We start from the raw sequence: 40,909 nt of genomic DNA, 5'->3' as shown, positions 1-40,909 counted from the left end.
ACGAGCCGAGCCGTGCCGCCGCGCGGACATGGTTACGCTGCGTGGTCGAGGCGTAACCCTGCTCGACAAGCCAATCGATCAGATCCACCATCACGGCTGCAAGAGGACCGGCAGGCCGACGCGGCCAGATCCTCGCATGCCAACCACCCGCCGGAGGGCCAGCAGAACAACCCTCAAGCTGAATCGGAGAACCCATGACCCACCCCTCCCGTCCGGAAAAGGGCAGGCTCTCACGCCGCGATTATGCCGACAACCCCCCGACCCAACCAGTTCCGACAAGGGCAGACGTGGTCACGGTCGGCATAATCCACACGTCGGCATAAGCCATCAACGGCTACTACAAGACCGAACTGGTCCGCGGTCCCGCCCGATCCGGTCCCTGGAAGAGCGTCGAGGACCTCGAGCTCGCGACCCTCGGATGGGTGCATTGGCACAACACCACACGCCTTCACGGATACCTCGGCGACATCCCACCCGCCGAGTTCGAGAACACGTTCTATGCTGCACAAACCGACCATCAACAGCTGGTAGGAATCAAATAGGGCGAGTCTCTATCAAACCCATTGCGGTTCAATCCGGCCAACGCGCCTACCCTACCGGCCGGCTCCAAGAAAATACGCGGGCTTCGGCGCGCGCACCGGCGGCTTTCCCCGCGCGCATGGTCGGGCTGGTTATCGCGGAGCCACGCCGCAGCGCGCTCGCCCAGATTGGTCAGAGGGCCGTTGGGTTCGCTGGGAGGCCGCCATCGCGCAACTCCGATGGGCGGGTCGCGTGTGGTGTCTGGTTCCATCGCGTACCGGCTGTCGGCAAACGCACGACGGATGGTGAGCGCCGGCACCGCAGCGGTCGTGTGGGGGCTCCGACAGCGCCTGGATGGTTTCGGCCAGCCCGGCATGCGCGACCGCTGCCTGCGAACGCAGCTCGGTGCTCCTCTCGTCGAACAGGTGGTGGGTCTGGTGCTTCGCCTCATCGACGACTGCCGCCGCCTCGTCTTGAGCGGTGCCGGCCACGTCGGCGACCGCTACGGGCGCTCAAGACGTTCCCGCTCAGGCACCCATAGGGGGCCGCTTCACGTCCGTCGCTGGCCGGGGGAGGGACGCTGCGGGGTCATGCGTCGCGGAAGCGGCCATCCAGCACTGCATCGCCGACGGGCTAAGACACCAACACCAAACGTCGTCCCATGGCCGAGCAGCTCGCGGCTACCGGTGACGTGGCCACTCTTCGTGCCCGGCGCAGTGCACCAGCACGCTGAGCATCAGAGGCAAGCCTTCACCACCTGCAGCCCGGTTAGGGGACCGCTCATCGTGTGGCAGGAGCATGCTGCCCGTCAACTTTGGGGACTGTCCGCAGATCGGCAGTTGTTGACCGAGTTCGCCCACCACGTCGACTTCCGCACCTGGGCATTATGAGTGCGCTTGCATGACCATGTGTGAAGCGCGTCTCGAGGCCGCGCTGGGCCCCGCCAGACGGGCTCAGGTCAGGGGTAGGTGCGTGAGGACGCGACCGCCGGATGCGCAGGCACCGTGGTGGTGAACGGCTTGGTCGGCTTCCTCTGGGCGGGGGCCTGGTGCCGGACACACTTGGCGTAGAGCAGGATGAAGGGCCGGGGTGCCGGTCTTGCCCACCCCCAAGAAGATGACGGTAGCGACCCGGCCCTTGCGTGGAGGATCGTACGCCGCTGGCGTCCTCGACTCGTAAAGTGTCCGTGGCTGCCGATCCAGTACTTCCATCCACGCCCCGGTGTCTGTTCATCGACCCCGTCCGAGACCCTGAGTTCCTGTTCCGGCCGCCCGTGGCGGAGCCATATAGGCCGTCGGCGCTCTCGGGCGGACCAGCCATGGGGAGACAGGACGTCCAAATCGACCGCGACCAAGTGGGTTGTGTCCACCGAGAGAGGCGGCGTCCCGTTATGCGGGATGGGAGGTTCGCGAGCCCGGCGAAGGAGACCGACATGAACGACGACGCCCATCGCCTCGCCATCCGAATCGGGTTGTGGCTTCAATGGGCCGACGCCCACGGCGTCCACTACGACGACTCTGGCGAGTCGTTCGACGACGAGGCCCGCGACTACTACCAGACAGGCGAGGCCTACCGCGAGCTCCTGACTCCCGCACTGCGAGTGGATGGCCTCAGCGCGACGCATCAGGCGGCGGTGAACACCGCGTGCGCGCGGGCACTGCTCGTCGAGGCCGCCATCGAAGGACGGGGCGGTGACCTCGACCTCTACGTCGACCCCGTCCAGGTCCGCGACCCGAACGGACGGATCGTGCCGCCACAGGAGAGGCCCAAGGCGATGGGGGAGTGGGAGGGCGTGGCGCTGGTCCCGTTCGCGGCCCCCGAGGAACCTGCGCAGCAGCACGACGCACGGACCACTGACAGGGGGTACCGGCCGTGACCGAACCCGTGCTCTCACTCCCCGACGTCCCGCTCATCATCGAAGATCTCCTCGTCCGGGCCAAGCAGTTGGCCGACGCCGGTGCACGCCGCGAAGCGATCGAGGAGATTCTCGACCAGGTCGCCGCCCTCCGGGACGGCCTCGACTCATGACCGGCTATCGCAGGCCTGTCAGCGATGCAGATCGAGCCGCGGCTGCGGAAGCCCGGCAGGCGACGCTGGACAAGCTCCATTCCCAGCTCTGCGACGGCATCCTGGCGCTCAACGACCCGCAGGCGTGGCAGGCGTGGCTAAAGTTCTCCAGCCAGTTCCACCGCTACTCCTTCGGGAACTCCCTTCTGATCATGCTTCAGGACCCCCAGGCCACCCACGTGGCCGGCTACCAGGCGTTCAAAGCCATGGGGCGCCAGGTGCGCCGCGGCGAGACCGGCATCAAGGTCCTCGCCCCGATCACGCGCCGTGAACCCCGCCTCGACGACGCCGGCCAACCGGTGCGCGACGACCAGGACCACGTCCTGCACCGGACCCACGTGGTCGCGACCAAGCCCGTCACGGTGTTCGACATCCGCCAGACGGACGGTCCTCCTCTACCTGACCCCAAGATCGGTGAGGCGACCCTCCTGACCGGCCAAGCTCCTAGCGGACTATGGGATCGCCTCCAAGGTCTCCTCGGAGAACGGGGATTCGAGGTACGTCGCGGCGCGGACCTCGGTGGGCCGAACGGCTACACCGACCTCGGCCGGGGGCTCGTCATGGTCCGCGATGACGTCGACGACGCTCAGGCCGTCAAGACCCTCGTCCACGAGGCCGGTCACGTGCTCCTTCACCAGGGCCAAGGCAGCCGCGACTGCCGTGGAATCCTCGAAGTGGAAGCCGAATCCGTCGCATATATGGTGACCAACGCCCACGGCCTCGACTCCAGCCAGTACACCTTCAACTACGTCGCCGGCTGGGCCCTCAACGCGGTGACCGAGCAGCGCGACCTCGCCGAGATCCTCCGCAGCACAGGCCAGCGAGTCATTGGCGCGGCCGACCTCATCCTCCAAGCCACGCAGCCGGCGCCCACCATCACCGACGGAGCGCTCGACGCCCTGGAGTCGGAGGTTCGAACCCAAGTCGACCCGACCAGATGGGAAGTCGCGCCTGCCGTCGCCGAGTCACCCCCGCAGGTGTCACCTCCAAGTCGCGCCGTCCCAGCGCCCGCCTTGTCTCTCTGACGAGTCGCCATCCGACGGTCACGCACCAACCCGACCTTCCATCCCGACACCGAGAGGAAACTCGCCATGTCGCTCCCCATCTCGCCCACCTGGGGTCAACCCGTGCCCGAATGGCTGTCATTGCAGCAAGCGGCCGCCGTGTACGGCGTGAGTGTCGACACGCTGCGGCGACGCATCGCCTCAGGGAAGCTCCGGGCGTCAAGGTTCGGCGTGAGGCTCATCCGAGTTCGCGTCGAGGATCTCGACAGGCTGTTCCGGCCCATCCCCACGGGCGATGACCTCACTGACCGACGGGCCCGTGCGCGCAATCAACGCACCTGGTAGGAAGCCCACTGATCGTCCTCTTCGGCGCCGCGCACCTCATGGTGCGCGGCGCTCGTGCCGGCGGCGGCGGAGCGGTGTGACCCCACGTCACCCGGATCCAGGGCAGCCCTGCCAAGGCGCCCTCAAGCGCGCGGGGAGAACATGCCACGAAAACTCGGGGCACACTCGGGGCACGAATCGTGCTCCAGGGCGCCAACAGTCCCGAAAACGAGGATTCCCGCCCTAGTCAGAGCGGGAATCGTGGTGGCGGAGGATACGAGATTCGAACTCGTGAGGGCGTAAACCCAACCCGCTTTCCAAGCGAGCGCCATAGGCCTCTAGGCGAATCCTCCGTCGGGAACCTTACCGGAGTGCGGGCGTCGACCCAAAATCGCAGACGCAGAAGGGGCGCGCCCTCACGGACGCGCCCCTTCCGGTTCGGGTGAAGCCGGGTCGGTCAGTTGTAGACGATCACCTTGTCGCCGACGCGGGCCAGGTCGAACAGGCGGGCCAGCGCCGCCTTGTTGCGGACGTTGACGCAGCCGTGCGACGCACCGTTGTAGCCGCGGGCGGCGAAGTCGGCCGAGTAGTGGATGGCCTGGCCGCCGCTGAAGAACATCGCGTACGGCATGGCCGTGTGGTACAGGCTGGAGACGTGGTTGCGGGACTTCCAGTTGACCTGGAACGAGCCGTTGCGGGTGGGCGTCAGCTCAGAGCCGAAGCGCACGTCCAGCACCGTGTCGATCTTGCCGTTGACGACCCATGCCATCTTGCGCTGGTTCTTCGAGATGCAGAACGCGCGGCCCGTCATGCAGCGCGCATCGAGCCGGAAGCCGCTCTGGGTGGACGGGTTGGTGATGATCGGCTTGGGGGTGGTCGCGGAAGGGACGCCAGCGGGCATCGGAGCGGTTGCGGGGATCTTCTTCACCCACGGCACCGAAGCCGTCTCGAAGCGGACGATCCCGTTGAAGATCTCCTTCGTCACCTGGGTGACCTTGCCGTTGTTCAGCGAAGCGACGGTCGCGACGTTGTAGTTGCGGCACGCGCCCTTACCCGTGGCCTGGGTGTCGCACTCGGTGCGCCATTTGCGGCCGTCGGCGGCGGTCCACGTGTGGTTGGGCGTGGCCAGCGGGTTGGTGGTCCACACGGACCTGGGAGACGGCAGATAGGTGAGGTTGTTGTGTACCCAGGCGTTCTGCGTGTACCACTGCCCATTCGAGAGGAAGACCCTCGACGCGTAGATGCTGGTGCGGCAGCGCACCGTCGTCGAAGAGTACATCTCGCACTGCGTGAACCAGTACCGGCCGTTGACGAGGTGGTACCCGGGGGTCACGTACAGAGCCTCCGACGGCGGGAGCGGGGCTGCGGGCTGAGCGACGATCGGCTTCGCCGCGGTCCGGGTGGCCGTCGCGCTCGGGGTCGGCGTCGCGGGCCGGGTGGCCGCGACGCTGGGGGCCGGAGCGGCGGTGCTAGGGGCCGGAGCGGTCGCGGACGGTGACGAGTTGACGGTCGGTGTTGTCGTAGGTGACGGTGACGGGGTGTCCGCCTGTGCGAGCGGGGCGCCCAGTGTCATGGCCAGGGCCGCTGCGACAACGGCAATAACCTTCTTGCGCATGGTGGTGAATCCTCCCTGAATGTGCGTGGCCATCGTAAGCCGCGGATCGGCTCGGAACTAATCCCCGGCAACTGGGGCCCTTCATCTCTGTATACGTCCCTTCAAGGCTCTACGGTTGCATCCGGTTGCCCCGAGGTGCGGCCCGAGCGTCAAACCGTGCGGTCCAACCGGCGCAGGTCGGCGCCGATGCGCCGTGCCGATGGCGGATCTGCAGTTGCTTTCATCATGGGCTAGACTCTCCACAGGTTCCTCGCGCGGCGGTATCTCGCCCAACTCCCCCAGGGTCGGAAGGCAGCAAGGGTAAGTGAGCTCTTCCGGGTGCGCGAGGGGCCCTTTATCTTCTCCTCGTGAATTGTCTGCGAGCTGAAATAGGATCAACGGGTGGACGAAGACTACGACGAGGACGAGTACGGCGCGCTCGATGAGGGCTACGGTTCGGCCGAACTCCCCGACTTTCAGCCCATGGAAGGGCCGGGGCTCTTCGACGAGCCTGAGCCCGTCGCCCCCGAGCAGACGGGGCCAGGGCTCTACGCCCCCGAACAGACAGGCCCAGGGCTGTTTGCAGATGATGAGCCGACAGAGCCCGAACCCGTGACGGCGCCAAGCGCCCGAAGTGCGGCTGCGGCCCCGGCGCGGGCCCCGGAGGCCCCCCTGGCGCTATATCGCAGGTACCGGCCAGACACCTTCGCCGAGGTCATCGGGCAAGACCATGTGACGGTGCCCTTGCAGCGCGCGCTGACCAACAACCGGGTCAACCACGCCTACCTGTTCTCCGGCCCTAGGGGGTGCGGCAAGACGACGTCCGCCCGCATCCTGGCCCGCTGCCTGAACTGTGAACAGGGCCCCACCCCGAAGCCGTGCGGCGTGTGCCAGTCCTGCCTCGACCTCGCCCGTGGGGGGCCGGGCTCGATCGATGTGATCGAGATCGACGCAGCGTCACACGGTGGTGTCGACGACGCCCGCGACCTGCGCGAGCGTGCATACTTCGCACCGGTCGCCAGCCGCTACAAGATCTACATCATCGATGAGGCCCACATGGTCACCCCGCAGGGCTTCAACGCCCTGCTGAAGCTGGTGGAAGAGCCGCCGCCGCACACCAAGTTCATCTTCGCCACCACCGAGCCGGAGAAGGTGATCGGCACCATCCGGTCCCGCACGCACCACTACCCGTTCAGGCTGGTGCCGCCGAAGGTGCTCGGCGACTATCTTGAGCACCTCTGTGAGGTGGAGGGCGTCGTCGTCGAACACTCCGCGATTCCGCTCGTGGTGAGGGCAGGGGCCGGTTCGGTGCGCGACTCGCTCTCGGTGCTCGACCAACTCCTCGGCGGCGCCGGAGAAGACGGGGTCAGCCACGGACAGGCGGCCGCCCTGCTCGGATACACCCCAGACGCACTGCTGGACGAGATCATGGATGCGTTCGCCGCAGGGGATGCCGCCGGCGTGTTCCGCTCGGTCGACAAGGTGATCGAGGTCGGTCAGGATCCGCGTCGGTTCGCCGAGGACCTGCTTCGTCGACTCCGAGACCTGGTGATCCTCGCCGCGGTCCCCGAGGCTGCCACCAACGGCATCCTGGACATCGCCGCCGACCAGGCACAGCGCCTCCAGACCCAGGTTGCGGGCATGGGTGCCGGGGAACTGACCCGCGCCGCCGAGGTCATCGCGACCGGGCTGACGGAGATGCGCGGCACAACCGCACCCCGACTCCATCTCGAGTTGATGTGTTCGAGGGTCCTGCTGCCTGGAGCGGATACCGACGAGCGCGGCCTGCATGCCCGAATGGATCGGCTCGAGCGACGGGTCGGGATGATGGGTGACGGCCAACCGGCCCCCGCGTCCCAGTGGCCCGACATTGCGGCAGCACCCACGCAAGCCAAGCCCGCCGGAAAGGCCGAGCACTCAAGCCCCCCGCCACCCACGGCGGCCGCACCGAGGCGGGAACCTGCCGCGCCTGAATCGCGCCAGCAACCTCCGGCTCCTGAGGCGCCCCGGGAGGCCGTCCAGGAACAGCGCGCCCCAGGTCAGGCACCACGGCAGCGCCCCGCGGGGGCACCACCTGTTGGGAGGGGGCAGGAGATGCCCGAGCCTGCCGTCGCACCGTCGGCTCAACACGGCACGCGGCCCTCAGCGCCTTCAGGCCAACTCACCGCGGCCGAGTTGCGGCGCGTCTGGCCCAACGTCCTTGACGAGGTGAAACGCCGCCGCCGGTTCACCCACATGCTGCTCAGCCAGCACGCCCAGGTTGTCGATGTCGCCGACGGCGCCCTCACGCTCGGGTTCTCGGGCCCGGGCCCTCGTGAGAACTTCGGGCAGGGTGGCAGCGTCGATATTCTGGCCGACTCGCTCATCGAGGTGATCGGTGTCGAGTTGCGGATCAACCCCGTCGTCTCAGGCGACACCCCCGACGAGCCTGCCCCTCGGGCGCAGCGACCATCCGGCACCCCGGCAGCCACGGTGGAAAGACCCGAACCGCGCCCCGAACCTGCTCCGCCGGTACCACCACCGACCGAGCCCGAAGTGTCGGCCGACGACGAGGTGCTGGACGCCACCCATAACGCTGAGGAGCTACTCAGCAACACCTTCGCCGCCGAGCTCATCTCGGTGCGTGAGGCGGAGGAACGCTGAGCTCATATGCTTGTACCCAGACGAAACAGGAGAAGAGATGTTTGGTGATTTCGATCTGAACTCGCTCATGCAGCAGGCGCAGAAGCTGCAGGAGGACGTCGAACGCGCCCAACGGGAGCTTGAGAGCAAGGAGTTCGAAGCGTCGGCAGGTGGCGACCTGGTCAGCGTGCGGATCAACGGTCGCGGCGAGCTGCAGCACGTCGGCATCTCGCCCGAGGCCTGGGATCCGGAAGACCCCGACACGCTGTCGGCCCTGATCATCGCCGCATTCCGTGCGGCCAAGTCGGAAGCGGACGGCGCCATGGCCGCCGCCATGCCCGATCTCCCACAGCTCCCCGGCATGCCGGGGATGTGAGGCTGAACCAGCCGTGTATGAAGGCCCCATCCAGGACCTGATCGACGAACTCAGCCGCCTCCCCGGGATCGGGCCGCGCGGCGCTTCGCGGATCGCGTTCCATCTCCTCGACGCACCCGAGGAGGACGTTTTCGCGCTCGCCGATACGCTTCGACGCGTCAAGGAGTCCTGCAGATTCTGCGAGGTCTGCTTCAACATCTCATCCGAGGAACGGTGCCGGGTCTGCCGCGACCCTCGCCGCGACCGCAGCCTGCTGTGTGTCGTCGAGGAGTCCAAGGACGTCGTCGCGATCGAACGGACCAACGAGTTCCGGGGGCTCTACCACGTGCTGGGCGGGTCGATCTCGCCGATCGACGGGCGCGGCCCTGCCGATCTGCACTCCCGTGAGCTCTTCCAGCGCCTGGCCGACGGTGAGGTGCAGGAGGTGATCCTCGCCACGGACCCCGACACGCAGGGCGAGGCGACCGCAGCGTACCTCAGCCGGATGTTGCGTGACTTCGGGGTGAGGGTCACGCGGCCAGCCAGCGGGCTCCCGGTCGGTGGCGATATCGAGTATGCCGACCAGGTCACCCTGGGCCGAGCCTTCGAAGGCCGTCGTGCGATGTTCGAGCCGGAGCGGGTCATCTGACCAGCCTCGTGCCGGCCTCGTTCCACGCGTTGCTCGGCGGACGACTCCCCGACGAGCCCGGGGGAGAAGCCGGTGAGCATTGGGTGGCCAGGCTTCCGCAACTGATCACCGAGCACCTCGACAGGTGGGAGTTGCACCCCGATGGCGCGGCCTGGCATGGGGAGTGCGCCATGGTGCTGCCCGTGACGGCGACAGATGGCTCGCGCGCGGCCCTGAAGCTGACCTGGCCCCATGCCGAGGCGGGCCTCGAACACATCGCGCTCCGAGCCTGGGGCGGCCGGGGCGCAGTCACGTTGCTCGCGGCGCATCCCGCCGAATTCGTGCTGCTCCTTGAACGCCTCGACGGTGATCGGACCCTCAGGGAGGTCCCGATCCTCGAGGCCTGTGAGATCGTCGGCGGACTGTTCGGTGAACTCGACCGGCCATGCCCAGCCCCGGTCGCCCCCGTATCCTCGAAGGCTCCCCGCTGGCGTGAGCAACTCTCGGCCACATCGGCCTTCCTCCCCAGGAGGCTCACCGGGCAGGCCCGAGCGACCCTCGACGACCTGCTGGCAGGGGCGCCGTCACCGCGTCTGGTCCATGAGGACCTCCACGACGGCAACGTCCTAGCCGCTGACCGCGCCGACTGGCTGGCGATCGACCCGAAGCCGGTCGGAGGGGAGTGGGCCTACGCCGTTGCCCCCATCGTCTGGAACCGGCCGGGCGCGGCGGCGCGGGCGACGTCGCTGCGACGCCACGTCCAGCTGCGTGCCGACATCGTCGCGGACGTGGCGGGGCTGGATCGTGACCGGGTGTATGCATGGACGTTCGTCAGGCTCGTCCTCAATGCCGTATGGGCCGCCGACTACGCACCGGCCTCCGGCGACTTTGCAGGCCGCATGATCGCGCTGGCGAAGGCCTTCGCGGATGGGCCTGACTGACCCCGGGATAGGTCCTCGGGCGCCGTCTGCCCTTGACGAGGTGCGCCGGGAGGTCGGTGGAACTGAGGGTGGTCGAAGTGTCGGATGCTCCCGGTAGGGTGACCAGAATGGTGGCCCCGGTAATCTCTGCGCGCAGCCTCACGAAACGCTACGGCGACCTCGTGGCGGTCGATGGCATCGACTTCGACATCGAGGCAGGCGAGTCGTTCGGTTTCCTCGGTCCCAACGGGGCGGGAAAGTCGACGACCATGCGGATGATCGCTGCCACCTCCACCCGCACCTCCGGCACCCTCACCGTCCTCGGGATGGACACCAACAGCCACGGCCCCGAAATCCGGGCGCAACTCGGCATTGTGCCTCAGGGTGACCTGCTCGATGAGGAGTTGCGGGTCATCGACAACCTCGTCGTCTACGGCAGATACTTCGCGCTGCCGCGTGCCTACGTCAAGGAGCGTGCCGAGCAACTCCTCGACTTCGCCCAACTGAGGGAGAAGCGGACGGCCCGTGTCGACGGGCTCTCGGGAGGCATGAAACGCAGGCTGACCATCGCAAGGGGGCTCATCAACAACCCCAAGGTGATGCTGCTCGACGAGCCGACCACCGGCCTCGACCCGCAGGCCAGGCACATCCTCTGGGACCGCCTGTTCAGGCTCAAGGAACAGGGCACGACGCTGGTTGTCACCACGCACTTCATGGATGAGGCCGAGCAACTGTGTGACAGGCTCGTCGTCGTGGACAACGGCAGGATCGTCGCCGAGGGGTCCCCGTCCAGCCTGATCCGGGCCTACTCGACCCGCGAGGTGCTGGAGGTGCGCTTCGGCGCTGGGCGCAACGAGGCGGTCGCCTCCAGCCTCCAAGGTGTCGGGGAGCGGCTGGAGGCGCTCGCAGACCGGGTCCTGATCTACGCCGCCGACGGCGAACAGGCGTTGCAGCGAGTGCTGGATCTCGGCCTCGACCCGGTTGCGTCGCTGGTGCGGCGCTCATCCCTTGAGGACGTGTTTCTGCGTCTCACGGGCCGGAGCCTCATCGAATGAGCGCCGACATCCGCTTCGACACCTCCACCCACACCGACATCGGGAAGGTGCGCCGGTGGGGGTGGTGGGGGGTCGTCGAGCATCGCGCCCTGCTGCTTCGCAGCTACTGGACCACCATGCTCCTCACCGGGATCGGGTCGCCGTTCATCTACCTGCTCGGGATGGGCGTCGGGCTGGGGGTCCTGGTGGACGGGGGCCAGGGCATCGAGGGCGTGCCTTACCTGACCTTCCTCGCCCCCGCGCTCGTGATGGCCACCGCGATGCAGGTGGCCGCGCAGGAGAACACCTACGGTGTGTTTGGCGGGTTCAAGTGGGCCAACACGTTCACCGCGATGCGGCTCACGCCCATGAGCCCGGCCCAGATGGCGGTCGGATTCCAGGTCTCCGTCCTGCTTCGTGTACTGCCGATGGTGTTTTTCTACATGGCCGCGCTCTGGACCTTCCGGATCGGGGAACCGCTGCGGGTGCTGCTGCTCCTTCCGCTCGGAACGCTGCTCTCCCTGGCCGTCGGGTTCGCCGTCATGGCCTGGGTGGCGACCCAGAGGGACGAACGCGGCCAGTTGTCATTCGTGGAACGGTTCGTCATCGTCCCCCTCACACTGTTCTCCGGCACCTACTTCCCGCTCGACACCCTGCCGGGTTACCTGCAACCCATCGGTTGGTTCTCACCGCTGTGGCACGCGGCCGAACTGGGCCGTACCGCCCTCTACGGGGCGCCCATGGGGGCCTGGGAGGGCGTGCTGCACATCGGTTTCCTCTCGGTGCTTGCCCTGGCGACCGCAATGCTGTCAATGCGCACCTTCCGGGCGAGGCTTGACGATTGAGCACCGGAATCCAAGCCCCGCCGCCGCGCATCCGCGGCCCGCTTCGAGGCATCTATGCAGGCAACACCCGTGCGGTACTGGCACGGGGGCTGAAGGTCGTGGCCCGAAACAACTATCTGGTGGTGCTGTCCGGCTTCTTCGAGCCGGTCTTCTACCTGCTGTCCATGGGGCTGGGGCTCGGGGCACTCATCGGCACCGTCCAGTTCAACGGGCACGACATCGCCTACGCGGCCTACATCGCCCCCGCCCTGATGGCCGTGTCGGCCATGAACGGCGCGCTGTACGACTCGACGACCAACGTCTTCTTCCGGATGCGCTACGGGAAGATCTACGACCAGATGCTGTCGACGTCGCTCGGCCCCCTGGACGTCGCCCTCGGCGAGATCCTCCTCGCCCTCTTCCGGGGGCTGTTGTATGCCGGCGGGTTCATGGCGGTGACGACGCTGCTAGGGCTGAACCTGTCATGGACGGCGCTACTTGCGGTTCCCGCCGCGCTCCTGATCGCTTTCGGGTTCGCCTCGGTGGGTCTCGCCGCCACCAGCTACATGAAGAGCTTTCAACACCTCGACGTGGTTTTCTTCGTGATGCTGCCGATGTTCCTGCTGTCGGCGACGTTCTTTCCAATCGAGGTCTACCCAGAGGTGGTGCAGTGGGTGATCAAGGCGCTGCCGCTCTGGCACGCCGTCGACCTGATCCGTCAACTCACCACGGGCTTCGTCACACCCGGCCTGTTCGGGCACGTCACGTACTTCGCGGTGATGATCCTGCTGGGCGTGACCCTGGCGACCCGGCGGCTCAGGGCGCTCTTCCTCAGATAGGGGACTCGTGCCCTGAATCTGACAGGTGAGCTTCGATCGACCCGGCCAGTCTTTCGAGCGAGGTCACCAGGACGTTCTGCTCCTCCTCCGGCCAGTCGGAGATGATCTCCGAGAAGAGTCGCCTGGCATGTTCGACGGCGTCGGTGTGGGCCTTGCGTCCTGCCGGTGTGACGCTGATGATGGCGACCCGACCGTCGTTCGGGTCGGCGTTGCGGGACACGAGGCCGATCTCTTCGAGCCTTCGGACCTGGGACGTCATGGTGGACTTGTCGACCGCCTGCCACTGCGCTAGGTGCGAGATCCGGGCGGGGCCCTCAACGATCAGGTGCCGCAGGAGCCAGCTGTCAGTGGGTGTCAGCCTCTGGCCGTAGCCGTGGAGGCTGCGGAGAAACTGGTTGCGGGTCGTCAACCGGCTGATGTCGACGAGCACGGCTCGCAATCGATCCACGGCCGGGATGGCGTCCTCGCTCATCAAGTCCCCCTTTCCAGGAGCCGACTGGTTGGTAGAATCAAACCATATCCTGAGCCTGGGCCGCTCCGGCCCTGTTTCACCGGGATGCGCGAGACAAGGGGTGCCGACATGGCTGAGCCGTCTTCGAAGGCAGCAACTCATTCCGACCCCACGCTTGTGGAGGCCGGTCAGGTCGCCGAGCGACTAGAGGTCGACGTCGAGGCGGGCCTCAGCCCCGAGGAGGCGTCCAACCGGCTTGGGCGGTACGGTCCAAACGAACTGGTGTCGACCGGGCGTGACCCCGCATGGAAGCGGTTCCTGAGGCAGTTCGGCGACCCGTTGGTGTATCTGCTGCTGGTGGCGATCGTGATCTCGATGGTTGCCTGGTTCGCGGAGGGGGCCGGAGGAGTCCCGGTCGACGCCATCGTCATCGCGGCGATAGTGATCGCGAACGCGGTGATCGGGTTCGTGCAGGAGAACAAGGCGCAGGACGCCGTCGCGGCACTCTCTGACATGACGGCGGCGCACTCGACGGTGCTGCGTGGCGGCAAACTCACCGACGTCGAGTCGTCCGAGATCGTGCCAGGGGACATCCTCGTCCTCGCGGAGGGTGATGCGGTGGGTGCGGACGCGCGCCTGCTGAGTTCGTCGTCGCTCAAGATCCAGGAAGCCTCACTGACCGGGGAATCCGAGGCGGTCACCAAGCACGCTGCTGTATTGCCGGGGCCGGTGTCGCTCGGCGACAGGCTGAACATGGTCTACAAGGGGACCGCGGTGGCCCGCGGGGTCGGACGTGCGGTGGTCACCGGCACCGGGATGCAGACCGAGATGGGCCGCATCGCGACACTGCTGGATGAGACCGAGGACGAGCAGTCGCCACTGCAGAAGGAGATCGCCAAGGTCTCCAAGATGCTGGGCCTGCTGGTCATCGTCATCGCCGTGGTAGTCATGGCTGCCCTGGCGCTGATCAACGGCGTCGACTCGGCCTCGGAACTGGTCGACATCCTCCTGATGGGGGTCTCGCTCGCGGTGGCGGCGGTGCCGGAAGGCCTGCCCGCCATCCTCTCGCTGGTGCTGGCGATCGGAGTGCAACTGCTCGCGAAGCGGAACGCCGTCATGAAAGACCTGCATTCGGTTGAGACGCTCGGCTCGGTCAGCGTGATCTGCTCCGATAAGACGGGCACCCTCACTCGGAACGAGATGATGCTGTGTGAGGTGGTGACGGCGTCTGGTCGCGTGTCGCTATCTGGTACGGGCTACGAGCCCGTCGGAGAAGTGAGGTTGACGGGCAGAAACGAGGACGACGTTCTGGCTGAGGTGCAGCGCGTGCTCGCCACCGGATCGGTCGCCAACAACGCCCAACTGGAACAGGTCGATGGGCACTGGCAGATCCAGGGCGATCCGACCGAGGCTGCGTTCCTCGTCGGCGGGCGCAAGCTTGAGGGAATCAGTGAGAGGGTCGAGGGATTCCAACGACAAGGGGAGGCCCCGTTCGACTCGGATCGCAAACTCATGTCGGTTCTGGGGCACAGCCACTCTCTCGGCGTCTCACGAGTCCTCGCCAAGGGGGCGCCCGACGTCCTTCTTGAGCGTTGCGTCGCGGAGCAGGTCGGAGGCGCGACCCGCCCGCTTTCCGAGCAACGACGTGCCGACATCCTCGCCACGGTCGAGGAGCTGAATGAGCGTGGTAACCGTACCCTCGGGGTCGCCTGGCGCGACGCTACGCCGTCCGACGCCGAGGGTGGGTTCGACGAGGGCTCAGAGCGTGACCTGGTGTGGGCAGGCTTCGTGGGCATCATCGACCCGCCTCGTGAAGAGGCGGCCCAAGCGATCAGTGAAGCGCACCGAGCCGGGATCCGAACCGTGATGATCACGGGTGATCATCCGGTCACGGCGTCACGGATCGCGGCCGACCTTGGAATCGTGGAGGGTGACGAGGCCCCGCGCGCCGTCACCGGGCGGGAGCTCGACGAACTGGACGACGACGGTTGGCGTGAGGTCGTGCTGACGACGTCGGTCTACGCAAGGGTGTCGCCGGAGCACAAGCTCCGGATCGTGGACGCGCTGCAGGAGCAGCGCCTGATTGTCGCGATGACCGGCGATGGCGTCAACGACGCCCCGGCGCTGAAGTCGGCCGACATCGGCATCGCGATGGGCATCACCGGCACCGAGGTGACCAAGGAGGCCGGGGAGATGATCCTCGGCGACGACAACTACTCCACGATCGTGGAGGCCGTCCGCCAAGGTCGGGTGATCTACGACAACATCAAGAAGTTCATCCGCTACCTCCTCAGCTCGAACATGGGTGAGGTTGCGACGGTGTTCCTCGGCGTCGTGTTGGGCGGCGTGATCGGGCTGGCCGACCCCGGCAACCCGGGCGCGACCGTCGTCCCGCTGCTGGCTACGCAGATCCTGTGGATCAACCTCGTGACGGACTCCGGCCCGGCGCTGGCCATGGGCGTCGATCCGCAGATCGACGACGTGATGGCGCGCAAGCCGCGCGGCTATGACGAACGCATCATCGATGCCCACATGTGGTCGCGGATCATCTTCATCGGCGTGGTGATGGGCGTCATCAGCCTGGTCCTCTATGACCTGTGCCTGCCAGGGGGGCTGCTCGGAGGCCTTGAGTACCTGGCCCCCGCAGGGCTGGAGTTCGACGTCGCGCGCACCACGGTGTTCACGGCCCTGGTGTTCATGCAGCTGTTCAACGCGCTCAATAGTCGCTCCGACATGGGAAGCGCTTTCGACCATCTGTTCACCAACAAGTGGCTCTGGGGCTCCTTCGCCGTGGTCACCCTCGGGCAGGTCCTGGTCGTCGAGGTGCCGTTCCTGCAATCCGCCTTCGGTACGACTTCCCTTGACCCCATCCACTGGGGCATGGCGGTCTTGGCTGGTCTGGTGGTGCTCGGGGTCGAGGAGGTCGCGAAGGCGGTCCGTCGGGCACGGGCGGCGTCGCGCTGACACGTCGATCGGTGGACGGGGCGGCTGGGCTCCTGAGACCATTGGGGTGTCCGAGGAGGGGGAGGCACATGGCCAGCTGGGAGGAACTCAGGGAGTTCATGCACAGCAACTGGAGTGTGCGCGACCTCGACGAGCGGCATCTGCAGTTGGTGTTCGAGCTGCCGAGCCGGCGCGCGCAAACGGTGCTGATAGAACATGCGTCAAACGATGAGACGGATTGGGTCAAATTCAAGTCGCCGATCGGGGAGTTGACCGAGATCGACCTCTGGACTGCCGGTGAGAAGCTGGCCCAGAAGGTGGTCGGCGGGCTCATCGTCGAGGATGAGTACGTCGTGGTGACCAACGCGTTGCCCTTGTCGAGCCTCGGAGGAAACGAGGTCGTCGAGACGATGATGCGCGTCACGATGATCGCAGACGAACTCGGCGCGGCGCTCGGCACCGAGAGTCCCTGACCCCGACCGTTGGCGCGCTACCAGTGGAATCGCGCGCTTACCAGTGATGTGTCGCGCTTACCTGCGTTCTGACGCCGTCACCTGCGATAACGCTCGTCACCAGCGAAATACTGCTGGTGACGAGACACTGCGCTGGTATCGGGTGAAGATCGCTGGTGACGAGGGATATCCCTGGTGACGGGGAAGGCAGTTCAAAGGCTCGCTGCCGGGCCGCGGGTGCTCGGTCTGGCCGTCTGGCCGTCGAGGCTGTGCATAGATCTCTGTATGTGTGGAGGCGGTCGGTATATGGGGCGGCCTCGACGTATAGAGAGATTTGTGCACGGGTCTGGGACGGATTCTGGGACTGGGCCGGGTCTGAGGCAGGGGGGAGCTCGCCCTTGGTCGACGCGGGTCTGGTCAGAGCGTCTCGCCCGGAAGCAGTGCCCCGACCTGTCGACGCAACTCGTCCATCGTCTCCATCACCGCCAGTGTCTCCGACCAGGGCAGCAGCTCCGACTCGGTGCGGCCGTCGGCGATCATCCTGGAAAAGTGGGCCGCCTCGTGGCAGAGCCCGAGATGGCCGGCGATGACGGGTGGGGCCGACTCTTCGACCGAGCCGTCTCTGGAGATCACCCGGATCTGCTGAGGAGCGTAGAAGGCGCCGGGGATCTCGATGCGGGCCTCGACGCCGGAGATCAACGCGACCGTCGGGGTCCTGGCGGCCAGCGTCGTGTTGACCAGGCTGTGGGCTCCGGGGTGCGCCGCATATCCGCTGAGCAGCCCCGAGATCTGACGGTCGACTCCGGTGAACGCGCTGGTGCCTGCCGCCTGGATCTTCGCAGGGGCCCCCAGCGCCAGGTGGCTGAACGAGACCGGATAGACGCCGAGATCGAGCATCGCGCCGCCCGCCTGCGAAGGGTCGAAGAGCCGGAAGTGGGGATCCTCGGCGAACCACTGGCCGTGGTCGGCGAACAAAGCCTCGATTTCTCCGAGCGCTCCGGCTGCCAGGAGTTGACGCACGATGTCTGTGGAAGGCAGGAATCGGGTCCACATCGCCTCCATGACGGCGACCCCTGCCGCTCGTGCGGCGTCGAGGACCTGCCGGGCCTCGCCTGCATTGCGGGTGAACGCCTTCTCCACGAGCACCGGCTTGCCTGCATGGATCGCGAGCATGGCACCCGAAAGGTGTTCGCTGTGGGGAGTGGCGACGTAGACCGCGTCGACCTCGCGGTCGGCGACCAGTTGCGCGTAGCTGCCGTACGACCTTGCGGCCCCGATGCGTTGCGCGAATGCCCCGGCCCGCTCGGCGCTACGGGACCCGACGGCGACGATCCGGCTGCGCGTGTGGTTGTGGATGGCCTCGACGAAAGCCTCGGCTATCCACCCGGGGCCGATCAGGCCCCAACGGAGAGGAGGGGCGCTCATCGGGTCCGGGGTGCGTGGCGTGGGTAGGCTCATGGGTCCATTAGAGCAGGGAGCAAAGGAGTCTGTGTCCGGCGGTCGGTTGAGCCGCCTCGTGAGGGACGAACGAGGCGTGGGCGCTACCACCTGGCACACGGTGCGGGATCCTGACCGCTGGTTCTTGGGAGAGCCAGCGGTCAGGTCGAGGGTGGTTTCGTCACGGGCGGCTCGCAAGCTCGCGGCCCGGCTCAACCGGCGCGGCCCGGCTCAACCAGCGCGGCCCGGCTCAACCGGCCCAGCCCGGCTCAACCAGCCCAGCCCGGCTCAACCAGCCCAGCCCGGCTCAACCAGCCCAGCCCGGCTCAACCAGCCCAGCCCGGCTCAACCAGCCCAGCTCGGCTCAACAGCGTGCGGTTCTCAGTGGCCGAAGTTGCTCATCTCCCTTCCCAGTGCCGTCTCCAACTGGAGCAACTCGTCGACCATCTCGCGGGGCAGCCTCCAACCGAAGCTGTCGAACCAGCGTCCGATCCTCGGCACCTCATCGCGCCACTCGTGCTCCTGGTAGCCCAGCACGCCTGCCAGGTCCTCGTCAGAGATCTCGAGCCCGTCGACGTCGATGCCCCCCTCTGCGGGAAGGAGGCCGATGGGCGTCTCCATGGCGTCGACCTCACCTGCGATGCGCTGCGCGATCCACTTGAGGACACGAGAGTTCTCCCCGAATCCCGGCCACATGAACCGGCCGTCCTCGTCGCGGCGGAACCAGTTGACGTAGAAGATCTTCGGGAGCTTCGACTGTTCGGCGCCCTTGCCGATGTCGATCCAGTGCTGCACGTAGTCGGCGACGTGGTAGCCGATGAACGGCAGCATGGCCATGGGGTCACGGCGCAGCACGCCGACGGCGCCCTTGGCCGCAGCCGTCGACTCGGACGAGCAGGTCGCGCCCATGAACACCCCGTGCCTCCAGTCACGGGACTGGGTCACCAGCGGGACGGTGTTCTCGCGGCGACCGCCGAAGATGATGGCGTCGATCGGTACCCCTGCCGGATCGTGGTATTCGTCGGCCAGGATGGTGCACTGCTCGATCGGGGTGCAGAAGCGGCTGTTCGGGTGCGCAGCCTTCTCCTCGGGCCGACCTCCTTCCGGGCCGCTCTTCCCGTGCCAGGCGCGACCCTTCCAATCCGACAGCGTCTCGGGCTTGTCCTTGGTCATGCCCTCCCACCAGATGTCGCCTTCCGGGGTCATCGCGACATTGGTGAAGATCGAGTTGCCCTTCCGGATCGCCGTCATGGCGTTCGGATTCGTCTCGAAGCTGGTGCCGGGAGCCACTCCGAAGAACCCGGTCTCGGGATTCGTGGCGTATAGGCGTCCGTCCTGGCCGAACCGCATCCAGGCGATGTCGTCGCCGAGGGTCTCGACGCGCCACCCCTCGATCGTCGGGTCCAGCATGGCGAGGTTCGTCTTACCGCAGGCCGACGGGAAAGCCGCCGCGATGTGGAATGCGCGTCCCTCTGGCGAGATCAGTTTCAGGATCAGCATGTGCTCGGCCAGCCAGCCCTCGTCGCGCGCCATGACCGATGCGATCCGCAGGGCATAGCACTTCTTACCCAGCAGCGAGTTGCCGCCGTATCCCGACCCGTACGACCACACCATCTTCTCGTCGGTGAAGTGCACGATGTACTTGGTTTCGTTGCAGGGCCAGGGGACGTCGGCCTGTCCGGGTTCGAGTGGCATGCCCACCGAATGCAGGCATGGCACGAAATCGGCCTCCGTCTCTTCCATGGTCTCCAGGACCTCGCGACCCATACGGGTCATGATCCGCATGGAGAGAACGACGTAGGCGGAGTCCGACACCTCGACACCGAACTTCGGATCGGCTGCGTCGAGGTGTCCCATGCAGAAAGGCATCACGTACAGCGTCCGGCCGACCATGCAGCCGTCGTACAGATCGGACATGATCCGCTTCATCTGCGCCGGATCCATCCAGTTGTTGGTCGGGCCTGCGTTGCGCTCATCCTCGGAACAGATGAAGGTCTGGTCCTCGACCCGTGCCACGTCGTCGGGGTCGGTTCTGGCGTAGACGGAGTTGGGCACCAGTTCGTCGTTGAGCCGGATCAGGGTGCCTGACTCGATCAGTTGCCTGGCCAAGCGGTCGGCCTCCTCGGCGGAACCGTCGCAGTAGTGGATCGCATCCGGTCTGCAGAGGGCAACCACCTCGTCGAGCCAGGCGAGCAGCCGTGGGTGGGTCGGTGCGGAACCGGTGCTGGGCAGGCTGCTCCGCAGGGGTCGTCGGGATTCTGATTCGTTGAACATCGGTCTCCTCATTCGGGGGCGGGTCCTCGTTGACCGCCTCCTGCCACCCAGGGTAGCCAACGCCTGCCCCGGTGAGGTCGGAAACCGACTCAGGTCAGGTAAGGTCGCGCATGTGCGCACACCTTTGATGCTCGCAGGAGCCTGCCTGCTCGTAGCCGCACTCAGCGGTTGCGGATCGACCCCCGCCGCTACACCCAGCATGTGGACGCCCGACCCGACCCAGGCGCCGCCCACCGGTGAGGCCGAACTGGCGACAGCCGAGGCGACCGTCGGATCCGCCGAGCAGCAGTCGCAGGCACCCGAGGTCGTGCCGTCAGCCGAGGCCCCGGCCAGCAGCCTGCCACCCGTTGCGCAGCCTCCGAGGAACGGTGGCCCGTGGACGACGGTCGACGTCACCGCGACCAGCGCGTCGCAGGTCATGGCCGCCGCGTCCCTCCCCGAGACCCTGAGGGCCTTCCTCGCATCGCGGATCGGGATCGAGGACGATGCGGGGTGCACCGCCTCCGAGATCTCCGTCGATGCCGTCCACGCCGACGGGTTCGCGTTCGGCACTGAGGAATCGAACTGCGGCGGGAGCCAGGTGGTCTGGGGAATCACCGAGTCGCAATGGCACTACATCGTCGCGTTCGAGGACGCCATCCCGTGCCGGGAGTTCACGCTGAACGACGTGCCGACAGGCGTGCCAGGGCTGCGTTGTCTCGATGCCGAAGGAACGGCGGCGGACTACTGATGCGGGGTCGCCTCCCCCTCACGCCACTGCTCCTGATCGGACTGGCTGGCTGCACACCCGGCGGCAGCGCAGAACCCTCGCCCCCCATCTGGTCTGCCACCCCGGAACCGACGGCGACCCCGAGCGTGACTGCTCCACCCAACCAGCCGACCGTGTCGCCGACCCCGACGTCGCCTGTCCTGCCATCGGCCGCCAGGTCCGCGAAGGCGACTCCGGCCCCGAGCCGCAGCCCATCGGCCACCCCGAGCCGCAGCCCATCGGCCACCCCGAGTCGCAGCCCACGGGCCGCTTCGACCACGGCACCGGTCGCCGTCCCCGCGTCCACCCCAGCGCCGCAGCGCACCCAGACGGTCGCGTCACCGGAAGTCTGGAAGGACGTCGAGTCTGAGGCGACGTCGGCGGATTCCGTGGGTTCGCTCGTAGGGGTGCCGGAGAGCTTCCGAACCTACGCCGCGGGCCTTTTCAGCGGCCCCGACGCCGACGGCTGCTCGACTCTCTACATCGGTGTGATGAGCGTCCATCCGGCCGGGTTCGTGCTGGGCAGCGTCGGCGGGGACTGCGGTGGTGGTCAGGCGATCTGGGCGAACCGTGCAGGGGTGTGGGAAGAGGCGGTCGTCCTGCAGGCCGAACCCTTATGCTCGGAACTGTCATCGGCCGGGGTACCAACCGGGGTCGGGCTGCAGTGCGATGAAGGTGGCACCTCGAAGATCTGGTGACCTGAGGGCGCTCGGCCTCGGTCGGCTGCTGAATGTGCGCTGCGCCCCGTCCCGGCCTGACGGTAAGGGCGGGGGGCGGTGGGCCCGTGTCGAGAATCGACCATTGGTCGATTTTGGTCTGTCTGACGTCGAGTATCGGCCAATGCCCGGACGATGGCGCAAAGAAACCCCCGTCCTGAGGACGGGGGTCAACGTTGCGATTCTGGTCGGGGTGACAGGATTTGAACCTGCGGCCTCGTCGTCCCGAACGACGCGCGCTACCAAGCTGCGCCACACCCCGATTGGCCCTTGAGCCATCCGAAATACTAGCCCACCGGGCGAGGTTTGGCGAACCGGGGTCAGGCCGACCGGGGGAGGACGGTCAGCAGCGTGGCCTCCGGCCGGTTCGCGAACCGGTAAGGCGCGAAGGGCGACGTGCCCAGACCGCCCGAGACATGCAGGGCCGAGCAATTGCCCCCCGCCTCGTGCGACGACAGCCCCTTGACCCGGTGGGTGTCCAGGTCACAGTTGGTGATCAGCGCCCCGTAGCCCGGGATGCACACCTGGCCCCCGTGCGTGTGCCCCGCCAGGATCAGATCCATCCCGTCGGCCGTCATGGCATCCAGGAGTCGTAGATACGGCGCGTGGGTCACGCCGATGTTCAGCGCCGCGGACGGGTCGGCTGCCCCGGCGACCTCGTCGTAGCGGTCGCGCCGCAGGTGGCCGTCATCGGTGCCACGGAAGACGACGTCGCGTCCGGCCACGCGCAGCGTCGCCCGGTGCTCGGTGAGGTCGACCCAACCGAGGCCCTCAAAGCCCTCGCGGAGCCGTCGCCAGGGGAGTTCGGGTGGCAACTCTCGGGCCAGGCGGGATGGGCCTTCGGTGAGGTAGCGCATCGGGTTCTTGAGTTGCGGGGCGTAGTAGTCGTTGGAGCCGAAGACGAAGACCCCTGGAACGTCTGCAAACGCGGCGAACGCCTCAAGCAGCGGGGCGACCGCGCCGGGGTGCGTGATGTTGTCTCCGGTGTTGACCACCAGATCAGGTTCGAGGGCGCGCAGCCCCCGCACGAACGCCAGCTTCCGTTCCTGGTCAGGGCCAAGGTGTAGGTCCGAGATGTGCAGCACGCGGATCGCGGCCCCGCCCGGCGGCAGAAGGGCCACCTCAACGCGCCGGAGCGTGTAGAGGTGGGCCTCCAGCAGGCCCCAGCCGAAGCAGGCCCCGCCGACTGCCGCGACTGCGCCCAAGGCCCGCGCGGCGGAGCGGAGCGTCAACGACCCGTCGGCTGCGCGCTAGGCGTCGTCGCGGGAGCTGCTGACGCGGAAGGCGTCCCCACAGGCTCTGGCTCCGGCTCCTTACCCTTGGAAATGCGCAGGTAGATCGTGGAGAACTTGGCGGCTGTCTTGCTGGGCTCGATGCCGAGGAACGCGCCTTCACGTGCCCGCTCGGAGAAGACGTAGCGCTTGGCGGTCGAGAATCCCGCGGCCTCCAGGGTGGCCTTGGCTTCGCTCAAGCTCATGCCACGGACGCTGGGCACGTTGACCTTCACACCCTCGAGGATCGTCTTGGTCGGTGCGGTGAACTTGGTCTTCGGCTTGTCTGCGAGGGCCGATTTCATCGCCGCCTTCCAGATCTTGCCCGCATCGCCACCACCGGAGCCGTCCAGCCGACCGCCCTTGACGCGGATCCCGGTCAGGCTCTTTGAGTGGTTCTTGAAGTAGGGGTTCACCTTGTCGATCGTGATCATCGCGACGCCCGCCATCTCCGGCGTGTAGCCCGCGTACCAGACGGCGACGGCGTTGTTGGTCGTGCCGGTCTTGCCCGCCTCGTCGCGACCGTCGCGAAGCGCCGCCGGGCGGCCAGTTCCTTGAAGCGCAACCGACCTGAGGATGTAGTTGACGCCGTCGGCGACGGCTTCAGGGATCGCCTGCTTGCAGTTGGCTGAGGGGACCTGCACCTCGGTGCCGTCCTTGGTCTCGACCGACTTCAGGATGATCGGGTCGCAGTGGATGCCGCGGTTCGCGAAGGTGGCATACGCCTCAGCCATCGAGAGGGGCGTCACATCCGCCGTGCCGAGCACGAACGACGGGTAGCGCTGCATGGTGCGCAGATCTTTCCCGTCTGACAGCTTGACGCCGGCCGCCTTCGCCATGTCGATCGACGCGCAGATGCCGGTGTCTCGGATCAACTGCACGAAGTAGGTGTTGACCGACTTCTGGGCCGCCACCATCATGCTGATGTTGCCGTAGGGGTTGCGCCCTTGGTTCTGCGGCTCGTAGTCCTGGTTGAACTTGAAGGTGCCGGTGCAATCGCGGAAAGTCTGGCCTCGGAACTGCATGGTCGCGGGGGCGTTGTACTCCTTCTGTGGCGTCATCCCCTGGTTGAGTGCCGATGCCAGCGTGAACGGCTTGAATGTGGAACCAGCCTGGTAACCCTCTGCGCCGCCCATGTCGCTGGAGACGTTGTAGTTGTAGAACGTCTCCCCGGCGGCCGCGTCCGTGCCCATCACCGGGCGCGATTGCGCCATCGCCGTGATCAGCCCGGTGCTGGGCTGGATCAGCGTGGTGTTGGCGAGCACCGGATCGGTGGGGGACACCTGAGCGGCGACGGCCGCCTCGGCCGAGGCCTGCGCGACAGGATCGATCAGAGTGTGGATCTGCAGACCGCCCCGGTTCAGGTAGTTGGTGCGCTCCTGCTCGTCCTTGCCCATGCTCGGCATCGCGTCGGAGACCAAGGTGCGCTTCACGTAGTCGCACAGGAACGGGTAAGGCGAGGAGACGCAACCCCGCGCGGTGCGCTGCACCTTGCTGGGGTCGAAGGTCTGCTCGGCCTTCGTTTCCTCCGCAGTTTCCTCCGTGGTCATTCCCCACTTGACCATCTGGTTGAGCACGACGTCGCGCCGATCCATCGCCTTGTCGGTGTTCCTGACCGGGTTCAGGGCGACGGGGTTCTGCACCAGGCCCGCGAGCATTGCGGACTGCCCGAGCGTGAGGTCCTTGGCGTCGACGTTGAAGAAGTGTTTGGCCGCGGCCTGCACACCGTAGGCGCCGTCGCCGTAGTAGGCGATGTTCAGGTAACGCTCGAGGATCTCGTCCTTCGTGAGCCGCTCCTCGAGCGCCATCGCGTAGCGCGCCTCGATGATCTTGCGCTCAATGGTGACCTCATCGGCCTTGCGCAGCGCCTCCTCATCGTTGGCCGCCACCGCCATCTCGATCCGGACCATTTTCACGTACTGCTGCGTCAGCGTCGACGCACCCTGGGTGTCGCCCGTGAGGGTCTTCAGTGCCGCCCGGCCGAAGCCTTGGAAGTCAATAGCGCCATGCTCGAAGAACCGGTGGTCCTCGATCGCGATCTGGGCCGTCTGCATGTTCTCGGAGATCTCGCTCAGCGGCACGTAGACGCGGTTCTCGTCGTAGAACGTGGCCAGCAGCGAGCCGTCGGCCATGAACACTTCGGAACGCTGGTGCTGGGCTGGGGTTTCGAGATCGGCGGGGATGTCGTCCAGCGCGCTCACCGCCATCTTCCCCCCTCCGCCCAGCAGGGCGGCAAAAGGTACCGCCAAACCGGAAATCAGCAGCCCGGCGAGGACGCTGACGGCGAGGAACATGAGGAATGAGTACGCCTTCTGGCTGAGGGAGGCAGACTTCATGACGCTCAGCTTACGTGACTAGGCCCAAGAAGCCCCATTCGGCAAACCTGCGCGGAGAATCTGGGGTCGGATTACCCCTGTTGCTGTGAGCGCCCGATGCGCTAGCGTCTAGTTACTGACGGATCTGCGCGAAGGAGGGCAGCACATGTCTCTTGCAGAAGCCAGCGAATGGACGCTGCGGGCCAAGTGTCGAGAATTGGCCGACGAGCTCTTCCCTGAAGGAAAAGACCAGAAACGTGCCCGATCGGTCTGTGTCGGGTGCCCGGTACGCTCGGAGTGCCTGGCTGAGGCCCTCGACAACCAGATCGAATGGGGTGTCTGGGGAGGCATGACCGAGCGGGAACGCCGGGCCTTGCTGCGCTCCAGGCCGGACATCGAATCGTGGCATGACGTCCTGGTGACCTTCACCGACACTGCGGGTGCCCCGATCACGATGTTTCCCGCCAACCGGATCCGCTGAGGTCGTCCGGGTCAGTCACGCATGAAGCGTTTCGGGACGTCGACGATGCGGTCTTCGTCCCACGGCTGACGCCAGCCTGCCAACTCAAGCACCCAGTCCACGAGAAGCGCCGTGAGACCCCAGATGAACTGGTCGCCGAGCGCGAAGGCGGGCCCGCGGAAGCCGCTCGGATGTCTCCCGGTGACCCGCACCTCGTTTGAGGCCAGCTGCGAGACCGGGTACTGGTGTACGGCCCCGGTCTCTGCCGGGTCGACGGGGTGCAGCCGCTGGTGGCCGTCCCAGGCAGCTAACACCGTCGTCACGTCGTAGCCTGACGCCGGGACCCACAGGGGAGGCAACTCGCCGAAGATCGCGACGCCGCTCCTCAGGAGGCCGATTTCCTCGTTTGCCTCCCGCAGGGCGGTGTCGGCCCGCCCCAGGTCTCCGGGATCCACCCTTCCGCCGGGAAGCGCGATCTGACCGGCGTGCCTGCGGAGGGTCTCGGCGCGGGTGACGAACGTGAGGGCGGGGTCGGGGGTGTCGGTGAAGAGCATCAGCACGGCGGCGGCTCGTTCACCGCGTGGCGTGCGCTCCTCGTCGGCGATACGCCGGGTAGGTCGAGCCGAGAGTGCCTCGATGAGTGGGTCGAAAACCGGGCCGGGGGTCATGACACCCCCGCGGTACGTCGTAGCCAAGCCATGAATGATCAGTTGCTCCCGAGATACTGTTCGGCCAGGTCGAGCAGTTGCTGCTCCGACGTGAGCTCGCCGGCATGGACGCCTGCGATAGTGCCGTCGGCGGCGACGAAATAGGTGGTCGGGATGCCCGGTACCTGCATGGGGGCCCTGAGCTGCTTGTCCTGGTCCATGACGTGCGGATAGTCCCAACCGGCCACGCTGGCGAACTCCAACGCCCAGTCCGGCAACGGGTCGTTGTAGTTGACGCCGATGAAACTCACGCCGTCGAGTTTCGACAGGGCCCCTCGCAGGAACGGCGACTCGGCGCGACACGGGGCGCACCACTGCGCCCAGAAGTTGATGATCGTGGGCGTGCGTGGCAACCCGGCCAGATTGACGACCTTGTCGCTGCCGAGGCAGGGCAATGCAGTCTGCGGCAGCCCGTCTTCGATCTGGGCTGCTTCAGGGTCGGTGACGGGGCAGTCCGGCAGCCCGAACTTGATTCGTAGGGCCTCAAGATCGGCAGGTGAGGTGGACGAGGCGGTGGGAGCCGGTGCACTCACACCAGAAGTGGAGGTGGAACAGGCGGCCAGCAGCATGAGGGCCGCCGCGACTCCTGTCATCCTTCTGATTCTCATCGCGAACGAGCATACCCGTCAGGCGCGGGGCTCCCGGATGAGCGCCGCGGCCTTTACCCGGTCCTGCTCTCCGATGTCCCTGCTCGGGCAGAGATCGTAGATGACGCAGGCGCCACATGCTGGACGTCGTGCGTGGCAACAGCGGCGGCCGTGCCAGATGACGCGATGGCACACCATCACCCACTCCGATGGCGGGAACAGAGCTCCTACCGCCCTCTCAACCGTGTCCGGCTTGGTGTTGTCAACCCAGCCGAACCGGTTGGCCAGCCGGATCAGGTGGGTGTCCGGGGTGATGCCTGGTACGCCGAACGCGTTGCCGAGGACGACGTTGGCCGTCTTTCGGCCGACACCAGGGAGCGTCACCAATTCATCGAGGGTTGCAGGCACGGCCCCGTCGAACTGGTCCACGAGCCTGCGCGACAGCCCGATGATGGCCGTGGTCTTGTTGCGGTAGAAACCGACCGGCTGGATGATCGCCTCGACGTCGGACGCCTCGGCCCCGGCCAGGTCGAGCGGGGTCGGGTAGCGCCGGAAGAGCTCAGGCGTGACCGAGTTGACACGCCGGTCGGTCGACTGGGCCGACAACACCGTGGCGATCAACAGCTCGAACGGCGAGCGGAAGTCCAGCTCGGCGCGGGCCTGTGGATACTGACCGGCCAGCGCCTCATTGATCGCCTCGGGTTGGCCCATCAGGCCTCGACGATCAGCTCAACCTCGACGGGTGCATCGAGGGGGAGCACGGCGACCCCGACGGCGCTTCGCACGTGCGTGCCCTGCTCACCGAAAATCTCTCCGAGAAGCAGCGATGCGCCGTTGGCGACGGCGGGTTGACCCGTGAACCCCGGGGCGCTCGCCACGAATACCACCACCTTGACGACGCGTCGGATCCGGTCGACCCCTCCTGCGACGGCTGCCGCAGCCGCCACCGCGTTCAGGGCGGCAACCCGCGCCGCCTCCGTCCCCAGATCCTGGGCGACGGCGTCGCCCACCTTGCCGGTCGCGGTGAGGACGCCGTCGGCGAAAGGCAGCTGGCCGGAGGTCCAGATCTGGTCGCCGACGCGGGTGGCAGGCACGTAGGCGGCGACCGGGGCGGCCACCGGAGGTAGCTCGATTCCGAGCTCGGCGAGCCGCTGCGAGGCCGTCATCAGGATGCGGACGGACGCTTGAAGTAGCCGACGAGCGTGTCGGGGTTCGGGCCGGGGGCGAGTTGGATCAGCTCCCAGCCCTCCGAACCGAAGTTGTTGAGCAACTGCTGCGCAACGTGGGACAGGATCGGGGCGACGAAGTATTCCCATTTGGTCATGGCCCTAGCCTGCCAGTTGGAGCGGCGTCCCGGCCACCCGATCCAGACGCCGACGCGCCGGTGATGCGGTCAGGCGACCTGGCCATCGTCCGGGGCGCGGAAGCTGGGCCGGTGGGACGGCTTGGTTTCCACCGCAGACCCCTTGCCCCTCGAAGTGATCGCATCGACGACGGCGTCGAGGGTCGCCTTCGCTTCGGTGATGGTCGCCTCGGGCTTCTTCACCTGCGAGAACTTGCCTCGACCGAGAGTGAACAGGACCCCGGCGATCAGCAATGAGATAAGCACCGACGCCAGGAAACCTAGCGTGAACGAACCCCACGGCCCCATCGGGGTGACGGCATACAGCAGGAGCCCGATGGACAAGGCGATCAGGATGACGAGCATCCAGAGGGCATGAAACACGAACACCGCGGCGCCCGCGAAGAAGCCTGCACCGATACCTGCGGCCTTCGCGCTGGGCTTCAGCTCGGCGGCCGCAAGCTCTGTCTCCTTGGAGACGAACTCGGCGACGGTGTCCTTGATCTCCACCAGGGGGTGGCGTTGCTCGATTGGCATGGCTCTCCTTCCGCAGAGTCAGCTTAGCCGCAATGTATCGGCAGGCGCCGAGCACGGTTGGGCCACTGCCACCGGGGCCGTCGGGTCAAAGGGGGATGGACAGTGCACTCTCCGGGAGCGCCACAGTGGCCGTCAGCCCCTCATGGTTGACCCACGCGCGGCAGCAGATGAGCTGGAAAGGCAGCCGCAGGCTCTCGCCCGGCCGGACGGCGCTGTCGAAAAGTTCGCTGACCTGCCGCAGCAGCGCGCTGAGCTGCGTTTCGTCCAGGTTCGCGGCAAGGGGCTGCCTTCGCACCAGGTTCAGGAGATCCTCATGACTCACGCTCTGCCAGACCCGGAAGGCACGTTCCTCGGTCTCCGGGAAGTAGCGGCTCTCCTTCAGCGCCGCGAGGCTGTCATTGCCGTAGTTGCCCTTCATCGCCATCGGGTCGAAGCGGCGGAGCAGAGCGGCGAGCCGACGGACCCAGGGAACTGAGTCATCGCGGATCAGGTATGAGGCGCTGAGGCAGCCTCCCGGCCGCAGCACACGTGCGATCTGCGGAAGTGCCTGGGAAAGATCGAAACGGTGCAGCCGCTGGTGGACGAAGACGACCTCGAACTGGAAGGGGTCGGTGGGGATTGCCTCGGGGCGTGCGACGAACGCGTTGATCCGGGGCAGCGGGTTCAGCTGTGCGGCAAGGTCGGGGTCGTCACTCATCACGAAGATGTGGTGCCCAGCGCGATCCAGACGCCGCGGCCAGGCGGCGTCCTCGGCCAACACCAGAGCCCGAACGCCTCTCCACGCCGACAGCCACTCGATAGCGTCGGATGGGATGGTGGCGCGCGTCATGGGTTCCTTCCCGGTCGGGTTCACCCACCTAGCCTAACCAACTCCTGAGGGGTCTCGGAGTGCGTCGAGTTGTGCACAGGTTCCAACGAGGATGTGATATTGCGGCCGCAGCGTCGGATAGATAGGGCATGACACCACACGCTCTCCTCTGTACCCGGGATCCGTTTGTGATCGAGGCCGTTCAGGTCTGCGCCGCCGCGTTGCAGGTCGACCTACGCATCGTCTCTGATGCCGCTGGGCTCGACTCCGGGTGGGCAGGGGCCGCAGTGCGCCTGCTCGGGGCGGACAGCGCGACGCGTTGGGGGCCTGTCCGTCCAGGCGAGGCGTTCGTCGTCGGCACCTCCTCGGAGGAGTTGACGCGCTGTTCTGCAGAGCTGGGCATCCCGGTGATCCCGCTGCCGGACGGCGCCGGGCACCTGGCCACGGTCATCTCGCGGGCGGGGCAGACAACACCTCAGATGGGCCGCATCGTCGCGCTGCTGGGCGCCTCCGGTGGCCTGGGGGTGAGCACCCTGGTGTCAGCGGTTGCGCTGATCGGGGCGAAGGCCGGCGAAGATGTCGTGGCTGTGGATCTTGCTCCGGCCAGCGGCGGAATCGATCTGGTGGTCGGGGCCGAGACGTCCGACGGTGTCCGCTGGCCCGATCTGGCGCGGTCCCGGGGGGAGCTGGGCGACCTCACGTCCGAGCTGCCCCAGGTCGGGGGAGCCGCCTTCCTCTCCCACGGCCGAGGCGACGACCCACCGCCTACAGACGAGGCCACCCGGGTTGTGCTCGCGGCCCTGGCACGATCGGCGGCGCTCACCCTGATCGACGCGGGTAGAGGGCCGGTACCGGTCATGGCCGACCTTTCGGTGCTGGTGGTCGGGGCCGACGTGCGTTCTGTCGCGGCGGCGCAGATGGCGGGGCCGAAAGTGACCGGCATGGTGGTGCGGTCCGGCCCGGGCCGTCGGATCCCGCCTGAGGTGGTGGCCCGCACCCTCGGCCTCGAGCTGATGGGTGCGGTCGGTCACGACAAGGCGGTGCCCCGGCTGGCCGAGTTGGGGATGCCTCCGGTGCCAGGGCCGGCCAGGCGGCTCAAGCGGGACGCCTCGTCGTTGTGGAGGTGCCTGCGCGATGCCTGAGGTCGTCCTCGATGAGCTCCGCACCGACCTGGCGTCACTGGGGAGACCCTTCAGCCCGCTGGATGTCGCCGCCGCACTGCGGGCTCAGGGTGTTGTGCTCACCGACGCGCTCATCCGTGAGACCCTCGCGGAATTGCGGCGCGGCAGCACCGGCGCCGGGCCGTTGGAGGAGTTGCTGAACGAACCCGACGTGTCCGATGTGGTTGTCAACGGGCCCGGGCAGGTATTCGTCGACCGTGGCAGCGGGTTGGAGCGGGCCCCGCTCACCTTCGTCGATGATGAACAGGTGCGTAGGCTCGCGATCAGGCTGGCCGCAGCGGCCGGTCGACGGCTGGACGACGCATCCCCCTTCGTGGACGGTCGCCTCCCAGGAGGTGCCCGGCTGCACGCGGTCCTGGCACCGGTGGCGGAGCCCGGCACGTGCCTCTCGCTGCGGGTGCCAGCCAGACGAAGCTTCGCACTCGGCGACCTCATCGAAGCGGGGTCGCTCTCGGCAGAGGGAGCCGCGCTTCTGGCAGGTATCGTCGCAAGGAAGGAGCCGTTTCTGATCACCGGCGGCACCGGTAGCGGCAAGACCACGCTGCTTGCGGCGCTGCTGGCGCTGGTGCCACCGGGGGAACGCATCGTGCTGGTGGAAGACGCCCGCGAACTGGTGCCCGAGCACCCACACTGCGTACGTCTCGAGGGTCGACCAGCAAATGCGGAGGGTACAGGCGCGATCACGCTGACCACGCTTGTCCGTCAGGCTCTCCGGATGAGGCCCGACCGGGTCGTGCTCGGCGAGGTCCGAGGCCCTGAGATCGCAGACCTCCTCACCGCGCTCAACACTGGTCACGAAGGCGGATGCGGCACCGTACACGCCAACTCCACCGGCGACGTGATGGCGCGGCTGGAGGCCCTCGCCGCGCTGGGAGGCATGTCACGCGACGCCTGCCACGCCCAGGTGGCTTCAGCCTTACGGCTTGTGATCCACGTCACACGGGGAGCGGACGGTCGCCGGAGAGTTGCTGAGATTGGCTCCTTCGTGCGTGGGGTCGACGGGTGGGTGACGGTGGAGCCGGCGGCCACCCTGAGCGTGGACGGCGTCATCTACACCCCCGCGGGGGCGCATCTCCGGGGCTCCGCATGATCACGGCCGTCTTGTTCGCCGCGCTCGGTGGGGCGCTGCTGATAGGTGGCCCGCCCCGAGACCGACTCGTTGTGCGGTCCGGGTCGAGGCGTGCGTACGCGGCCCTTCGGGTTCCCATGCCCGTGTTGGTTCCTGCGGTCGCAGCGCTAGCGGGTGCTGCGCTGCACCCTCCGATAGGCATGCTGGCGTTGGCTGCAGCGATCGCTTCGGCCACCGTCTGGTTTCTCATCCGTGGGCACGCCCGACGTCGTCGTGACCGGGAAGCGGTGCGGGAATGCGCCCGGGCCGCCCGGGTGCTGTCGTCGCTGCTGCAGGCAGGTCAGATCCCTTCTGTGGCGCTGGCCGACGCCGCCACGGACTGCCCGGTGCTCGCATCCACTGCCGCCGCCGCAAGACTTGGTGGCGACGTCGGCGGTGAGCTTGAGCGTTGTGCCGGGCGACCAGGGAGGGAACCCCTGATGGCCATCTCCGCGGCCTGGAGGTTGAGCGAACGAACCGGGGCCCCGATCGCAGAGATCCTCGCCGGGGTGGCCGACACCCTGCGGCGCGAGCAGCAGGTGGGGGCGGTGGTCGAGGCTGAACTCGCCGCCGCACGCGCCAGCGGCCACATCATGGCGGCACTGCCATTTCTCGCGGTGGGGCTCGGCTTCACCGTCGGGGTGAACCCGATTGCCTTCCTCACGGGGGAGCCGTTGGGGCAGATCCTCGCGGTCGTGGGGGTCGCCCTGACCGCAGCGGGAGTGCTCTGGATAGATGCGCTGTCTCGGACGCAGGGGTGTTCACGGTGAACCTCACGGTGCTCGCCGCGCTCGTGGCCGCGTCAGCCGCGCTCCTTCTTGTCCCGCACCCGGCCGCGGCGCTGGCTCGGGCTCAGGGTCGGCGCCCTCCGTGGCGCGTCAAAGTGCCCGGCACACTCCCGCCGCTGCTGCGGGCCTTGGCTGGTATCGCCGCCGCGACCGCCGCACTGCTGCTCGTGCCCGGTGTCTCAGGGCTGGTGGCCGGAGCCGTGCTCGGCCCTGCCGCCTGGGTCGGTTCAGGTTTCGTGCGCCGTCGGGTGGACGTGCGTGACGCAGTCGAACAACTACCGGGCGCGTTGGAGTTTCTGGCGGTGGCATTGGATGCAGGCCAGCCGATGGTGCGGGCCGTGGAGGCGGTCGCGGCCGTGTCCCGGGCCCCGACCGGGACCGTCTTGGCTGAGGTTGCGGCGCGGCTGGCGCTCGGGCAGACCCCCCAGGATGCATGGGCTCAGCTGCGCGGCGACCCGGTTTGGGGGCGGGTGGCGGCCGACGTCGCACGGGCCGAAAGATCCGGAACGGCATTGGCTGACCTTCTGCGGATTCACGCGGACGACGCGAGACGGGAGAGAGACGACGAGGCGCTCAAGGCCGCCCGGAAGGTTGGGGTCAAGTCCGTCATCCCGTTGATGCTCTGCTTCCTACCCGCCTTCATCCTGGTCGGCGTCGTCCCGATAATCGCGGGCCTGCTCGAGGGGTTCTTCGGCTGAACTGTCGGATGAGGCTGGCACAGTTGGACCCGTGAGTTTCGAGTGGGTGTTGGGCTGCGACGAGGTGGTGGCCACCACGGTGCGTGACGCGCGGGCGGGTGTTGCCGCCGGCTGGCCTGAATGGTTGGCCGCCGAGTCGGTTCAGAGGATCGCGGCCGCCGGAATCACGGCCCCATGGTCGCATCAGGGCGAGTTCGCCGAACTCCTGTTCGGTGGGAAGCACGCCATCATCAGCACGCCAACCGGCTCGGGCAAGAGCCTCGGCTATCTCCTCCCGATCATCGCCGCCACGGTCGACCAGACCGTCGGGGTCACCGTCGATTCGGTTCGATCTCGCGTGACGGCGCCCCGGCACACTGCGCTCTACCTCGCGCCGACCAAGGCGCTGGCGCACGACCAGGCGCGCGCCGCGGCGGCCCTTGGACCAACCGGTTGGCGTGTCGCCACCCTCGACGGTGACTCCGATGCGGCCGAACGGCGTTTCGCGCGTGAGCACGCCTCGTTCATCCTGACGAACCCCGACATGCTTCATTTCTCGGTGCTGCCCAACCATGAGCGCTGGGCCTCTTTCCTCGGGTCGCTGCGCTACATCGTCGTCGACGAGGCACACCGTTACCAGGGCGTCTTTGGTGCCCATGTCGCGCAGGTCATCCGGCGGTTGCGCCGGGTCGCGTCGTTGCACGGTGCGGACCCGGTGGTCGCGCTGTCTTCTGCGACGATGCCGAACGCCGACGAGTTCGCCGGTGCGCTGATCGGTGAGGATGCGGTGCGGGTCGTGTCGCAGGACGGCTCGCCGGCCGGGCGACGCACCGTTGCGCTGTGGCGGCCGTCGGTGTCCCTGCGCACCGATACTGCGCGCCTGCTGGCCGGGCTTTCCGACACAGGAGTCCAGACGATCGCGTTCGTCGCGTCCAGGCAGGGAGCCGAGCTCGTCTCCGTCGCGGCGCAGGAACGGGCCGTCGAGCCGCGAAGGATCGCCTCCTACCGGGGCGGCTATCTCGCCGCTGACAGGAGGGCCCTCGAAGCGGCCCTCCACTCGGGCGACCTTTGCGGTCTCGCCAGTACCAACGCGCTGGAACTGGGCGTCGATATCGCGGGGATGGACGCCGTCCTCGTCTCCGGTTTTCCCGGGCGGATCGCGTCCTTCTGGCAGCAGGCCGGGCGCGCCGGACGACGGGGGCAGGATGCGCTGGTCGTGCTGCTTGCCAGCGAGAATCCGCTGGATGCCTACCTGCTCGAACACCCTGAGTTGCTGGGCGAATCGTCAATCGAACGGGCCATCCTGCATCCAGAGAATGCACGCGTTCTGGGCCTGCACCTGGCTGCCGCAGCGCAGGAATCGCCGCTGACTTCGGCCGACGAATGCTGGTTCGGGCCCGCCACCACGGCCACAGCCTGTGCCCTCGTCGAACAAGGGGTGTTGCGTGACCGCCGGGGCAGGTACTACTGGACCCGCCCCGACCGGGCCGTCGACTTCATCAACCTGCGGTCGATGGGTCAACGCCCGCTCGACATCATCGAACATGAAACAGGCAGGGTGCTGGGCGTCGTCGACGCGGTGGCGGCCGATCGGACGGTGCATCCGGGGGCGGTCTATCTCCATCAGGGCGAGTCCTTCCTGGTCGAGGCGCTGGATGCTGAGGAGAACCAGGCGTTGGTGGTGGCCTCACGGCCCCACTACTACACGCAAGCGCAATCGATCTTCGACATCCAGATCCTCGCCGAGGCCGGTCGCAAGCCGCTGGGTGGCACGAAGATATGCCACGGCCAAGTGCGGCTCGACACGCAGGTGCTGGGCTACCTCCGACGCGACGAGGTCACGCATGACGTGTGGGACTCGACCCCGATGGAGATGTCTGCCCGCCGCATGGGCACGCAGGCCGTGTGGTGGACGGTGCCCGCGCACCTGGTGCGTCGGCTCGGGTGGCCCGATGCGAGAACCGGCGCGGCGCTGCATGCGATGGAGCACACCGCCATCGGGTTGCTGCCCGCGTTCGCGCCGTGCGACCGCTGGGACATCGGCGGGGTGAGCACGGCTCTTCATCCCGACACGGGCCTACCGACGGTTTTCGTGCACGACGGGTTGGAAGGCGGGGCCGGCTTTGCGGCCAGGGGGTTCGAGGTCGCCGATGGTTGGCTGCGCGCCACCCTTGAACGGCTGGTGCGCTGCAGTTGCGCCGATGGGTGCCCATCTTGCGTCGTCTCGCCCAAGTGCGGCAACGCCAATCAGGTGCTCAGCAAGCCGGATGCGGCTGAGCTGCTGGCCCTGCTGCTCGACTGAAACGGATGTCCACAGGAACAGGTGTTGTCCATCTTGGCTGTCCACAGGTTGTGCGCGTGGCGACGAATTGGTGCAGTACCGGCGGATAGATGGGGTGACCGGCTGAACCGCAGTCGGCGCAGCGAAAGGATCTGTGAAATGTCCAATCTCGTTCCCAGCCCGAATCGTGGCCCGCGGCGGCTCGCCGAGCGCGGGCTGACCACCGTCGAATACGCGATCGGTCTCCTCGCCGCAGCGGCCGTGGCGTTGGTGCTGCTGCGAATCTTCAACGACAACTCCTTCTTCCAGACCCTGTTCAACTGGGTCGTCGACATCTTCGGCCAGGTTGCTGGGGGCCTCTGATGTACCCCCGGGGGTCGGGCGGCGGTGGCATCCGCCCGACGCCCCGGCGGGGGGAGCGGGGCATGGTGACGGTCGAGCTGGCCGTCGGTTCGATCACGGCCGTGCTGTTGACCGCCTGCCTGGTCTCGCTTTCCATGCTCGGGGTGGCGCAGAGCGCCTGCGCGGAGTCCAGTGCGCAGATCGCGAGGCAGAGCGCCAGGGGAGATGGGGAAGCGCTGGCCGTGGCGAGGGGGCGGGTCCCACGGGATGCCAGGGTCGAGGTGCGGCGTGAGGACGCGGGGGTGGTCGCTTCGGTGAGAGTTGGTGTCTCGGTTCTGGGGTTTGGCGTCGTTGACGTCGGGGCGCAGGCCTGGGCCGCGTACGAACCTGGACAGGGGCCGTGAAACGTCGTGCCCGCCGCGATGAGCGAGGCAGCGCGGGTGCCGTGCTGACGGTCGGGATCGCTCTGGCGACGTTTGCCGTCTTCTGTGTCGCGACTCTGCTGATCCACTGGTTCGCGGTTGCCCGGCAGGCTGAGCAGTCGGCCGAGTTGTCGGCTTTGGCAGCGGTGAGCGCAGCGGTGGCAGGGGGCGACCCGTGTGAGGCTGCCCGACAGGCGGCGGTGCGAAACGAGGTGCTGGTCGCGGGCTGTGAGGTGCGTGGTTCGGGGCGGGCAATTGTGGTCGAGGTGTCTGTGCGGGCACGTATCGAGCAGCCTGTGCTCGGAGCGCCGGGGGAGGTGGTGCGCAAGGCGACCGCGGCCAGCTCTTGAATGCGGCCTGGAACGCCGCTGGCCAGATCGATGCTCGGTGGCTCAGCGGTAGTCGTCCCAGAGCGGTGAAGGAAACAACACGGCTTCAAATCGTGCCCACTCGGTCACCAGGTCGATCGGTGGTTCCCGGAAGCTGCGGATCTGTAGGCCGTCCATAGCCGCGAGCGTCATCTCGACGAGCGGTCGCAGCTGGTGGAACCCGCCTGTGGACGGCGGCACGCGCCACTTCGTCTGCATGTAGAGGCCCCATGCGTTGTCGGGGCGCATCGAGAAGTACGCGTGCATGGGGTGTTCCAGGGCGGAGGCTTCGACCCCCAGCTGCATGAAGAGCCTGATCAGGTGGGGGTCTTTGGCGTTGTTGGCGATCAGGAACCGGAAGTAGCCGGGCAGGGAAGCCCCATCGGGGTGGGTCGCCCCCGGATCGCCGCTCGCGATGTAGTCCTCGGGATCAAAGCGCCGGTCGTAGCCCTGCTCGATGATGAGCCTCAGCAGGCCCTCTTTGTTGTGTACGTAGTGCAGCATCCCGGGCAGGGACATCCCCACCTCGTCGGCGACCTCCTGCAGCGTCATCGCGTTGTAACCGTGCTGGCCGATGATCCTGCTCGCCGCCGCGATGATCTGGGAGACTCGCACTTCCGGCGTGAGGCGAACCCGGGCGGGGCGTGGAGAGGATGGCACGTCGATACCGTAGCCGACTGTGCCGTCACCCCGTGGGGTTCACGCCGCAAAAACTTTATACGTGGTAGGTATTGACATCGCGACGGTGGGGATTTACATTCGGAGTGTTATCTAGTGGGTACTCGATAAGCGTCGGACGCAGGCGACCGACCCACCATCTTCCACAGGTTTCGGCGGAGCCGATCCGGCCCCGGCCACTCGTGCGGAGCGCAGGCGCTCCATGACCAACGAAGGTTAGTGATGGACTCATTCGAATCGAATCCGGAGCTGGGGACGCCATCCGTCGGAGGAGCCTCCCGCCCCCCGGCGGAGGTCGCACCCGACACAGGACGACCGTTCACCTCCAAGCATGTGCTCCGCTTCGGAGTCGGCTTCTTCTTCAGCCTCCTGTGGATCGTCGGGCTCATGGTCGTTGCGGCCGTGTTGCTGCCGCAGCGGCTGCGTGACATCGGGGTCGAGAGCCCCGAGGCGCTGCTCGGCACCATCAGCGCGGTTACTGCGATCGTCTCCCTCGTCTCGAACCTCGTGTTCGGCAACCTGTCCGACAGGACCCGCAGCCGGTTCGGCCGCCGCTCGCCATGGGTTGTGAGCGGCGCGGTTCTGGGTGGGGCCAGCCTCGCGGCGGTCGGTTTCCTGACCAGTCCCATCCTCATCATCATCGTGTACACGTTGTGCATGGTCGGGCTCAACATGATGCTGGCACCGGGTGTTGCCGTGCTCGCCGACCGCGTGCCGATAGGCAGACGAGGCACCATCTCCGCCTTCTTCGGCGTCGGACTCACGGCCGGGGCGCCCATCGGAACCCTCATCGGTTCCCGGTTCATCGCCAACCCGCTGGCAGGGTTCCTTCTGGCTGGCGCCCTCATGGCGGTCTCCGGCGTCATCGCGCTCGCGGTGTGGCCGAGGGAGAAGTCGTCGACTGGCCTGCCGCCCGTGGCGTCGAGCCTCAAGGACATCCTGCTGTCGTTCCGACCCCCGCGTCACGCCCCCGATTTCTACAAGGCCTTCGTCGGGCGCCTATTCATGCTGATCAGCTACCAGATGGTCATGGCCTACCAGCTTTACATCATCCAGGACCACGTCGGTCAGACGTGTTGGAGTCGGCCGCGACGATCGCGACGATGTCGATCATCCTGCTCGTGGTCGGACTGATCGGCTCGGTCGTATCCGGGCCGCTGTCTGACCTGATCGGTCGGCGCAAGCTCCCGGTGGTCGTCTCCAGCGTCCTGTTCGCGATCGGCATGGCGATGCCGTGGCTCATGCCCTCCACGACGGGGATGTTCCTGATGGCCGCAATCGCCGGGCTCGGTTACGGCGTCTACACCTCGGTCGACCAAGCGCTCAACGTCGATGTGCTTCCGAGTGAGAAGGAGGCGGGCAAGGACCTCGGAATCCTCAACCTGTCGACAACGGCCGGTCAGACCATCGGCCCGCTCATCACCTCAGCGGTTGTCGTGGCCACGGGCAGCTATTCGATCGTCTTCATGATCTCGATCTGCGCTGCCTTGCTCGGGGCGCTGACCATCGCCTGGATCAAGAGCGTGCGATGAGGAAGGCCATGAAGCAGGACACCTACAGCCAAGAAACCGAGATGAGGAGCAGCCAGATGCGAAACACTGAATGGATCGTCACCACGAGGAGTGAGGCGTGGAGGAAACATGAGCCGACGGCGGCGGGCGCGCTCAGCGGGATGCCAGACGTCATGGTCGACCTCGACGCCCAACTGCAACGCATCGAAGGCTTCGGACCCGCCTTCAATGAGATGGGTTGGACTTCGCTCGGCGCCCTCACCGATGAGCAGCGCCGCGAGATCCTCCATGAAATGTTCGCCCCAGGAGCGGGAGCGAACTTCACCGTGGGTCGCATGCCCGTGGGTGCGAACGATTTCTCGCGCGACTGGTACTCCTACGACGAGGTTCCAGGCGACTTCGAGCTTGAGCACTTCAGCATCGAGAATGACCACGAAACCCTCATCCCGTTCATCCGTGCGGCCCGCGAGCAGCAGCCGGGGTTGGCGTTGTGGGCTTCTCCGTGGAGCCCTCCGACCTGGATGAAGACCAACGGCCACTACGCCGCCGCGCTGCCTGTGAAGGTGATGGGCCAGTCCGAGAACGGGCTGGAGCCGCATCAGGTCGGCCGCGAGGGGACCGACATGTTCATCCTCGAGGAACCCTATCTGCGGGCCTACGCCAATTACTTCGGTAAGTTCATCGATGCCTACGCGGAACTGGGCATCGACATCGGCATGGTGATGCCCCAGAACGAATTCAACTCGGCTCAGGTGTTCCCGAGTTGCACCTGGACGCCCGACGGCCTGGCCGCCTTCCTGCGTCACCTCGGTCCGGTCATGGGTCAGCGTGGCGTCGAGATCTTCTTCGGCACGCTTGAACGGGGAAACCCGGACCTGCTCAACGCCGTCCTCGCCGATCCCGAAGCGGCCGCTGTCGTCACCGGCGTCGGCGCGCAGTGGCATGGGAAGGGCGCGGTCAGGGTCATTCACCGTGAACATCCTGAGCTCCGGATCTACCAGACCGAGCAAGAATGCGGCGACGGCAGGAATGACTGGCGCTACGCGCGCTACTCCTGGGCGCTGATGCGGGACTTCTTCCTGGACGGTGCCGAGGCCTACCTGTATTGGAACCTCTCGCTGGAACGCGGGGGAGTGAGCAGGTGGGGGTGGTCGCAGAACTCGCTGGTCGTCGTCGATCCCGAGACTGCAACGTTCGAGTACACCCACGAGTACCACGTGCTCAAGCATGTGAGCCACTTCGTGGAACCCGGCGCAAGGCTAGTCCAGGCGAAGAGTTTCACCGGATTCGAGAACCAGTTGGCATTCCGGAACCCGGACGGGTCGGTCGCGATCGTGATTCAGAACGACCTGTCGGAGGAGCAGCCGGTCACGCTCCTACTCGGGGACAAAGTGTTCACCCCGGTGCTGCCCGCGGATTCGCTGAGCACATTTGTGTTCGAGGTCTGAGGGGGAACGCGGAGGTCTTTGGAGAGAACACACGATGCTCGATCTGGCGTGTTCATGTTCTGAGTGGCGTGTCGGTGGAGGCGGAGTTGATGCGGCGACCTCAATGCGGCGTTCCCTTCTGTGTCCGTCGCATCTCTGTACGTTCTGTCCGTCGCGCTTCTGTCCGTCCCGGTACTCAGGGCGGATGGACAGGTGACTGAGACCGCTCCGCGCGTCGGTTGAGCCGGTCCCTCCGCGCGGAGCGCCGGGGACCGTGACGAAACCACCGTGAGTCTCCCGCGGACCCGACCACAAGCTCGTGCGCGTGACGAAACCATCGTGACCATC

41 protein-coding genes, 2 tRNA genes, 1 other RNA gene and 1 pseudogene are annotated in these 40,909 nt (G+C 67.0%); 29 read left to right on the top strand and 16 right to left on the bottom strand.

The features are described 5' to 3' along the window. Positions 1 to 326: 326 nt before the first annotated feature. From BUC15_RS10105 to BUC15_RS10090, 5 genes and pseudogenes are all read left to right on the top strand, one after another. Positions 327 to 542: pseudogene (locus tag BUC15_RS10105) on the top strand (IS3 family transposase); the annotation flags it as partial. Between the two features lie 1,409 nt (positions 543 to 1,951). Continuing rightward, positions 1,952 to 2,395, top strand: a complete 444-nt coding sequence (locus BUC15_RS10100; RefSeq protein ID WP_139280207.1) for a hypothetical protein — start codon at positions 1,952 to 1,954, stop codon at positions 2,393 to 2,395. Continuing rightward, complete coding sequence (locus BUC15_RS19925) at positions 2,392 to 2,547, top strand: hypothetical protein (protein WP_175558297.1); 156 nt, start codon at positions 2,392 to 2,394, stop codon at positions 2,545 to 2,547. Before BUC15_RS10100 ends, BUC15_RS19925 begins: the two co-directional genes overlap by 4 nt. Continuing rightward, a complete protein-coding gene (locus BUC15_RS10095) occupies positions 2,544 to 3,611 on the top strand; it encodes an ArdC-like ssDNA-binding domain-containing protein (RefSeq protein ID WP_073187793.1) in 1,068 nt (355 codons plus the stop codon). The genes BUC15_RS19925 and BUC15_RS10095 overlap by 4 nt, the downstream gene beginning before the upstream one ends. A 66-nt stretch (positions 3,612 to 3,677) precedes the next feature. Further along, positions 3,678 to 3,935, top strand: coding sequence for a helix-turn-helix domain-containing protein (locus BUC15_RS10090; protein ID WP_073187791.1), 258 nt, complete (start codon positions 3,678 to 3,680; stop codon positions 3,933 to 3,935). 244 nt (positions 3,936 to 4,179) lie between these two features. Here BUC15_RS10090 and BUC15_RS10085 read toward each other — a convergent pair. Both BUC15_RS10085 and BUC15_RS19920 read right to left on the bottom strand, forming a co-directional pair. After that, a tRNA-Ser gene (locus tag BUC15_RS10085) sits at positions 4,180 to 4,267 on the bottom strand. 104 nt (positions 4,268 to 4,371) lie between these two features. Continuing rightward, entirely contained in the window at positions 4,372 to 5,529 is a 1,158-nt protein-coding gene (locus BUC15_RS19920; RefSeq protein WP_245787943.1) for a L,D-transpeptidase, read from the bottom strand. 241 nt (positions 5,530 to 5,770) lie between these two features. On the opposite strand from BUC15_RS19920, the gene ffs reads away from it, so the two are divergent. The 8 genes from ffs to BUC15_RS10040 all read left to right on the top strand — a co-directional run bounded on the left by ffs (position 5,771) and on the right by BUC15_RS10040 (position 12,730). Beyond that, an RNA gene (ffs, locus tag BUC15_RS10075) (signal recognition particle sRNA small type) lies at positions 5,771 to 5,867 on the top strand. A gap of 124 nt (positions 5,868 to 5,991) precedes the next feature. Then, entirely contained in the window at positions 5,992 to 8,151 is a 2,160-nt protein-coding gene (locus tag BUC15_RS10070; RefSeq protein ID WP_084189499.1) for a DNA polymerase III subunit gamma and tau, read from the top strand. 37 nt (positions 8,152 to 8,188) lie between these two features. Next, the gene (locus BUC15_RS10065; RefSeq protein ID WP_073187787.1) at positions 8,189 to 8,506 is read left to right on the top strand and encodes a YbaB/EbfC family nucleoid-associated protein; all 318 of its coding nucleotides are present in this window, start codon (positions 8,189 to 8,191) and stop codon (positions 8,504 to 8,506) included. Positions 8,507 to 8,519: 13 nt separating this feature from the next. Continuing rightward, positions 8,520 to 9,134, top strand: coding sequence for a recombination mediator RecR (gene recR / locus BUC15_RS10060; protein ID WP_073187785.1), 615 nt, complete (start codon positions 8,520 to 8,522; stop codon positions 9,132 to 9,134). A gap of 8 nt (positions 9,135 to 9,142) precedes the next feature. Further along, positions 9,143 to 10,054, top strand: a complete 912-nt coding sequence (locus BUC15_RS10055; protein WP_217652194.1) for an aminoglycoside phosphotransferase family protein — start codon at positions 9,143 to 9,145, stop codon at positions 10,052 to 10,054. 107 nt (positions 10,055 to 10,161) lie between these two features. Further along, positions 10,162 to 11,088, top strand: a complete 927-nt coding sequence (locus BUC15_RS10050; protein WP_073187779.1) for an ABC transporter ATP-binding protein — start codon at positions 10,162 to 10,164, stop codon at positions 11,086 to 11,088. Then, the gene (locus BUC15_RS10045; RefSeq protein ID WP_073187777.1) at positions 11,085 to 11,912 is read left to right on the top strand and encodes an ABC transporter permease; all 828 of its coding nucleotides are present in this window, start codon (positions 11,085 to 11,087) and stop codon (positions 11,910 to 11,912) included. The genes BUC15_RS10050 and BUC15_RS10045 overlap by 4 nt, the downstream gene beginning before the upstream one ends. Further along, positions 11,909 to 12,730: an ABC transporter permease gene (locus BUC15_RS10040; protein ID WP_073187775.1), complete on the top strand. Its 822-nt coding sequence runs from the start codon at positions 11,909 to 11,911 to the stop codon at positions 12,728 to 12,730. The genes BUC15_RS10045 and BUC15_RS10040 overlap by 4 nt, the downstream gene beginning before the upstream one ends. On the opposite strand, the gene BUC15_RS10035 is transcribed toward BUC15_RS10040, so the two are convergent. Further along, positions 12,723 to 13,202, bottom strand: coding sequence for a MarR family winged helix-turn-helix transcriptional regulator (locus BUC15_RS10035; protein ID WP_073187772.1), 480 nt, complete (start codon positions 13,200 to 13,202; stop codon positions 12,723 to 12,725). The two genes, BUC15_RS10040 and BUC15_RS10035, sit on opposite strands and share 8 nt — an antisense overlap. Positions 13,203 to 13,310: 108 nt before the next feature. Between BUC15_RS10035 and BUC15_RS10030 the strand changes: the two genes are divergently transcribed. Together BUC15_RS10030 and BUC15_RS10025 are read left to right on the top strand one after the other, a co-directional pair. Then, the gene (locus tag BUC15_RS10030) at positions 13,311 to 16,145 is read left to right on the top strand and encodes a cation-translocating P-type ATPase (RefSeq protein ID WP_073187770.1); all 2,835 of its coding nucleotides are present in this window, start codon (positions 13,311 to 13,313) and stop codon (positions 16,143 to 16,145) included. Positions 16,146 to 16,213: 68 nt separating this feature from the next. Then, positions 16,214 to 16,597: a hypothetical protein gene (locus BUC15_RS10025; protein ID WP_073187768.1), complete on the top strand. Its 384-nt coding sequence runs from the start codon at positions 16,214 to 16,216 to the stop codon at positions 16,595 to 16,597. 396 nt (positions 16,598 to 16,993) lie between these two features. Here BUC15_RS10025 and BUC15_RS10020 read toward each other — a convergent pair whose 3' ends face one another. Continuing rightward, entirely contained in the window at positions 16,994 to 18,034 is a 1,041-nt protein-coding gene (locus BUC15_RS10020) for a Gfo/Idh/MocA family protein (protein ID WP_073187765.1), read from the bottom strand. 360 nt (positions 18,035 to 18,394) lie between these two features. Beyond that, positions 18,395 to 20,287 carry a phosphoenolpyruvate carboxykinase (GTP) gene (locus tag BUC15_RS10015; protein ID WP_073187763.1) on the bottom strand — a complete coding sequence of 631 codons (1,893 nt, stop codon included), beginning with the start codon at positions 20,285 to 20,287 and terminating at the stop codon, positions 18,395 to 18,397. Positions 20,288 to 20,399: 112 nt separating this feature from the next. Between BUC15_RS10015 and BUC15_RS10010 the strand changes: the two genes are divergently transcribed. Together BUC15_RS10010 and BUC15_RS10005 are read left to right on the top strand one after the other, a co-directional pair. Beyond that, positions 20,400 to 21,017 (top strand): hypothetical protein, encoded by a 618-nt coding sequence (locus tag BUC15_RS10010; RefSeq protein WP_139280206.1) that lies wholly within the window; start codon positions 20,400 to 20,402, stop codon positions 21,015 to 21,017. Further along, the gene (locus BUC15_RS10005; protein ID WP_073187760.1) at positions 21,017 to 21,733 is read left to right on the top strand and encodes a hypothetical protein; all 717 of its coding nucleotides are present in this window, start codon (positions 21,017 to 21,019) and stop codon (positions 21,731 to 21,733) included. Before BUC15_RS10010 ends, BUC15_RS10005 begins: the two co-directional genes overlap by 1 nt. Before the next feature lie 203 nt (positions 21,734 to 21,936). Here the strand turns inward: BUC15_RS10005 and BUC15_RS10000 are convergent. The 3 genes from BUC15_RS10000 to BUC15_RS09990 all read right to left on the bottom strand — a co-directional run bounded on the left by BUC15_RS10000 (position 21,937) and on the right by BUC15_RS09990 (position 25,358). Then, positions 21,937 to 22,013, bottom strand: a tRNA-Pro gene (locus BUC15_RS10000). Between the two features lie 58 nt (positions 22,014 to 22,071). Next, positions 22,072 to 22,983 (bottom strand): metallophosphoesterase, encoded by a 912-nt coding sequence (locus BUC15_RS09995; RefSeq protein WP_073187756.1) that lies wholly within the window; start codon positions 22,981 to 22,983, stop codon positions 22,072 to 22,074. Continuing rightward, positions 22,980 to 25,358, bottom strand: a complete 2,379-nt coding sequence (locus BUC15_RS09990; protein WP_245787942.1) for a transglycosylase domain-containing protein — start codon at positions 25,356 to 25,358, stop codon at positions 22,980 to 22,982. Before BUC15_RS09990 ends, BUC15_RS09995 begins: the two co-directional genes overlap by 4 nt. Before the next feature lie 145 nt (positions 25,359 to 25,503). Between BUC15_RS09990 and BUC15_RS09985 the strand changes: the two genes are divergently transcribed. Continuing rightward, positions 25,504 to 25,818, top strand: coding sequence for a WhiB family transcriptional regulator (locus BUC15_RS09985; protein WP_073187750.1), 315 nt, complete (start codon positions 25,504 to 25,506; stop codon positions 25,816 to 25,818). A gap of 11 nt (positions 25,819 to 25,829) precedes the next feature. On the opposite strand, the gene BUC15_RS09980 is transcribed toward BUC15_RS09985, so the two are convergent. The 7 genes from BUC15_RS09980 to BUC15_RS09955 all read right to left on the bottom strand — a co-directional run bounded on the left by BUC15_RS09980 (position 25,830) and on the right by BUC15_RS09955 (position 29,823). Next, positions 25,830 to 26,492: an NUDIX hydrolase gene (locus BUC15_RS09980; protein ID WP_139280205.1), complete on the bottom strand. Its 663-nt coding sequence runs from the start codon at positions 26,490 to 26,492 to the stop codon at positions 25,830 to 25,832. 11 nt (positions 26,493 to 26,503) lie between these two features. Continuing rightward, positions 26,504 to 27,112 (bottom strand): TlpA family protein disulfide reductase, encoded by a 609-nt coding sequence (locus BUC15_RS09975; RefSeq protein ID WP_084189496.1) that lies wholly within the window; start codon positions 27,110 to 27,112, stop codon positions 26,504 to 26,506. Between the two features lie 18 nt (positions 27,113 to 27,130). Continuing rightward, on the bottom strand, positions 27,131 to 27,802 hold the full coding sequence (nth, locus tag BUC15_RS09970; protein WP_073187742.1) for an endonuclease III: 672 nt from the start codon (positions 27,800 to 27,802) through the stop codon (positions 27,131 to 27,133). Next, the gene (locus tag BUC15_RS09965; RefSeq protein ID WP_073187738.1) at positions 27,802 to 28,257 is read right to left on the bottom strand and encodes a RidA family protein; all 456 of its coding nucleotides are present in this window, start codon (positions 28,255 to 28,257) and stop codon (positions 27,802 to 27,804) included. The genes nth and BUC15_RS09965 overlap by 1 nt, the downstream gene beginning before the upstream one ends. Next, positions 28,257 to 28,415, bottom strand: coding sequence for a Sp36 family protein (gene sp36, locus BUC15_RS19915; RefSeq protein WP_175558296.1), 159 nt, complete (start codon positions 28,413 to 28,415; stop codon positions 28,257 to 28,259). The genes BUC15_RS09965 and sp36 overlap by 1 nt, the downstream gene beginning before the upstream one ends. Before the next feature lie 69 nt (positions 28,416 to 28,484). Next, entirely contained in the window at positions 28,485 to 28,970 is a 486-nt protein-coding gene (locus BUC15_RS09960; protein ID WP_073187735.1) for a phage holin family protein, read from the bottom strand. 85 nt (positions 28,971 to 29,055) lie between these two features. After that, a complete protein-coding gene (locus BUC15_RS09955; RefSeq protein WP_139280204.1) occupies positions 29,056 to 29,823 on the bottom strand; it encodes a class I SAM-dependent methyltransferase in 768 nt (255 codons plus the stop codon). A 104-nt stretch (positions 29,824 to 29,927) separates the two neighbouring features. On the opposite strand from BUC15_RS09955, the gene ssd reads away from it, so the two are divergent. The 8 genes from ssd (at position 29,928) to BUC15_RS09915 (ending at position 36,927) form a co-directional block, all read left to right on the top strand. Beyond that, the gene (ssd, locus tag BUC15_RS09950; RefSeq protein ID WP_073187729.1) at positions 29,928 to 30,920 is read left to right on the top strand and encodes a septum site-determining protein Ssd; all 993 of its coding nucleotides are present in this window, start codon (positions 29,928 to 29,930) and stop codon (positions 30,918 to 30,920) included. Continuing rightward, the gene (locus BUC15_RS09945; protein WP_073187726.1) at positions 30,913 to 32,049 is read left to right on the top strand and encodes a TadA family conjugal transfer-associated ATPase; all 1,137 of its coding nucleotides are present in this window, start codon (positions 30,913 to 30,915) and stop codon (positions 32,047 to 32,049) included. The genes ssd and BUC15_RS09945 overlap by 8 nt, the downstream gene beginning before the upstream one ends. Next, a complete protein-coding gene (locus BUC15_RS09940; protein WP_139280203.1) occupies positions 32,046 to 32,837 on the top strand; it encodes a type II secretion system F family protein in 792 nt (263 codons plus the stop codon). Before BUC15_RS09945 ends, BUC15_RS09940 begins: the two co-directional genes overlap by 4 nt. Beyond that, entirely contained in the window at positions 32,834 to 33,553 is a 720-nt protein-coding gene (locus BUC15_RS09935; RefSeq protein WP_139280202.1) for a type II secretion system F family protein, read from the top strand. The genes BUC15_RS09940 and BUC15_RS09935 overlap by 4 nt, the downstream gene beginning before the upstream one ends. 31 nt (positions 33,554 to 33,584) lie before the next feature. Next, positions 33,585 to 35,834, top strand: a complete 2,250-nt coding sequence (locus BUC15_RS09930) for a DEAD/DEAH box helicase (protein ID WP_073187718.1) — start codon at positions 33,585 to 33,587, stop codon at positions 35,832 to 35,834. A gap of 138 nt (positions 35,835 to 35,972) precedes the next feature. Continuing rightward, positions 35,973 to 36,176: a DUF4244 domain-containing protein gene (locus tag BUC15_RS09925; protein ID WP_073187717.1), complete on the top strand. Its 204-nt coding sequence runs from the start codon at positions 35,973 to 35,975 to the stop codon at positions 36,174 to 36,176. A 62-nt stretch (positions 36,177 to 36,238) separates the two neighbouring features. Further along, entirely contained in the window at positions 36,239 to 36,559 is a 321-nt protein-coding gene (locus tag BUC15_RS09920; RefSeq protein ID WP_139280201.1) for a TadE family type IV pilus minor pilin, read from the top strand. Next, the gene (locus BUC15_RS09915; protein WP_073187712.1) at positions 36,556 to 36,927 is read left to right on the top strand and encodes a hypothetical protein; all 372 of its coding nucleotides are present in this window, start codon (positions 36,556 to 36,558) and stop codon (positions 36,925 to 36,927) included. Before BUC15_RS09920 ends, BUC15_RS09915 begins: the two co-directional genes overlap by 4 nt. A gap of 42 nt (positions 36,928 to 36,969) precedes the next feature. Here the strand turns inward: BUC15_RS09915 and BUC15_RS09910 are convergent, their stop codons facing one another. Continuing rightward, the gene (locus BUC15_RS09910) at positions 36,970 to 37,605 is read right to left on the bottom strand and encodes a TetR/AcrR family transcriptional regulator (protein ID WP_217652193.1); all 636 of its coding nucleotides are present in this window, start codon (positions 37,603 to 37,605) and stop codon (positions 36,970 to 36,972) included. Positions 37,606 to 37,845: 240 nt separating this feature from the next. On the opposite strand from BUC15_RS09910, the gene BUC15_RS09905 reads away from it, so the two are divergent. Genes BUC15_RS09905 through BUC15_RS09900 form a run of 3 tightly spaced genes read left to right on the top strand, consistent with a single transcriptional unit; the run spans position 37,846 to position 40,582 of the window. Further along, entirely contained in the window at positions 37,846 to 38,757 is a 912-nt protein-coding gene (locus BUC15_RS09905; RefSeq protein ID WP_217652192.1) for an MFS transporter, read from the top strand. Beyond that, positions 38,727 to 39,155: an MFS transporter gene (locus BUC15_RS20420; RefSeq protein WP_217652191.1), complete on the top strand. Its 429-nt coding sequence runs from the start codon at positions 38,727 to 38,729 to the stop codon at positions 39,153 to 39,155. The genes BUC15_RS09905 and BUC15_RS20420 overlap by 31 nt, the downstream gene beginning before the upstream one ends. A gap of 56 nt (positions 39,156 to 39,211) precedes the next feature. After that, positions 39,212 to 40,582, top strand: a complete 1,371-nt coding sequence (locus BUC15_RS09900) for a glycoside hydrolase family 30 protein (RefSeq protein ID WP_139280200.1) — start codon at positions 39,212 to 39,214, stop codon at positions 40,580 to 40,582. Positions 40,583 to 40,909 lie beyond the last annotated feature (327 nt).

The sequence above is a fragment of the Tessaracoccus bendigoensis DSM 12906 genome, from assembly GCF_900141915.1.
GTDB classification, from domain to species: Bacteria; Actinomycetota; Actinomycetes; order Propionibacteriales; family Propionibacteriaceae; genus Arachnia; species Arachnia bendigoensis.
This window is presented reverse-complemented; position numbering and strand designations above follow the sequence as displayed.

Excerpts from the sequence above, each read along its gene's own strand:
- BUC15_RS10100 (WP_139280207.1), top strand. The coding sequence starts at position 1,952 with ATGAACGACGACGCCCATCGCCTCGCCATCCGAATCGGGTTGTGGCTT.
- BUC15_RS10095 (WP_073187793.1), top strand. The coding sequence starts at position 2,544 with ATGACCGGCTATCGCAGGCCTGTCAGCGATGCAGATCGAGCCGCGGCT.
- BUC15_RS10090 (WP_073187791.1), top strand. The coding sequence starts at position 3,678 with ATGTCGCTCCCCATCTCGCCCACCTGGGGTCAACCCGTGCCCGAATGG.
- BUC15_RS19920 (WP_245787943.1), bottom strand. The coding sequence starts at position 5,529 with ATGCGCAAGAAGGTTATTGCCGTTGTCGCAGCGGCCCTGGCCATGACA.
- BUC15_RS10070 (WP_084189499.1), top strand. The coding sequence starts at position 5,992 with ATGGAAGGGCCGGGGCTCTTCGACGAGCCTGAGCCCGTCGCCCCCGAG.
- BUC15_RS10065 (WP_073187787.1), top strand. The coding sequence starts at position 8,189 with ATGTTTGGTGATTTCGATCTGAACTCGCTCATGCAGCAGGCGCAGAAG.
- BUC15_RS10050 (WP_073187779.1), top strand. The coding sequence starts at position 10,162 with ATGGTGGCCCCGGTAATCTCTGCGCGCAGCCTCACGAAACGCTACGGC.
- BUC15_RS10045 (WP_073187777.1), top strand. The coding sequence starts at position 11,085 with ATGAGCGCCGACATCCGCTTCGACACCTCCACCCACACCGACATCGGG.
- BUC15_RS10035 (WP_073187772.1), bottom strand. The coding sequence starts at position 13,202 with ATGAGCGAGGACGCCATCCCGGCCGTGGATCGATTGCGAGCCGTGCTC.
- BUC15_RS10030 (WP_073187770.1), top strand. The coding sequence starts at position 13,311 with ATGGCTGAGCCGTCTTCGAAGGCAGCAACTCATTCCGACCCCACGCTT.
- BUC15_RS10025 (WP_073187768.1), top strand. The coding sequence starts at position 16,214 with ATGGCCAGCTGGGAGGAACTCAGGGAGTTCATGCACAGCAACTGGAGT.
- BUC15_RS10020 (WP_073187765.1), bottom strand. The coding sequence starts at position 18,034 with ATGAGCCTACCCACGCCACGCACCCCGGACCCGATGAGCGCCCCTCCT.
- BUC15_RS10015 (WP_073187763.1), bottom strand. The coding sequence starts at position 20,287 with ATGTTCAACGAATCAGAATCCCGACGACCCCTGCGGAGCAGCCTGCCC.
- BUC15_RS10005 (WP_073187760.1), top strand. The coding sequence starts at position 21,017 with ATGCGGGGTCGCCTCCCCCTCACGCCACTGCTCCTGATCGGACTGGCT.
- BUC15_RS09990 (WP_245787942.1), bottom strand. The coding sequence starts at position 25,358 with ATGAAGTCTGCCTCCCTCAGCCAGAAGGCGTACTCATTCCTCATGTTC.
- BUC15_RS09985 (WP_073187750.1), top strand. The coding sequence starts at position 25,504 with ATGTCTCTTGCAGAAGCCAGCGAATGGACGCTGCGGGCCAAGTGTCGA.
- BUC15_RS09975 (WP_084189496.1), bottom strand. The coding sequence starts at position 27,112 with ATGAGAATCAGAAGGATGACAGGAGTCGCGGCGGCCCTCATGCTGCTG.
- nth (WP_073187742.1), bottom strand. The coding sequence starts at position 27,802 with ATGGGCCAACCCGAGGCGATCAATGAGGCGCTGGCCGGTCAGTATCCA.
- BUC15_RS09965 (WP_073187738.1), bottom strand. The coding sequence starts at position 28,257 with ATGACGGCCTCGCAGCGGCTCGCCGAGCTCGGAATCGAGCTACCTCCG.
- sp36 (WP_175558296.1), bottom strand. The coding sequence starts at position 28,415 with ATGACCAAATGGGAATACTTCGTCGCCCCGATCCTGTCCCACGTTGCG.
- BUC15_RS09960 (WP_073187735.1), bottom strand. The coding sequence starts at position 28,970 with ATGCCAATCGAGCAACGCCACCCCCTGGTGGAGATCAAGGACACCGTC.
- ssd (WP_073187729.1), top strand. The coding sequence starts at position 29,928 with ATGACACCACACGCTCTCCTCTGTACCCGGGATCCGTTTGTGATCGAG.
- BUC15_RS09945 (WP_073187726.1), top strand. The coding sequence starts at position 30,913 with ATGCCTGAGGTCGTCCTCGATGAGCTCCGCACCGACCTGGCGTCACTG.
- BUC15_RS09940 (WP_139280203.1), top strand. The coding sequence starts at position 32,046 with ATGATCACGGCCGTCTTGTTCGCCGCGCTCGGTGGGGCGCTGCTGATA.
- BUC15_RS09925 (WP_073187717.1), top strand. The coding sequence starts at position 35,973 with ATGTCCAATCTCGTTCCCAGCCCGAATCGTGGCCCGCGGCGGCTCGCC.
- BUC15_RS09920 (WP_139280201.1), top strand. The coding sequence starts at position 36,239 with ATGGTGACGGTCGAGCTGGCCGTCGGTTCGATCACGGCCGTGCTGTTG.
- BUC15_RS09905 (WP_217652192.1), top strand. The coding sequence starts at position 37,846 with ATGGACTCATTCGAATCGAATCCGGAGCTGGGGACGCCATCCGTCGGA.
- BUC15_RS20420 (WP_217652191.1), top strand. The coding sequence starts at position 38,727 with ATGTCGATCATCCTGCTCGTGGTCGGACTGATCGGCTCGGTCGTATCC.
- BUC15_RS09900 (WP_139280200.1), top strand. The coding sequence starts at position 39,212 with ATGCGAAACACTGAATGGATCGTCACCACGAGGAGTGAGGCGTGGAGG.